This window comes from Allosediminivita pacifica (genome assembly GCF_003054175.1).
In the GTDB taxonomy this organism is placed as follows: domain Bacteria; phylum Pseudomonadota; class Alphaproteobacteria; order Rhodobacterales; family Rhodobacteraceae; genus Allosediminivita; species Allosediminivita pacifica.
On sequence record NZ_QBKN01000004.1, the window covers coordinates 53,447 to 109,666 of the forward strand.

At 68.0% G+C, this 56,220-nt stretch carries 48 protein-coding genes and 1 tRNA gene (1 of these 49 running past the window's edge); 18 read left to right on the forward strand and 31 right to left on the reverse strand.

The window, feature by feature from the left end; all coding sequences use genetic code 11:
• A protein-coding gene (locus C8N44_RS04165; protein ID WP_107974918.1) for an NAD(P)/FAD-dependent oxidoreductase crosses the window boundary here: on the forward strand, nt 1–221 show its end. Its footprint begins 1,093 nt before the window's first position; the window shows 221 of its 1,314 coding nt (coding positions 1,094–1,314); its start codon lies off the left edge, out of view; the stop codon is at nt 219–221.
• Here C8N44_RS04165 and C8N44_RS04170 read toward each other — a convergent pair.
• The 6 genes from C8N44_RS04170 to gpmI form a co-directional block, all read right to left on the reverse strand.
• Nucleotides 218–694: a hypothetical protein gene (locus tag C8N44_RS04170; RefSeq protein WP_107974919.1), complete on the reverse strand. Its 477-nt coding sequence runs from the start codon at nt 692–694 to the stop codon at nt 218–220. The two genes, C8N44_RS04165 and C8N44_RS04170, sit on opposite strands and share 4 nt — an antisense overlap.
• On the reverse strand, nt 694–1,176 hold the full coding sequence (locus tag C8N44_RS04175) for an RNA pyrophosphohydrolase (RefSeq protein WP_107974920.1): 483 nt from the start codon (nt 1,174–1,176) through the stop codon (nt 694–696). Before C8N44_RS04175 ends, C8N44_RS04170 begins: the two co-directional genes overlap by 1 nt.
• Complete coding sequence (locus C8N44_RS04180) at nt 1,173–1,625, reverse strand: SRPBCC family protein (RefSeq protein WP_107974921.1); 453 nt, start codon at nt 1,623–1,625, stop codon at nt 1,173–1,175. The genes C8N44_RS04175 and C8N44_RS04180 overlap by 4 nt, the downstream gene beginning before the upstream one ends.
• A 139-nt stretch (nt 1,626–1,764) precedes the next feature.
• Nucleotides 1,765–3,159, reverse strand: a complete 1,395-nt coding sequence (locus C8N44_RS04185; protein ID WP_107974922.1) for a S41 family peptidase — start codon at nt 3,157–3,159, stop codon at nt 1,765–1,767.
• A gap of 8 nt (nt 3,160–3,167) precedes the next feature.
• Nucleotides 3,168–4,283, reverse strand: coding sequence for a murein hydrolase activator EnvC family protein (locus C8N44_RS04190; protein ID WP_107975061.1), 1,116 nt, complete (start codon nt 4,281–4,283; stop codon nt 3,168–3,170).
• Nucleotides 4,283–5,797, reverse strand: coding sequence for a 2,3-bisphosphoglycerate-independent phosphoglycerate mutase (gpmI, locus tag C8N44_RS04195; protein ID WP_107974923.1), 1,515 nt, complete (start codon nt 5,795–5,797; stop codon nt 4,283–4,285). Before gpmI ends, C8N44_RS04190 begins: the two co-directional genes overlap by 1 nt.
• A gap of 506 nt (nt 5,798–6,303) precedes the next feature.
• Between gpmI and C8N44_RS04200 the strand changes: the two genes are divergently transcribed.
• Nucleotides 6,304–7,122 (forward strand): MipA/OmpV family protein, encoded by an 819-nt coding sequence (locus C8N44_RS04200; RefSeq protein WP_158273998.1) that lies wholly within the window; start codon nt 6,304–6,306, stop codon nt 7,120–7,122.
• 658 nt (nt 7,123–7,780) lie between these two features.
• Here the strand turns inward: C8N44_RS04200 and carB are convergent.
• Nucleotides 7,781–11,155, reverse strand: a complete 3,375-nt coding sequence (carB, locus tag C8N44_RS04205) for a carbamoyl-phosphate synthase large subunit (RefSeq protein WP_107974925.1) — start codon at nt 11,153–11,155, stop codon at nt 7,781–7,783.
• A 281-nt stretch (nt 11,156–11,436) separates the two neighbouring features.
• Between carB and serB the strand changes: the two genes are divergently transcribed.
• The 6 genes from serB to cueR all read left to right on the forward strand — a co-directional run bounded on the left by serB (nt 11,437) and on the right by cueR (nt 18,045).
• On the forward strand, nt 11,437–12,306 hold the full coding sequence (serB, locus tag C8N44_RS04210) for a phosphoserine phosphatase SerB (RefSeq protein ID WP_107974926.1): 870 nt from the start codon (nt 11,437–11,439) through the stop codon (nt 12,304–12,306).
• 259 nt (nt 12,307–12,565) lie between these two features.
• Nucleotides 12,566–13,096, forward strand: a complete 531-nt coding sequence (locus tag C8N44_RS04215) for an invasion associated locus B family protein (RefSeq protein WP_107974927.1) — start codon at nt 12,566–12,568, stop codon at nt 13,094–13,096.
• A 155-nt stretch (nt 13,097–13,251) separates the two neighbouring features.
• Nucleotides 13,252–14,433 carry a dual-specificity RNA methyltransferase RlmN gene (rlmN, locus tag C8N44_RS04220; RefSeq protein WP_107974928.1) on the forward strand — a complete coding sequence of 394 codons (1,182 nt, stop codon included), beginning with the start codon at nt 13,252–13,254 and terminating at the stop codon, nt 14,431–14,433.
• Between the two features lie 199 nt (nt 14,434–14,632).
• The gene (locus tag C8N44_RS04225) at nt 14,633–15,082 is read left to right on the forward strand and encodes a hypothetical protein (RefSeq protein WP_244640982.1); all 450 of its coding nucleotides are present in this window, start codon (nt 14,633–14,635) and stop codon (nt 15,080–15,082) included.
• Between the two features lie 87 nt (nt 15,083–15,169).
• Nucleotides 15,170–17,644, forward strand: a complete 2,475-nt coding sequence (locus C8N44_RS04230; protein ID WP_107975063.1) for a heavy metal translocating P-type ATPase — start codon at nt 15,170–15,172, stop codon at nt 17,642–17,644.
• On the forward strand, nt 17,641–18,045 hold the full coding sequence (cueR, locus tag C8N44_RS04235) for a Cu(I)-responsive transcriptional regulator (protein ID WP_107974929.1): 405 nt from the start codon (nt 17,641–17,643) through the stop codon (nt 18,043–18,045). Before C8N44_RS04230 ends, cueR begins: the two co-directional genes overlap by 4 nt.
• Here cueR and C8N44_RS04240 read toward each other — a convergent pair.
• On the reverse strand, nt 18,030–18,728 hold the full coding sequence (locus tag C8N44_RS04240; RefSeq protein WP_107974930.1) for a GntR family transcriptional regulator: 699 nt from the start codon (nt 18,726–18,728) through the stop codon (nt 18,030–18,032). The two genes, cueR and C8N44_RS04240, sit on opposite strands and share 16 nt — an antisense overlap.
• A gap of 129 nt (nt 18,729–18,857) precedes the next feature.
• On the opposite strand from C8N44_RS04240, the gene C8N44_RS04245 reads away from it, so the two are divergent.
• Nucleotides 18,858–19,460, forward strand: a complete 603-nt coding sequence (locus C8N44_RS04245; RefSeq protein WP_107974931.1) for a response regulator transcription factor — start codon at nt 18,858–18,860, stop codon at nt 19,458–19,460.
• Between the two features lie 4 nt (nt 19,461–19,464).
• On the opposite strand, the gene ade is transcribed toward C8N44_RS04245, so the two are convergent.
• The gene (ade, locus tag C8N44_RS04250; RefSeq protein WP_107974932.1) at nt 19,465–21,159 is read right to left on the reverse strand and encodes an adenine deaminase; all 1,695 of its coding nucleotides are present in this window, start codon (nt 21,157–21,159) and stop codon (nt 19,465–19,467) included.
• Between the two features lie 181 nt (nt 21,160–21,340).
• On the opposite strand from ade, the gene arfA reads away from it, so the two are divergent.
• The 5 genes from arfA (at nt 21,341) to C8N44_RS04275 (ending at nt 27,074) form a co-directional block, all read left to right on the forward strand.
• Nucleotides 21,341–22,846, forward strand: a complete 1,506-nt coding sequence (gene arfA / locus C8N44_RS04255; RefSeq protein ID WP_107974933.1) for an arabinosylfuranosidase ArfA — start codon at nt 21,341–21,343, stop codon at nt 22,844–22,846.
• Between the two features lie 3 nt (nt 22,847–22,849).
• On the forward strand, nt 22,850–23,926 hold the full coding sequence (locus tag C8N44_RS04260; RefSeq protein WP_107974934.1) for an ABC transporter ATP-binding protein: 1,077 nt from the start codon (nt 22,850–22,852) through the stop codon (nt 23,924–23,926).
• An 82-nt stretch (nt 23,927–24,008) separates the two neighbouring features.
• On the forward strand, nt 24,009–25,286 hold the full coding sequence (locus C8N44_RS04265; protein WP_107974935.1) for an extracellular solute-binding protein: 1,278 nt from the start codon (nt 24,009–24,011) through the stop codon (nt 25,284–25,286).
• 73 nt (nt 25,287–25,359) lie between these two features.
• The gene (locus C8N44_RS04270) at nt 25,360–26,247 is read left to right on the forward strand and encodes a carbohydrate ABC transporter permease (protein ID WP_107974936.1); all 888 of its coding nucleotides are present in this window, start codon (nt 25,360–25,362) and stop codon (nt 26,245–26,247) included.
• On the forward strand, nt 26,244–27,074 hold the full coding sequence (locus C8N44_RS04275; protein WP_107974937.1) for a carbohydrate ABC transporter permease: 831 nt from the start codon (nt 26,244–26,246) through the stop codon (nt 27,072–27,074). Before C8N44_RS04270 ends, C8N44_RS04275 begins: the two co-directional genes overlap by 4 nt.
• Nucleotides 27,075–27,367: 293 nt before the next feature.
• Here C8N44_RS04275 and C8N44_RS04280 read toward each other — a convergent pair whose 3' ends face one another.
• From C8N44_RS04280 to C8N44_RS04330, 11 genes are all read right to left on the reverse strand, one after another.
• Nucleotides 27,368–28,132 (reverse strand): FadR/GntR family transcriptional regulator, encoded by a 765-nt coding sequence (locus C8N44_RS04280; RefSeq protein ID WP_158273999.1) that lies wholly within the window; start codon nt 28,130–28,132, stop codon nt 27,368–27,370.
• 84 nt (nt 28,133–28,216) lie between these two features.
• Nucleotides 28,217–29,680, reverse strand: a complete 1,464-nt coding sequence (locus C8N44_RS04285; RefSeq protein ID WP_107974939.1) for a hypothetical protein — start codon at nt 29,678–29,680, stop codon at nt 28,217–28,219.
• Nucleotides 29,681–29,684: 4 nt separating this feature from the next.
• Nucleotides 29,685–30,545: a peptidoglycan-binding domain-containing protein gene (locus C8N44_RS23635; protein WP_107974940.1), complete on the reverse strand. Its 861-nt coding sequence runs from the start codon at nt 30,543–30,545 to the stop codon at nt 29,685–29,687.
• Nucleotides 30,542–31,942 carry a DUF3131 domain-containing protein gene (locus tag C8N44_RS04295; RefSeq protein ID WP_107974941.1) on the reverse strand — a complete coding sequence of 467 codons (1,401 nt, stop codon included), beginning with the start codon at nt 31,940–31,942 and terminating at the stop codon, nt 30,542–30,544. The genes C8N44_RS23635 and C8N44_RS04295 overlap by 4 nt, the downstream gene beginning before the upstream one ends.
• Nucleotides 31,942–33,768 carry a glycosyltransferase family 2 protein gene (locus C8N44_RS04300; protein WP_107974942.1) on the reverse strand — a complete coding sequence of 609 codons (1,827 nt, stop codon included), beginning with the start codon at nt 33,766–33,768 and terminating at the stop codon, nt 31,942–31,944. The genes C8N44_RS04295 and C8N44_RS04300 overlap by 1 nt, the downstream gene beginning before the upstream one ends.
• A gap of 7 nt (nt 33,769–33,775) precedes the next feature.
• Complete coding sequence (locus tag C8N44_RS04305; RefSeq protein WP_107974943.1) at nt 33,776–34,927, reverse strand: acyltransferase; 1,152 nt, start codon at nt 34,925–34,927, stop codon at nt 33,776–33,778.
• A complete protein-coding gene (locus C8N44_RS04310) occupies nt 34,924–36,540 on the reverse strand; it encodes a DUF3131 domain-containing protein (protein WP_244640983.1) in 1,617 nt (538 codons plus the stop codon). Before C8N44_RS04310 ends, C8N44_RS04305 begins: the two co-directional genes overlap by 4 nt.
• Nucleotides 36,537–39,041: a hybrid sensor histidine kinase/response regulator gene (locus C8N44_RS04315; protein WP_107974944.1), complete on the reverse strand. Its 2,505-nt coding sequence runs from the start codon at nt 39,039–39,041 to the stop codon at nt 36,537–36,539. The genes C8N44_RS04310 and C8N44_RS04315 overlap by 4 nt, the downstream gene beginning before the upstream one ends.
• A complete protein-coding gene (locus tag C8N44_RS04320) occupies nt 39,038–39,454 on the reverse strand; it encodes an ATP-binding protein (protein WP_107974945.1) in 417 nt (138 codons plus the stop codon). The genes C8N44_RS04315 and C8N44_RS04320 overlap by 4 nt, the downstream gene beginning before the upstream one ends.
• Complete coding sequence (locus tag C8N44_RS04325) at nt 39,451–39,801, reverse strand: STAS domain-containing protein (RefSeq protein ID WP_107974946.1); 351 nt, start codon at nt 39,799–39,801, stop codon at nt 39,451–39,453. The genes C8N44_RS04320 and C8N44_RS04325 overlap by 4 nt, the downstream gene beginning before the upstream one ends.
• Entirely contained in the window at nt 39,798–40,994 is a 1,197-nt protein-coding gene (locus tag C8N44_RS04330; RefSeq protein ID WP_158274000.1) for a PP2C family protein-serine/threonine phosphatase, read from the reverse strand. Before C8N44_RS04330 ends, C8N44_RS04325 begins: the two co-directional genes overlap by 4 nt.
• A 342-nt stretch (nt 40,995–41,336) precedes the next feature.
• Between C8N44_RS04330 and C8N44_RS04335 the strand changes: the two genes are divergently transcribed.
• Nucleotides 41,337–43,640, forward strand: a complete 2,304-nt coding sequence (locus C8N44_RS04335) for an FdhF/YdeP family oxidoreductase (protein WP_107974948.1) — start codon at nt 41,337–41,339, stop codon at nt 43,638–43,640.
• 154 nt (nt 43,641–43,794) lie between these two features.
• Here the strand turns inward: C8N44_RS04335 and C8N44_RS04340 are convergent.
• The 3 genes from C8N44_RS04340 to leuB form a co-directional block, all read right to left on the reverse strand.
• Nucleotides 43,795–43,871: transfer RNA gene (locus tag C8N44_RS04340), tRNA-Pro, on the reverse strand.
• A gap of 45 nt (nt 43,872–43,916) precedes the next feature.
• A complete protein-coding gene (locus C8N44_RS04345) occupies nt 43,917–44,882 on the reverse strand; it encodes a DMT family transporter (RefSeq protein WP_107974949.1) in 966 nt (321 codons plus the stop codon).
• A gap of 127 nt (nt 44,883–45,009) precedes the next feature.
• Complete coding sequence (gene leuB / locus C8N44_RS04350) at nt 45,010–46,113, reverse strand: 3-isopropylmalate dehydrogenase (protein WP_107975064.1); 1,104 nt, start codon at nt 46,111–46,113, stop codon at nt 45,010–45,012.
• A 184-nt stretch (nt 46,114–46,297) separates the two neighbouring features.
• Between leuB and C8N44_RS04355 the strand changes: the two genes are divergently transcribed.
• On the forward strand, nt 46,298–46,888 hold the full coding sequence (locus C8N44_RS04355) for a redoxin domain-containing protein (protein ID WP_107974950.1): 591 nt from the start codon (nt 46,298–46,300) through the stop codon (nt 46,886–46,888).
• Here the strand turns inward: C8N44_RS04355 and C8N44_RS04360 are convergent.
• Nucleotides 46,876–47,772 (reverse strand): LysR family transcriptional regulator, encoded by an 897-nt coding sequence (locus C8N44_RS04360; RefSeq protein WP_107974951.1) that lies wholly within the window; start codon nt 47,770–47,772, stop codon nt 46,876–46,878. The two genes, C8N44_RS04355 and C8N44_RS04360, sit on opposite strands and share 13 nt — an antisense overlap.
• 89 nt (nt 47,773–47,861) lie before the next feature.
• Between C8N44_RS04360 and C8N44_RS04365 the strand changes: the two genes are divergently transcribed.
• Nucleotides 47,862–48,788, forward strand: coding sequence for a Rossmann-fold NAD(P)-binding domain-containing protein (locus C8N44_RS04365; RefSeq protein ID WP_146178802.1), 927 nt, complete (start codon nt 47,862–47,864; stop codon nt 48,786–48,788).
• Here C8N44_RS04365 and C8N44_RS04370 read toward each other — a convergent pair.
• The 6 genes from C8N44_RS04370 to leuC form a co-directional block, all read right to left on the reverse strand.
• On the reverse strand, nt 48,673–49,629 hold the full coding sequence (locus tag C8N44_RS04370) for an endonuclease/exonuclease/phosphatase family protein (RefSeq protein WP_244640984.1): 957 nt from the start codon (nt 49,627–49,629) through the stop codon (nt 48,673–48,675). The genes C8N44_RS04365 and C8N44_RS04370 overlap by 116 nt on opposite strands.
• A 59-nt stretch (nt 49,630–49,688) precedes the next feature.
• On the reverse strand, nt 49,689–50,483 hold the full coding sequence (locus tag C8N44_RS04375) for a hypothetical protein (protein ID WP_244640985.1): 795 nt from the start codon (nt 50,481–50,483) through the stop codon (nt 49,689–49,691).
• Between the two features lie 428 nt (nt 50,484–50,911).
• Nucleotides 50,912–51,517 carry a 3-isopropylmalate dehydratase small subunit gene (gene leuD, locus C8N44_RS04380; protein ID WP_107974953.1) on the reverse strand — a complete coding sequence of 202 codons (606 nt, stop codon included), beginning with the start codon at nt 51,515–51,517 and terminating at the stop codon, nt 50,912–50,914.
• Nucleotide 51,518: 1 nt separating this feature from the next.
• Nucleotides 51,519–51,902: a hypothetical protein gene (locus C8N44_RS04385; protein WP_107974954.1), complete on the reverse strand. Its 384-nt coding sequence runs from the start codon at nt 51,900–51,902 to the stop codon at nt 51,519–51,521.
• 38 nt (nt 51,903–51,940) lie between these two features.
• Entirely contained in the window at nt 51,941–52,261 is a 321-nt protein-coding gene (locus tag C8N44_RS04390) for a hypothetical protein (protein WP_107974955.1), read from the reverse strand.
• Nucleotides 52,258–53,679, reverse strand: a complete 1,422-nt coding sequence (gene leuC / locus C8N44_RS04395) for a 3-isopropylmalate dehydratase large subunit (protein ID WP_107974956.1) — start codon at nt 53,677–53,679, stop codon at nt 52,258–52,260. The genes C8N44_RS04390 and leuC overlap by 4 nt, the downstream gene beginning before the upstream one ends.
• 532 nt (nt 53,680–54,211) lie before the next feature.
• Here leuC and C8N44_RS04405 point away from each other — a divergent pair.
• On the forward strand, nt 54,212–55,390 hold the full coding sequence (locus C8N44_RS04405) for an acetyl-CoA C-acyltransferase family protein (RefSeq protein WP_107974958.1): 1,179 nt from the start codon (nt 54,212–54,214) through the stop codon (nt 55,388–55,390).
• A gap of 3 nt (nt 55,391–55,393) precedes the next feature.
• On the opposite strand, the gene C8N44_RS04410 is transcribed toward C8N44_RS04405, so the two are convergent.
• Complete coding sequence (locus C8N44_RS04410; protein ID WP_107974959.1) at nt 55,394–56,182, reverse strand: pyrroline-5-carboxylate reductase family protein; 789 nt, start codon at nt 56,180–56,182, stop codon at nt 55,394–55,396.
• Nucleotides 56,183–56,220 lie beyond the last annotated feature (38 nt).

A 56,220-nucleotide genomic window follows, 5' to 3' on the forward strand; every position in this document is an offset into this window, starting at 1 on the left:
GCGCGGTGCCGGGGCATCCGGGGCTATTCGCAGCCATGGGGTACCACGGAAACGGCGTGGCCATGGCGACGCATGCGGGGCGGCTGCTGGCCGATCACATGACGCGCGGCGGCGAGATCCCCGCCGCCATGCGCACGCCCCCGGCGCGCTTTCCGCTGGGGCGGCACCGGCGGGTGCTGCTGCGCCCCGCCTATGTCGGGGCCGAGCTTTTCGACCTCTAGCGTTCCGCGCAGGGACCGCCCTGCATGCAGGTCTGCACCGCGTCGAGCGCCTCGGGCGCAGGATTAGGGTGCAGATTGCCGGGACAGGGGCTGGCGAGCGCGACGTACCCGTCCCCCTCCTTCAGCAGGAAGGCGAGGTAGCGGGTGTCGCTGGCAGGGCTGGCGCACCAGGGGCCCGCGCAGGTGGCGCGCAGGGTGATGTCGCGGTCGAAGGGAATGGTAAAGCCCTCCTTCGAGAGGCCCTGCCCCTCGATCCGTGCGGGGATCTCGACCGCGTCTCGGGGCGCCTGGGCGCCAAGGTCGGTCTTGGGCAGCAGGTCCTCGTCGAAGCGCATCTCGCCGTCGACGACGATCCAGCTCCGGTCGTCCGCGGCGGCGCGCCGGAAATCGGCCTGCGGGTCGGCCTGCATGCAGCTGAGCGCGACGGCAGGTCCGGCGGCGGTGAGGGCCAGGATGAAGGCAAGCGCGCGCATCACAAGTGCCCCCGGAAGGCCGCGATGACCTGCTCGTAGACGGGGCGCTTGAAGGGCACGATCTGGCCCAGCACCTCGTCCGCGGGCAGCCAGCACCATTTCGAGAACTCGGGGTGGTCGGTGTCGATGCGCACCTGGTCGTCGCGGCCGTGGAAGCGCAGCAGGAACCACTTCTGCTCCTGCCCCTTGAACTTGCCCTTCCAGATCTTTGGCACGATGTCGTGCGGCAGGTCGTAGGAGAGCCAACCCTCGGTTTCTGCCTCGACGGTGACGAGGTCGGGGGTGACGCCGATTTCCTCTTCCAGCTCGCGCAGCGCGGCGTCCCTGGGGGTTTCGCCTTCGTCGATGCCGCCCTGGGGCATCTGCCAGGCGGGGACCTCGCTGTCGATGCGCTGGCCGACGAAGGCCTCGCCTGCCTCATTGACAAGCATGACGCCGACGTTGCGGCGATAGGGAAGCTTGGCGATGTCTTCGGGGGTCATGTCGGGCCTTCTTGCCGGGAGTCACGCAGTAGCCGCTGTCGGGCGGGGTGTCTCGACTTGTAGAGGTGCCGCGCCCAGAGCGCAAAGAGCGGTGTGAGCGCGCCCGCGTCGATGGCGATTGTCTCGTGCACCCGGCAGCCGCCTGTGGTGGGCCAGACCTGCAGCCAGTGTTCCCAGTGGCGCACGCCGGCGCCACTTTCAAGCGAGTGGAAGCGGCGGGCGCGGTCGTCGCACTCGAGCACCTCCATGGCGTAGGGCTGCGGCGGGAGGCGCCCGAAGAGAGAGACCGTTACCTCGATCCTCTGGCCCGCGCGGATGCGGCCCGAGGGCAGGCCCTGCATCACGATGCGCGGCCGGTTGACCTCGGCCATAGCATCGAGATCGGTGACCAGCGCCCAGAGCCGGGCGGCATCGGCGTTGTAGTCGTGACTGAGGCGGATCTTCCGCATGCGGCTTTGCCCTGGGGGATACGTCTCGATCAACCGTTTCGCGGCGACGGCATTCCCCGACGTCGCCGAAGGGAAAACCGTGCCCTGCGCGGGGACCCGGACGGAAAACGGGCGGGGTCCCTGCCCCGCCCGTCCGCAATCATTCCTCGGCTTCGGAGGTCTCTTCGTCGTCCGAGCCGGTATCGGCGCCGGCCGAGGGAGCCTCGGGCCCGAGCGCCGAGAGGCCCTTGAGGATGTCGAGCGCGTAGGCCAGCTGGTAGTCCTCCTCGCGGAGGCGGGCGGCTTCCTCGGCCTGGGCGCGGTCTTCCTCGATCTGGCGGATCTCGTCCTCGGTCAGGCTGTCGTTGTCGAGCCGGCCGCGCAGGTCGGCCTCGGAGCGGGAGAAGCCCTCGGGCGCTTCCTCGTCCTCGGCGGGTTCCTCGGTGCGGGGCGGCTGGTGCACGACGATATCGGGCGAGATGCCCAGCGCCTGGATCGAGCGGCCCGAGGGCGTGTAGTAGCGCGCGGTGGTCAGGCGCATCGCGCCGTCGCCCCGCAGCGGCATCACGGTCTGGACCGAGCCCTTCCCGAAACTCTTGGTGCCCACGACGATGGCGCGGCGGTGATCCTGCAGGGCACCCGCGACGATTTCCGAGGCCGAGGCGGAGCCGCCGTTGATCAGCACGACGAGGGGCTTGCCGCCCGCGAGGTCGCCTTCGGAGGCGTTGTAGCGGTCGCCCTCGGCGGGATCGCGGCCGCGGGTCGAGACGATCTCGCCCTGTTCAAGGAAGGCATCCGAGACACGGATCGCCTGGCTGAGCAGGCCGCCGGGGTTGTTGCGCAGGTCGAGCACGATGCCGTTGACGCTGTCCATGCCGCCCGCTTCCTCGATCTGCTCCTCGAGCCCGTCGCGGAGGTTGGGGAAGGTCTGGTCGTTGAAGGTGGTGACGCGCAGCACGACGGTGTCGCCCTCGGTGCGGGCACGCACGGCGGTGAGCGTGATGGTGTCGCGGGTAATGGTGACGTCGAACGGCTCTTCCTCGCCCTCGCGCACCACGGTCACGACGATGTCGGACCCCACCGGGCCGCGCATCAGGTCGACCGCGTCGTTGAGCGTCAGGCCCAGCACGGATTCACCGTCGACATGGGTGATGAAATCGCCCGCCTCGATGCCCGCTTCCTGCGCCGGGGTGCCGTCCATGGGCGACACGACCTTCACGAAACCGTCTTCCTGCGTGACCTCGATCCCGAGGCCGCCGAACTCACCGCGCGTCTGGACGCGCATGTCCTCGGCATCTTCGGGGGGCAGGTAGCTGGAGTGCGGGTCGAGCGAGGTCAGCATGCCGTTGATGGCAGCCTCGATCAGCTCTTCCTCGTCGACCTCCTCGACGTACTGGGCGCGGATCCGCTCGAAGATGTCGCCGAAGAGATCGAGCTGCTCGTAAACGCTGGAGCTTCGGTTTCCCTCCTGCGCCAGCAGCGGCCCGACCAGCTGCGTCGTCGCCACGACGCCGGCGAGCGTGCCGGCCGCGGCGGCCATCACGAATTTCTGCATTGTGCTCGTCATCCCTTGTCGGTTGCGAACCACGTGCGTGGATCGACAGGCGTATCGCCTTCCCTGACTTCTATATAGAGCGTCTCGGTTCGCCCAGCGCCAGTGGTTTCACTTGTCGGTGACCCCGTCCCTCCGGAGCCCATGAGCCCGACGGGACTGCCCTCGGGCAGCACCTGCCCCATCTGACCGAAGACCCGATCGAGCCCCGCCAGAACGAACAGCAGATCGGGCTGGGGTTCAAGGATGGTCACCAGCCCGTAGTCGAGAAGCGGGCCGTTGTAGCGGATTGTTGCTGCCACCGGCGTCGTCACGAGCGCCTGCGGCCGCGTTGCGATCACCAGGCCGGGGCGCGCGACACCCGCGGCGTCCTCTTCCCCCGGCGCGCGCAACACGACACCGCTGACCGGCAGGGGCAGGTCGCCCTTGCGGTCGTCGATGCTCGCCCCCTCGGGCGCTGTGGCCACCTCCTCGCCCCCGGCGAGGTCGGCGAGGCCCGAGGCAAAGCCTTCGAGCGTCTCGGTCGAGGAGATGAGGATCGCGGTGCGGATCTGGTCCTCGGTGTAGCGTTGCGGCAGGTCGGTGCGGTCGGCGATGGCCTGGCTGAGCGCACTGCGCGCGGCCTGAACTTCCGAAAGCCCTTCCTGCAGGGTCTCGGCGGCGTTTTCCTGAAGCTGGCGCAGGGCGGCGACCTCTTCGAGGTCGGCACGCAGGTCCTCGGCGCGGGCGTTCAGGCCCGGGGCGACGGCGGCGACCAGCATCCCGGCGCGGGCGCTGCCGAGCGGGCCTTCGGGGTGCAGCATGACCTGGGGGCCGGGCCGGCCCGAGTTGGACATGAGCGCGCCCAGAAGCTGGCTGACCTCGCCTTCCTGCGCGCGAAGCTTGCGGGTGATCTCGGTCTCGCGGACGGCGGCGGCGCGCAGGCCGGTGCGCATCGCCGCAAGCCCGTCCTCGTAAGCCCGTACCGCATCGGTCAGCGCCGCGACCCTGTCGCTGGCGCCCTCGGCCTGGTCCATGCGGAGCGAAGCGGCCTCGAGATCGCGGGCCGCTTGCCGTGCGCCTTCGGCGGCGTCCTGCGCGAAGGCAGGCGCGGCGGCGAGGGCCAGGACAAGGACGAGCCGGCGGATCACTTGATGAGGCTTTCCCCGGTCATTTCCTCGGGCTGGTCGAGCCCCATGAGCTGCAGCAGCGTGGGTGCCAGATCGGCCAGCCGCCCACCGTCGCGCAGCGTCGCGCCCTCGGGGCCGCCGAAGAGGATCACCGGCACCGGGTTCAGCGTGTGCGAGGTGTGCGGGCCGCCGGTGTCGGGATCGACCATGGTCTCGCAATTGCCGTGGTCGGCGGTGACGATCATGGCGCCGTCGGTGCCCTCCAGCGCCTCCAGCACGCGGCCGAGCCCGGCATCGACGGCCTCGCAGGCCTTGATGGCAGCGTCGAGATCGCCGGTGTGGCCCACCATGTCGGGGTTGGCGAAGTTGGTGACGATCAGGTCGTAGCCCTGCTCGATGGCCTCGACGAACTTGTCCGTCACCTCGCCGGCGCTCATCTCGGGCTGCATGTCGTAGGTGGCGACCGAGGGCGACTTGGGCATGAAGCGGTCCTCGCCCTCCTCGGGGTCTTCCTTGCCGCCGTTGAGGAAGAAGGTCACGTGCGGGTATTTCTCGGTCTCGGCTAAACGGAACTGACGTTTGCGATGCTTGGCCACCCATTCGCCCAGCGTGTTGACGATGACCCGCTTGGGGTAGGCAGCGCCCATGTAGGCGTTGTGCTTGTCGGAGTACTCGACCATGCCCAGAAGCGCCGAAAGGTCGGGCTTGTCGCGTTCGAACCCGTCGAAGTCGGGCGCGCCGATGGCGGCGAGGATCTCTCGCGCGCGGTCGGCGCGGAAGTTGAGGCAGAAGTAGCCGTCGCCGGGTCTCAGACCCTCGTAGCCTTCGATCACCGTGGCGGGGATGAATTCGTCCGTCTTGCCGTTGTCGTAGCTCTGGTTGACGGCGGTCACGGCGTCGGGGGCGGTGGCCTGCCCCTTGGCGTCGATCATCGCGTCATAGGCCTGCTGCACGCGGTCCCAGCGGTTGTCGCGGTCCAAGGCGAAGTAGCGGCCGATGACGGTGGCGATGGTGACGCCCTCGGGGCACCAGTCCTGCAGATCCTTGAGGAAGCCGTCGGCGGACTTGGGCGCCACGTCGCGGCCGTCGGTGATGGCGTGGATCACCACCGGCACGCCCTTGTCGGAGATGAGCTTGGCGGTGGCCTTGATGTGTTCGATGTGGCCGTGCACGCCGCCGTCCGAGACCACGCCCATGAGATGCGCGCGGCCGCCGGCGTCCTTCACGGTTTTGGCGAAGTCGAGGATGGCCTCGTTCTCGAAGAAGCTGCCGTCCTCGATGGCGAGGTCGATCTGGCCGAGGTCCATGGCGACGACGCGGCCCGCGCCGATGTTGGTGTGGCCGACCTCGGAGTTGCCCATCTGGCCGGTGGGCAGGCCCACGTCGGGGCCGTGGGTGGTCAGCGTGCTGTGCGGGCAGCTTGCCATGAGGCGGTCGAAGTTGGGGGTGTTTGCCAGCGCCGGGGCGTTGGCCTCGGTCTCCTCGCGCAGGCCCCAGCCGTCGAGGATGGTGAGGATGACGGGTTTGCTCATGGGGTGCCTCCGACCGGTTTTGACAGGGGTCTAGCAGAGGTTGCGCGGGATGTGGAGAGGGGGGCTTCAGCGAGCGTGCTGGGGTGTCCCGGGGCGGGACATCCCGGCAGATCAATGAAATCAATGGCTTGATCGGGCGCATTTACCGGGACTTAAGAATGCCCCCTGCGTGGACGCTGTCTCTCCTTCTGCTGGTCGAGGCTGGTGGGGCGAGGCCATGCCATTGACCCGGTCATGGCGGGGTGACCCGGGCTCCGCGCGCTCGTCGCTGAAAACATGCCCCCGGCATGTTTTCCGGGCACTCCGAGCCCCTCACCCTATCCCTCCCCCGGTGGGGAGAGGGGACCTGTCGTGCGGGTTTCGTGTGGGCGCTTATCCCTGCCGCCCCCTCCCCAACCCTCCGCCTGGCGGAGGAAGGGGGTGCGTTGCGCGTCGTGGCGACCAGAGCGCATCTGCGCGCGCCGCGATGCTGCTCAGCTTGTCATTCGGAAGTCGGCGTGGTCGTGATGACTGGACAAGGCCAGGTTGCGCTCCAGTTCCTGCGCAAGACCGACACCGCACGCCCCCCGGAGGACGAGACCATGCAGACCAAGACCCTGACCCTTCCGCTGATCGCCTCCGGCGCCGTGCTCTGCGCCCTGCCCGCCGCCGCGCAGCAGCGCCAGCTGCAGTTCGAGCTGGGCGCCGGCGCGAAGATGGCCCCCGCCTACGAGGGTTCCGAGGATTACGAGGCCTCGCCCAGCTTCTTCGGCTCGGTGAGTACGCTGAATTTCTGGTTCCTCGACCTGAGCACCAAGGATGGCAACGGATTTGCCATCGGGCCGTCCTTCGGCGTGGTCTCGGACCGCGACGACGGGGATCACGACCGGCTCGAGGGGATCGACGACGTGGATTTCGCGCTCGAGCTGGGTCTGAAGGCCAAGTACCGCTACGAATCCTGGGAGGTCTTCGGCGCCATCCGCCAGGGTGTGACCGGGCACGAGGGGCTCGTGGGCGACCTGGGGGTCGACTACATCGCCTTCCCCTCGCTGGATTCGGAATTCCGCATCGGCCCGCGCGTCACCTATGCCGACGACGAATACATGGAGACCTATTTCTCGGTGCCGAACGGCGCGCGCCTAGCCTCCTACGATGCCGACGGCGGGCTCAAGAGCTACGGGCTGGAGATGTCCTACAAGCAGGACCTGACCGAGAAGTGGGCGGTGAAGGGCACCGTGACCTGGGACCGGCTGGCCGGTGACGTGGAAGATTCGCCTATCGTGCAGGACCGCGACCAGGGGTCGGTGGGCGTGACGCTGATCCGGGAGTTCGACTGGCGGTGGTGAGGGCCTAGGCCACGGCTTGAGAGTGTGAGCGCCGTTCGCGATTGCGGGCGGCGTTTTTCGTGGGAGCTGGCTGCGGGCCGCTTGAGCGCGAAGCCCCCAGCGCGGAATCAAGGGGCGTCAGCCCCGCCGCGCATCGCAGCCGCGCCCCCACGCGGCGGCGATTTGGTGAGGCTGGGTGCCTCGTGTCAGGGTCTTCCGGACTTGCGGGCATAAATCGAGAGGATCAGCCGTCGGCATCGCCACCGCGCGCGGCTGCCATGCGCGGCTCTGCACACTACCCCTAATAACGCTCCCAGAGCCAACCGAGACGCCCGGGCATCACGTCCAACTCCTGATGGACCTCACGTTGTAGGCCATGCTCCATTCCGCCCGGAACCAGGGACGAAGCCCCGCCGGGCGAGCGCCGGACCGTCCCCGCGGTCTGGCGCTTTGGCAGCCGGGCAGCGTTCGCAGGTCAGGCGGATTTGGCCGGCATAAAGCGCCTACCCCGGAGGTCGCAACGCCACACCACGGTCCGGCGCACGCCCGGCTTGCGGTTCAGCGGGTGCCAGAGCCTTGCTGCCGCATCTCGGCAACCGCGCCCACCGGGGCTCCGCCCGTGATCTGCACAAAGGCTCCCCCGGAGCCTTTGCCGGCCCCGAAGGGGCCGGTCAGCAGATCACCCCTGCAGCGACTTCACCACAAGCTCGCCCTCTTCGCGGGCCTTGATGGCCTGGGCGGCGGCGTGGGCGCCGGCGGCGGTCGTGAAGTAGGGGATCTTGTCGTAGAGGGCGACGGAGCGGATCTCGCGCGAGTCCGACACCGCGGCGGCGCCTTCGGTGGTGTTCATCACCAGCTGGATGCCGCCGTCCTTCATCAGGTCGACGATGTTGGGACGGCCCTCGTAGACCTTCTTGACCGTCTCGCAGGCCATGCCGTGGCCCTTGAGGAACCCGGCCGTGCCGGAGGTGGCGACCAGCTTGAAGCCGAGGTCGACCAGCGTGCGGGCGGTCTCGACCAGCTGGTCGGTCTTGTCCTCGTCCTTGATCGACAGGAAGACCGCGCCCTCGGTGGGCAGGATGTTGCCCGCGCCCATCTGCGCCTTGAGGAAGGCGCGCGGGAAGCTGCGGTCCCAGCCCATGACCTCGCCCGTGGAGCGCATCTCGGGGCCGAGCAGCGTGTCGACGCCCGGGAAGCGGGCGAAGGGCAGCACGGCTTCCTTGACGGAGAACCAGGGCATCATGGGATCGGCCAGCGTCGTGGGATCGGCGAGCGGCAGGGTGGTGTCGTAGTCGGCGTCCTTGGGATAGGCGTCGCGCAGCGGGAAGTTCGACAGCGGCTCACCGGCCATGACGCGGGCGGCGATGGCGGCGATGGCGCTGTCGGTGGCCTTGGCGACGAAGGGCACCGTGCGCGAGGCGCGCGGGTTGACCTCGATGAGGTAGATCGTGCCGTCCTTGACCGCGTACTGCACGTTCATGAGGCCGACGACGCCCAGCGCGCGGGCAAGCGCCTCGGTCTGGCGGCGGACCTCATCGAGGGTCGCGTCGTCCAGCGAATAGGGCGGCAGGGAGCAGGCGCTGTCGCCGGAGTGGACGCCGGCTTCCTCGATGTGCTGCATGATGCCTGCCACGTGCACCTGCGTGCCGTCGCAGAGCGCGTCGACGTCAAGCTCCACAGCGCCGGCGAGGTAGCTGTCGAGCAGGACGGGGTTCTTGCCGGAGACCACCACGGCGTCGTTGATGTAGCGCTCGAGGCTGGGCATGTCGCGGACGATCTCCATCGCGCGGCCGCCCAGCACGTAGGAGGGGCGGATCACCAGCGGGAAGCCGATGTCCTTGGCGATGGCGAAGGCCTGTTCCTCGGTCGAGGCGATGCCGTTGCGCGGCTGGCGCAGGTCGAGCTTGTTCACGAGCGCCTGGAAGCGTTCGCGGTCCTCGGCGAGGTCGATGGCGTCGGGCGTGGTGCCGAGGATCGGGATGCCCTCGGCCTCGAGATCGTTGGCGAGCTTGAGCGGCGTCTGGCCGCCGAACTGCACGATGACGCCGTGCAGGGTGCCGTTCTCCTGCTCGACGCGGAGGATCTCCATGACGTGCTCGAAGGTGAGCGGCTCGAAGTAGAGCCGGTCCGAGGTGTCGTAGTCGGTGCTGACGGTTTCGGGGTTACAGTTGACCATGATGGTCTCGTAGCCCTGCTTGGTCAGCGCGAAACAGGCGTGGCAGCAGCAGTAGTCGAACTCGATGCCCTGGCCGATCCGGTTGGGACCGCCGCCGAGGATGACCACCTTCTTGCGGTCGGTGGGGCGCGCCTCGTCCTCGACCTCGCCCATCATGGGGGCCTCGTAGGTCGAGTACATGTAGGGGGTCTGGGCCTCGAACTCGGCCGCGCAGGTGTCGATGCGCTTGAAGACGGCGGTGACGCCGAGATCGGTGCGCTTCTTGCGGACCTGCATTTCGGTCAGCCCGGCAAGCGCGGCGAGCCGCATGTCGGTGAAGCCCAGCATCTTGAGCGCGCGCATCTCCTGCTCGCCGGCGGGGAGGCCCTTGGCGCGGACCTCGGCCTCGGCCTCGACGATCTCGCGGATGCGGGCGAGGAACCAGGGATCGAAGCTGGTGACGCCGTGGATATCGTCGTCCGAGAGGCCGTGGCGCATGGCCTGGGCGATGGTGCGCAGGCGGTCGGGCGTCTGCTGCGAGAGCGCCTTGATGACGGCGGCTCGGTCGGCCTCGGACGTGGCCTGCCCGCCCGGGGCAGCGGCTTCGGGCGAGAGCCCCGGAATGGCGATCTCGTCAAAGCCCGAGAGGCCGGTTTCCATGCTGGCGAGCGCCTTTTGCAGGCTTTCGTGGATGGTGCGGCCGATGGCCATGCCCTCGCCCACCGACTTCATGGCGGTGGTCAGCGTCGGCTCGGAGCCGGGGAACTTCTCGAAGGCGAAGCGCGGGATCTTGGTGACGACATAGTCGATGGTCGGCTCGAAGGAGGCCGGCGTCACCTTGGTGATGTCGTTGTCGAGCTCGTCGAGCGTGTAGCCGACGGCAAGCTTGGCCGCGATCTTGGCGATCGGGAAGCCGGTGGCCTTGGAGGCCAGCGCCGAGGAGCGCGACACGCGCGGGTTCATCTCGATCACGACCATGCGGCCGTTGTCGGGGTTCACGGCCCACTGCACGTTCGATCCGCCGGTCTCGACCCCGATCTCGCGCAGGACGGCGATGCTGCCCGAGCGCATGAGCTGGTATTCCTTGTCGGTGAGGGTCAGCGCCGGGGCCACGGTGATCGAATCGCCGGTGTGCACGCCCATGGGGTCCACGTTCTCGATCGAACAGACGATGATCGCGTTGTCCGCCTTGTCGCGGACGACCTCCATCTCGAATTCCTTCCAGCCCAGCAGCGACTCGTCCACGAGGATCTGCCCCACGGGCGAGGCATCCATGCCGGAGCGGCAGTAGTGGATGTAGTCCTCGCGGTTGTAGGCGACGCCGCCACCGGTGCCGCCGAGCGTGTAGGCGGGCCGGATGATCGCCGGAAGACCCACGGTTTCCAGCGCCTCAAGCGCGCGGGCGACGCCGGCGTCGAGGTCGCGCTTGCCTTTTTCGCCCATGGGGGCGGTGACGATGGTGGCGGCGGGGTTCTCGAGGCCGATGCGTTCCATCGCCTCGCGGAAGAGCGCGCGGTCCTCGGCCATCTCGATGGCCTCGCGGTTGGCGCCGATCATCTCGACGCCGAATTTCTCGAGCACGCCCATTTCCTCGAGCTTGAGCGAGGTGTTGAGGCCGGTCTGCCCGCCCATGGTGGGCAGCAGCGCGTCGGGGCGTTCCTTCTCGATGATCTTGGCGACCACCTCGGGGGTGATGGGCTCGATGTAGGTGGCATCGGCCAGCTCGGGGTCGGTCATGATCGTGGCGGGGTTGGAGTTCACCAGGATGACCCGGTAGCCTTCCTCGCGCAGGGCCTTGCAGGCCTGGGCGCCGGAATAGTCGAACTCGCAGGCCTGCCCGATGATGATCGGCCCCGCTCCGATGATCATGATCGAGGAAATGTCGGTTCTCTTGGGCATCGGGGGACCTCTTGGCACGGCATGCGTCGGGCGCCGCGGTGGCGGCGTGCAAATTGCGGCGGTTATAGTCACGCAGGGGGCGCGTGCAACCCCGTCCCTTACCCCTGCGGAACAAAGCCCGCGGCGGGGAGAAGGTGGCTCCCCCGCAGGTTGTCGAAGGGTGTCGGCGTGGCGCGTCGGCGCCTTCCGCGCGCGTCCCGCGACCGGGAGGGCCGCGGCACTGGCACCGCGGCACAAGGCGTGGTTAAACCCCGCCCGGAGAAACCTCAGGAGCCTGCCCAATGCCCATCGTCTCGCTCATCGCGGCGCCCGGCGCGCTGGACCCCGCGCTGGCCCATTCGCTGCGCAACGCCTGGGGCGGCGGCGACGTGTCGTGGCTGGCCCCAGACGAGGCCGCCGAGTTCCCCGTCGCGGAGGTGCCGGGGAATTTCGAGGCGATCCGCGCGGAGCTGGGCGCGCAGGCGGACGTGAACCTTGTCCCCGACAATGGACGGCGCAAGAAGATGCTGCTGGCCGACATGGACAGCACCATGATCGGGCAGGAGTGCATCGACGAGCTGGCCGATGTGGCGGGCGTTGGCGCGCAGGTGAAGGAGATCACCGCGCGGGCCATGAACGGCGAGCTCGATTTCGAGGGCGCGTTGCTCGAGCGCGTGGCGCTGCTCAAGGGCCTGCCCGAGGCGGTGATCGACCGGGTGATCGCCGAGCGCATCACCCTGGCGCCCGGCGGGGCGGTGCTTGTGGCCACGATGCGCGCGGCCGGTGGCCACGCGGCGCTGGTTTCTGGCGGGTTCACGGCGTTTACCGCGCGGGTGGCCGCCCTGCTGGGCTTCGACGAGGAACAGGCCAACACGCTGATCGTGGAGGGCGGCCACCTGACCGGCGATGTCGGTCGCCCGATCCTGGGGCGCGAGGCGAAGATCGCGGCGCTGGAGAGCATCACGGCCCGGCTGGGGATCACCGAGGACGATGTCATCGCGGTGGGCGACGGGGCCAACGACCTCGGCATGCTGGGGCGTGCGGGCATGGGCGTGGCCGCGCATGCCAAGCCGAGCGTGCAGGCGCAATGCGCGCTGCGGGTGAACCGGGGCGACCTGACGGCGCTTCTGTACCTGCAGGGCTATGCGAGGTCCGAGTTCGCCGCGGCCTAAGCCCGGCTCCCTGCGGCGCAGGGGGCTCTGCCCCCGTCGCGGCGGGGCCGCGACTCCCCCGGAGTATTTGGGCCAAGAAGAAGCGGCGGGGCGGACGCTCACGAACAGGCGATAATCTGCCTAAAGCCCTTTCGCTTTCCGGCGATTTCAGGCTAGTCTGCCGCCGTCGAGATGGACGTGCGGCGCGCCTGCGGTAAAGGGCGAGACAGCTCCCCGGGCGCTGCCGGGATTGAGGCAAAGACGGCTGGAGGCTTCTGGAATGACTATCGGCATCGGGCGCGTGCTTTCCGTTTGCGCGCTTGCGCTTTGGGCCGGGATGGCGCCGGCGCAGGAAGAGAGCAATAACCGCGTGGACGCGATGACCGACTGGTCGGTCTTCGTGGGCGACGACCCGCGCGAGTGCTGGGCCGTGACCACCTTCAAGGAAAGTGTGAACACCAAGGACGGCCGCGTCGTCTCGGTGAACCGCGGCGAGATCCTTCTGATGGTCTTCTACCGCCCGGGCGCCGAGGTTCAGGGACAGGTGGCCTTTACCGGTGGCTATCCCTTTGCCAACGGGTCGACCGTGAACGCGACCGTCGGCGACACCGAGTTCGAGCTCTATACCGAGGGCGAATGGGCCTGGCCCGCGACCCCGCAGGATGACGCGCGCATGATCACCGCCATGAAGCGCGGCGCCGACGCGGTGCTGACGGCGGTGTCGAGCCGCGGCACGACGACCAAGGACACCTTCTCGCTCTTCGGCTTTACCGCCGCCGTGGAAGACGCCGAGCAGCGCTGTTCGAGCTGACCCTTGGGTGGGCCGCGGGGTTGAAAGCCCGGGCCCGCGCGACGACATCGGGATCACCACACCGGCCGGGCCATGGCGCCCGGCCATGTTTTCTTTGGCAAAGCGGCGCGAATCCTGTATCTGGCGGGCTTCGTTTCGCAAGGGAGCTGTTTGACATGACGGCCGACACCCCCATCACGCAGGACATGCTGACCCTGCCCCGCAAGCTGCCCGACAGCGAGAAGGTGAACCTGATCGGTCTCACCCGGGACGAGCTGCGCGCGGCGCTTCTCGAGGCGGGCACGCCCGAGAAGCAGGTGAAGATGCGGGTGAACCAGCTGTGGCAGTGGCTCTATTACTGGGGCGTGCGCGATTTCGGCGCGATGACCAACCTCGCCAAGCCCTACCGCGCGCTGCTGGACGAGAGCTTCGAGATCCGCCTGCCCGAGATCGTGTCCAAGAACGTCTCGGCCGACGGGACGCGCAAGTACCTGATCCGGATCGCCGGCGGGCATGAGGTGGAGATGGTCTACATCCCCGAGGAGGATCGCGGGACGCTCTGCATCTCCTCGCAGGTGGGCTGCACGCTGACCTGTTCCTTCTGCCACACGGGCACGCAGCGGCTTGTCCGCAACCTGACCGCGGGCGAGATCGTGGGCCAGGTCATGCTGGCGCGCGACGACCTGGACGAATGGCCCGACAAGGGCGCGCCGAAGAACGAGACGCGGCTTCTGTCGAACATCGTGCTGATGGGCATGGGCGAGCCGCTTTACAACTTCGACAACGTGCGCGACGCCATGAAGATCGTGATGGACGGCGAGGGCATCGCCCTGTCGCGGCGGCGGATCACCCTGTCGACGAGCGGCGTGGTGCCCGAGATCGCGCGCTGTGCCGAGGAGATCGGCTGTCTCATGGCGGTGAGCTTCCACGCCACCACCGACGAGGTGCGCAACAAGCTGGTGCCGATCAACAAGCGCTGGAACATCGAGGCGCTGCTGGGCGCGCTGCGGGAATACCCGCGGCTGTCGAACTCGGAACGCATCACCTTCGAATACGTGATGCTGAAGGACGTGAACGACAGCGATGCCGACGCGCGGCGGCTGGTGAACCTGATCAAGGGCATTCCGGCCAAGATCAACTTGATCCCCTTCAACGAGTGGCCCGGCGCGCCCTACGAGCGCAGCGACTGGGAGCGGATCGAGCGCTTTGCCGACATCGTGCACAAGGCGGGCTATGCCAGCCCCATCCGCACGCCGCGGGGCGAGGACATCATGGCGGCCTGCGGGCAGCTCAAGTCCGCGACCGAGCGCGAGCGCAAGTCGCGCAAGCAGGTCCAGGCGGAGGCCGGGCTGGGCTGAGCGTCCCCCTCCTTGCGACCCGATTTCTGGCGGCCCCGGCGCGGAAGATGCGCCGGGGCCGTTTTGCTTGTGCGGGGCGGGATTGACTATCTTGAGTATTTTAGTCAGAAATTGTGCCGTGTCTTCCGGTGGAGCCCGACATGCCCCCTGCCCTGTCCCGACCCGATCCCGTCCCTGCCTCCGCGCGGGAGCGCACGTCATGAGGTTCGAGACGCTTCAGGCGGCAAGCGGCGGGTTGCGCGGGCCGGAACGGCGGGTGATCGCGGTGCTGCGCGCGGGCGTGGCCGGGGGCACGGCGCTGGAGGCCCTGAAGCAGGATCTGGGCGAGGCGCTTGGCGCGGGACGTGCGGCGGCCTGCCTTGCCGGGTTCGCCGGGATGCGCGACATCATCCGGCGCCACGGCTGGCACGTGCCGGTGGTCCTGCCCGAGGATGCGCAGGGCTGGTCCGAGGACGAGCTGAGCCTTGCGCGCTTCGTGCTGGCGGCCAGCGAGCAGCAGCGCGACGTGGCACTGGCCGAGGCGAGCTTTCTCGTCTCGCCCATGGGGCTTCTGCCGCTGCTCGAGGCCGGGATGCAGGCGGGCCTGCCGCTGCTGTGCGAGGAATGCCGCGCGCGACTGGCCTTGCAGGGGCCGATGGGCCGGGCCTGACAAGGTTCCTCGCACGGGGCTTGACCTTCCAGCTACGGGAACCCCTAAGTAAGGGGCAGCCCGAGGAAAGGACACGCCATGAAGGACATGAGCGACAGCCACACGCTGCGATTCGAAGTGACCGGCCTGAACTGCGCCGGCTGCGCGGGGCGCGCCGAGCGCGCGCTTGGCGCGGTGCCGGGCGTCGAGGAGGCCGGGGTGAACTTTGCCACGCGGCAGGCGACCGTTACCGGCGGGGCCACCCCCGATGCGCTGCGCGACGCGCTGAAGCAGGCGGGCTATCCGGCTGGCGAAAAGCGCGTGCGCCTGATGATCGAGGGGATGAGCTGTGCCTCTTGCGCGGGGCGCGTGGAACGGGCGCTGACCGGCGTGCCGGGGGTCGTTGCGGCCAGCGTGAACCTTGCCAGCGAAACGGCCGAGGTCACGGTGCTGGACGGTGCCGCCGATCCGCAGGAGCTGGCGCAGGTGGTGACCGAGACCGGCTACCCGGCGCATCCCGAGACTGAGGACGAGAGCGACACCGACGACCGCAAGGACGCCGAGCGCCGCGCGCTGCGGCGTGACACGCTGGTGGCGGGCGCGCTGACCCTGCCGGTCTTCGTGATCGAGATGGGCGGCCACGTGATCCCGGGCTTCCGCGAGGCGGTGCAGGGGCTGATCGGGCAGACCGGGTCGTGGCTACTGCAATTCGTGCTGGTGACGTTGGTGCTGGCGATCCCGGGGCGGCGGTTCTACCGCATCGGGCTGCCGTTGCTGGCCAAGGGGTCGCCGGACATGAATTCGCTCGTGGCGCTGGGGACGCTGGCGGCCTGGGGCTATTCGACGGTGGCGCTGTTCCTGCCCGGGCTGCTGCCCGAGGGCACGCGGGCCGTCTATTTCGAGGCGGCGGGCGTGATCGTGACGCTCATCCTGCTGGGCCGTTGGCTCGAGGCGCGGGCCAAGGGCCGCACCGGGGCCGCGATCGAGCGGCTGGTGAGCCTGCGGCCAGACACGGCGCGGGTGGCGCGTGACGGCCAGGTGGTCGAGGTGCCGCTGGCCGAGTTGTCGGTGGGCGACGTGGTGCAGGTGCGCCCGGGTGAGCGGATCGCCGTGGACGGCGAGGTGACCGAGGGCCGGTCCTACGTGGACGAGAGCATGGTCACGGGCGAGCCGGTGCCGGTCGAGAAGCTGCCGGGCGCGACCGTCGTGGGCGGCACGGTGAACGGTCAGGGCGCGCTGAGCTTCCGCGCGACCGCCGTGGGCCGCGACACGGTGCTGTCGCGCATCGTCCGCATGGTCGAGGACGCGCAGGGCGCCAAGCTGCCGATCCAGGCGCTGGCGGACAAGGTGGTGCGGGTCTTCGTGCCCGTGGTGATGGCGGTGGCGGCGGCCACGGTGCTGACATGGCTGATCTTCGGGCCGAACCTGACCTATGCGCTGGTCGCCGGTGTCTCGGTTCTCATCATCGCCTGCCCCTGCGCCATGGGGCTGGCCACGCCGACCTCGATCATGGTGGGCACGGGCCGCGCGGCCGAGCTGGGGGTGCTGTTCCGCAAGGGCGACGCGCTGCAGCGGCTGGACGGCGTGAAGGTCGTGGCCTTCGACAAGACCGGCACGTTGACCGAGGGCCGGCCCGAGCTGGTGCGCCGCGTTGCCGCCGAGGGGTTCGAGGCGGATGCCGTCTTGCGGCTCGCGGCATCGGCCGAGGGCGGGTCCGAACACCCCATCGCGCGGGCGCTTGAACGCGCCGCCGGGGCCGATCTGCCGCGTGCCGAGGGGGTCGAGGCGATCCCCGGCCACGGGCTGCGCGCCACGGTCGAGGGGCGCGCGGTGCTGGTGGGCGCCGAGCGGCTGATGAAACGCGAGGGCATTGCGCTGGGGGACATGGGGCAGGAGCTGCGATCCATGTCCGCCAAGGGGCAGACGCCGGTGCTGGTGGCCGTGGACGGCGTGATCGCCGGAGGTTTTGCCGTGGCCGACAGGGTGAAGCCGGGCGCGAAGGCGGCCGTGGCGGCGCTGCATGAACGCGGCCTCAAGGTGGCCATGGTCACCGGCGACACGCAGGCGACGGCGGATGCCATCGCCGCCGAGGTGGGCATCGACGTGGTGCGCGCGGGCGTTCTGCCCGAGGGCAAGGTGGATGCCGTGCGCGACCTGCAGCGACAGTACGGGGCAGTGGCCTTCGTGGGCGACGGCATCAACGACGCGCCCGCGCTGGCCGAGGCCGAGGTGGGTCTTGCCATCGGCACCGGCACCGACGTGGCGGTCGAGGCGGCGGACGTGGTCATGGTCTCGGGTGACGTGGCGGGCGCGGTCAACGCGCTGCACGTGAGCCGGTCGGTCATGCGCAACATCCGCCAGAACCTGATCTGGGCCTTCGGCTACAATGTGGCGCTGATCCCGGTGGCGGCGGGGGTGCTTTATCCCGCATTCGGGGTACTGCTGTCGCCGATGCTGGCGGCGGGGGCGATGGCGCTGTCGTCGGTCTTCGTGCTGAGCAACGCGCTGCGCCTGCGGGGGCTGCGCGCGGCGCAGGCCGAGGGGGCGGAGAGCGCACCGGAACTCAAGGAGGCACGCGCATGAACATCGGGGATGTCGCCAAGCGGGCCGGGCTGCCGGCCAAGACGATCCGCTACTACGAAGACATCGGGCTGGTGAAGCCGAAGCGGGACGCCAACGGCTACCGCGCCTTTGCCGAGAAGGACCTGCACCGGCTGGCCTTTCTTGCCCGGGCGCGGGCGCTGGGGTTCTCGATCGAGGAATGCCGCAAGCTGATCTCGCTTTACGATGACGAGAACCGGGCGAGCGCCGACGTGAAGGAGGTGGCCGAGGGCCACCTCACCCAGATCGACGCGAAGATCGCGCAGCTGCAGGAGATGCGGGCGACGTTGGCGGAGCTGGTTCGCTGCTGTCACGGCGACGACCGGCCCGACTGTCCGATCCTCGCCGATCTGGACGGCAGCGGCGTTCAGGCCGCGTCGTAAGGGTAGCGGCCCGGCTGCGTGTCGGGCAGCGGCTCGGGCTGCAGGCTGTAGAGGATGTCGTCGCGAAGCAATTCCCAGCGGCCGAGCGCGGCGCGGGCGGCGGGCTCGGGCTTGCCGGCGATGATGGCGGCAACCTGCTCGGCGTGCTTTTCCTGCGCCCGGAGCAGACGGTCGCGCAGCTTGAGGTCGGGACTGTCGTAGAGCGGGCCGATCAGGCGCGTGAGGTCGACCATCATGCGCTCCATCGCCGGGCTCAGGTAGGCATTGTCCGCCTGGTCGGTGATGCGACGCTGCAGGGCGTGCTCGGCGAGCGCCACCTCCTGCCAGTCGCTGTCGCCGGCCGAAACGACGCGGTCGAGCGCCGGTTCGAGACCCTCGTCCCCTTTTCCGGCGGCAAGCCGCGCCGCGGTGGCAAGCAGGACCGGCGCCAGCTGGAAGATCTGCGAGAGCGATTCCACGCCGAGCGGCGAGACGCGAGCCCCCCGGTTGCGGGCCAGTTGCAGGTAACCCGCCCCTGCGAGCGTCTGGAACACCTCGCGGGCGGGGGTGCGGGAGAGGCCGTAGCGCGTCGCGACCACCTGTTCCTCAACCTCGACGCCGGGGCACAGATCGAGCACGAGCACCCGCTTTCGCAGGTCCACCAGGCATAGGCCCTTGGGCGAGGTATCGGTCGTTTCAATCATGGGTTGAATTTTCTTTAAGTGCGAGAACTCTTCAAGTTCGATGATTTTCGACGGCGGTTTTCCGCACAGGGTAACCCCGCATTTACGAGCCTCTGAAAAAGTGATCCCGCCACGGCGGCAGGGCGAAAAATGCAATTCCTAATTGTAGACGATCACGATCTGGTACGCGAAACAATCGCCGCCTTCCTGGATCACGAGGGCATCGCCAATGTGGAAACTGCCCCGGGGCTCGAGGACGCACTGGAAAAACTCGCCGCCACCGGCGGTTACGATCTGGTCCTTTTAGACTATGACATGCCCGGAATGAACGGGCTGGCGGGGCTGATGCAGGTGCAGTCGGCGAACAATGGCCGACCGGTCGCCCTGATTTCGGGCACTGCCTCGCCCGAGGTGGCGCGCATGGCGCTCGAGGCGGGCGCCGCGGGCTTCATCCCCAAGACAATGCCCTCGCAGGGAATGGCCAGCGCGGTGCGCATGATGGCCGCAGGAGAGGTCTTTGCCCCCTATTCGTTTCTGCGGCAGGCCGATACGTCGGGCGGCCCCGACCTGACCAACCGCGAGCGCGAGGTGCTGCGCGGGCTCTGCGCGGGGCTGTCCAACAAGGAAATCGCGCGCGAACTGGGCCTTCAGGAGGTGACGGCCAAGCTGCACGTGCGCACGCTCAGCCGCAAGCTGGGTGCGCGCAACCGCACCCATGCCGCCACCATCGCCAAGGATCTGAAGCTCGGCTGAGGATTCAGGGCAGGAGTTCGAACTTCGTCACGTCCACCATGCCGCGATCGGTGATCTTGAGCGCGGGAATGACCGGCAGGGCAAGGAAGGCGAGTTGCAGGAAGGGCTCCTCCAGCGTGACGCCCAGCCCCTTGGCGGCGGCGCGCAGGGCGACCAGCCGGTCGCGGACCTCCTCGAAGGGATCGAGGCTCATCAGCCCGGCGACGGGCAGCGCCAGTTCGGCGAGGATCTTGCCCCCGTCGGCCACGACGAACCCGCCTTCGAGCTCGGCCAGCCGGTTGGCGGCCAGCGCCATGTCGGCGTAGTCGATCCCGACGCAGGCGATGTTGTGGTGATCGTGGCAGACGGTCGAGGCGATGGCGCCCGATTGCAGGCCGAAGCCCCGGACAAAGCCGGTGGCGATGTTGCCGTTCCTGCCGTGGCGCTCGATCACCGCAATGCGCACCAGGTCGCGGGCGGGATCTGGGCGCTTGTCGCCGTCCTCGGCCTCGATCTCCTCGGTCAGGTGGTCGGTGAGGATCTGGCCCTCGCGGATGCCGATCACAGGCGTTTCGGCGCGATTGCCCGCGTTGCGGAAACTGTCGGGCGTGACGGTGGGCGCCTTGACCGAATCGCGGCCGACGGGCGCGACAGTGCCGCGCGTGGCGAAGGCCGCGTCATCCACCACGCGGCCACCGGCGAGGACAAGCTGCGCATTGCAGGCCTCGAGGCTGTCGACGGCGACGATGTCGGCGCGGCGGCCCGGGGCGATCATGCCGCGGTCCTTGAGCCCGAAGGCCTCGGCCGCGGACAGGGTCGCGGCGCGGTAGACGGCCAGCGGCGAACAGCCCAGCGCGATCAGGGTGCGGATCATGTAGTCGAGGTGGCCGTGTTCGCCGATGTCGAGTGGATTCCGGTCGTCGGTGCAGAGGCACATGTAGGGCGCGGTGAGATCCGTCAGCAGCGGCTGCAGGGCGTGCATGTCCTTGCTGACCGAGCCTTCGCGGATCAGCACGCGCATCCCCTTCTGCAGCTTTTCGCGCGCTTCCTCGGGGCTCGTGGCCTCGTGTTCCGTGCGGATGCCGGCGGCGATGTAGGCGTTGAGGTCGCGGCCCGAGAGCAGCGGGCAGTGGCCGTCGATGTGGCCGCCCTCGAAGAGCCGCAGCTTCTTCATGGCCTCGGGGTCGCGGAAGATCACGCCGGGGTAGTTCATGAACTCGGCCAGGCCGATGCCCGAGGGGTGGGTCATGAGCGGCGCGAGGTCGTCGGCCCGCAGCTCGGCCCCGGCGGTTTCCATGTGGGTCGAGGGCACGCAGGAGGACAGCTGGACGCGGATGTCCATGAGCGTGTGGGCGCTGGACTCCTGGAAGTAGCGGATGCCGTCGGCGCCGATGACGTTGGCGATCTCGTGCGGGTCGCAGATGGCGGTGGTGACGCCGCGCGGGGTCACGCAGCGGTCGAACTCAAAGGGCGTGACGAGGCTGCTTTCGATATGCAGATGCGTGTCGATGAAGCCCGGCACGAGGATCAGGCCGGTGACGTCGATGACCTCTGCCCCCTCGTAGGTCTCGCAGGTGCCGACGATGACGCCGTCGCAGATGGCCACGTCGCCCTCGAGCAGGGCGCCGGTCATGAGATCGAGCAGCCGCCCGCCGCGCAGGACGAGATCGGCGGGCGTGTCGCCCCTGCCCTGCGAGATGCGTGTTTCCAGGTCGCTCATTCCTGCCCCCTTTGCCGCGGTTTCGGGCGACAGTGCCACAGGCCGCGCGGGGTGGGAACGGGGCCGAAGCGCACGCCGCCCGATCGGGGCGGGCGCAGATTCCTGACGGGGGATTTGTATTACTTATTGACAAGAGATGAATCTGGCGCTGTATTTGTCCTACAAATAAGGGAGGGACACCATGCGCGTCAGAGCGGCCGTGCATCGCGACATCGATGTGGCGCGGATCGACAACCGGCTTTACTCGGCTTTCATCGAGCACATGGGCCGGGCGATCTACTCGGGCATCTACGAACCGGGCCACCCCGAGGCCGACGCCCACGGCTTTCGCCGGGACGTGGCAGCCATGGTTCGCGATCTTCAGATCCCCGCGATCCGCTATCCGGGCGGCAACTTCGTGTCGGCCTACCGCTGGGAGGACGGCATCGGCCCGAAAGAGGACCGGCCCGTGCGGCTGGACCTTGCCTGGCGGTCGAAGGAGACCAACCAGGTCGGCATCAACGAATTCGCAGTCTGGGCGCAGGACGTCGACATCGAGATGATGCTGGCGGTGAACCTCGGGTCGCGCGGACTGGAGGAGGCCCGCGATTTCGTCGAGTACGTGAACCACCCCTCGGGCACCTACTGGTCGGACCTGCGCCGCAGCCACGGGGTGGAAAACCCCTACGACGTGAAGATGTGGTGCCTCGGCAACGAGATGGACGGCCCCTGGCAGATCGGCCACAAGGAGGCCAAGGAATACGGCCGCCTCGCCGACGAGACCGCCAAGGCGCTGAAGGCGCTGACACCGGATGCCGAGCTGATCGTCTGCGGGTCCTCCAACGACGAGATGCCCACCTACCCCGACTGGGAACGCGAGGTGCTGGAAGAGTGCTACGAGAACGTGCACTACATCTCGCTGCACAAGTATTTCGGCAATTCCTCGAACGACACGCTGAACTTCTTCGGCAAGGTCGAGGAGACGGGCCGCTACATCCAGTCCATCGCGGGGGTGATCGACTTCGTGAAGGCCAAGAAGCGGGCCAAGAACGACGTCCACATCTGCTTCGACGAATGGAACGTCTGGTACCACATCCGCGAGGAAGACAGCCGCCGCTGGCATTCCTGGGACTGGCCCGAGGCGCCGGACCTGCTGGAAGAGAACTACAACTTCGAGGACGCGCTGTTCGTCGCGAGCCTGCTCAACGAGTTCATCCGCCGGTCGGACCGGGTGAAGATCGCCTGCATCGCGCAGCTGGTGAACGTGATCGCGCCGATCCGCGCCGAACGCGGCGGCCCGGCCTGGCGGCAGACGATCTACTGGCCTTACCAGATGGCGTCGCTTTACGGGCGCGGGAAGGCGCTGCGCGTGGCGGTGGACGGGCCGACCTACGACTGCCACGTGGCCGATGACGTGAACTACCTCGATGCCTCGGCGGTGCACGACGACGCGGGCGGAGCGCTGACGCTGTTCCTCGTGAACCGGCACCTGAGCGAACCCGCGGACCTGCGGTTCGAGCTGACGGGTTTTGCGGGCGCCACGATCGAGTTCCACAAGACCATGGCGGGCCACGATCTGCGTGCCACCAACGGGCCGGGGCGCGAGGACATCGCCATGGCGCAGGGCAGCGGGCTTGGCGTGGAGGACGGGGTGCTGGGCGGCAGCCTGCCGCCGCTCTCCTACCACGTCGTCCGGCTGAGGGTGTGAGCCATGTCCGGCGTGACCCTGAAGAACGTGCGCAAGGCCTTCGGCGCGGTGGACGTCATCAAGGACGTGTCGCTGGAGGTGCCGAAGGGTGAATTCGGCGTCTTCGTCGGCCCCTCGGGCTGCGGCAAGTCCACGCTTCTGCGGATGATCGCGGGGCTGGAGGACACCTCCGGCGGCGTGATCGAGATCGGCGGGCGGGACGTGACCAACGAGGAACCCGCCAAGCGCGGGGTGGCCATGGTGTTCCAGAGCTACGCGCTCTACCCGCACCTGAGCGTGTTCGAGAACATGGCCTTTTCGCTACGGCTGGCGCGTGCCTCCAAAAGCGAGGCCAAGCGCAAGGTGCACGAGGCGGCCGAGATCCTGCAGCTGACCGATCACCTCGACAAGAAGCCCTCGGCCCTGTCGGGCGGGCAGCGCCAGCGGGTCGCCATCGGCCGGGCCATCGTGCGCGAGCCGGAGGTGTTCCTGTTCGACGAGCCGCTGTCGAACCTCGACGCGGAGCTTCGGGTGCAGATGCGGCTGGAGCTTACCCGTCTGCACAAGCAGATCGGCGCGACGATGATCTACGTCACCCACGACCAGGTCGAGGCGATGACGCTGGCCGACGACATCTTCGTTCTGCGCGGCGGCGTGGTGCAGCAGGCGGGCACGCCGCTGACGCTTTACGACGATCCCGACAACCGCTTCGTGGCGGGCTTCATCGGGTCGCCGGCGATGAATTTCCTGCAGGGCCGGGTCACGCGCCGGACCGAGGGCGGCATGGCCGTCGCGGTCGAGGACGGCGAGCTGGAGGTGCGCGTCGAGGGCGCCGCTCCCGGCGAGGGCACCGACCTTGTGGTGGGCGTGCGCCCCGAGCATCTTGGCCCCGTCGAAAGCGGCGGTTTCACCGCGCAGGTGGAGATGAGCGAAGAGCTTGGCGGCAATTCCTACGTGCATTCGACCCCGCCCTCGGGCGGCGGCGACATCGTCTTCGAACGGCGCGGCGTGCGCGAGCGGCTGACGGGACAGACCGTCCGCCTCGGCGCGGTGCCGGAGAACGTGTTTGCCTTCACGCCGGACGGCGTGCGGGTGAGATAGCCCCGCGAGGGGCGCAAACCGGGGACGGGATCACGCGGTAAGGAGGCCGCGCCGGACCCCGCAAACAGCGGAGGAGAGAAACATGAAGACGAGACATTTCCTTGCGGCATCGGTGGCAGCCCTGGTGGCCGGCCCCGCCATGGCGCAGCAGACGGTCACATGGTGGGACTTCCTCGCCGGTGGCGACGGCGTGCGGATGAAGGCGCTGATCGAGGAGTTCAACGAGGAACACCCCGACATCCAGATCGAGGGCACGACGCTGGAATGGGGCGTGCCCTTCTACACCAAGGTGCGCACCGCCGCCGCCGTGGGACAGGGCCCCGACGTGATGACCTATCACCTGTCGCGCCTGCCGCTGGGCCTCGAGGAAGGCGTGCTGACGCCGATCACCGCCGAGGACATGGAGGCCGCGGGCCTGAGCGAGGGCGATTTCTTCGAAAGCTCGCTGAACGCCGCGAAGGGGCCGGACGGCACGCTCTACGCGGTACCCTTCGATATCCACTCCATCGTGCTCTACTACAACAAGTCGCTGCTCGAGGGGACCGACTTCCTCGATGACAATGGCGAACTGACCGGCATCGAGAGCCTCGAGGATTTCGAGGCGGCGCTGGCGGCCGTGCAGGAAAACGGGTCGAGCGCGCCGGTCTCTTACGCGACGGGCGATGACGGCGGCGTCTACCGGGTCTTCTACACGCTCCTGCAGCAGCAGGGCGGCGAGCTGATCTCGGAAGATGGCGAGGTCCTGCCGGGCGACAGCGTGGAAAAGGCCGAAACCGCCATCGCCACCATGACAAAGTGGTTCGAGGAAGGCTGGCAGCCCGAGCAGGCGCTCTACGAGGCGTCGGTTGCGCTCTTCACCTCGGGCAAGTCGGGCTTCCACATGAACGGCGTCTGGGAAGTGCCCACGATGATCGACCTCGCCGAAAGCGGCGAGCTCGGCTTCGAATGGGGCGCGGTCGAAGTGCCGCAGCTCATGGACGAGCAGACCACCTGGGCCGACAGCCACGCCTTTGCCATTCCGGTGCAGGGCGACGGCGAGATGGACGCCGAGAAGCGCGAGGCGGTGATGACCGTGATCGGCTGGATGAACGAGCATTCGCTGGACTGGGCCGGTGCGGGCCACATCCCCGCCTACAAGCCCGTCGCCGAGAGCGCCGAGTTCCAGGAGATGGAGCCGAACGCGACCTATTCGTCGCTGGCCGACAACGCGAGCTACGATCCCCGGTCCGAGATCGCCGGCGTCGCCTCGCCCGCCTATGACGCCGCGGTGAACATCATCGCCCCGGCGATCCACGGCTACATGTCGCCCGAAGAGGCGGTGGAGCAGATCAAGGGCGAGCTGTCCCGCGCGATGAACTGAGCCGCGCAGCACGCATCCTCCCGTCCCCGGCCTTCGTGCCGGGGGCACCCATTCCGAACGACCGAGGCCGCCCATGGCGATGATACGCGACAGACGCAGGCACAAGCTTGTCGCCTATTCCCTCATCCTGCCCTTCGTGGCGATCTTCTCGCTGGTCTTTGCCTATCCGACCTTCGAGGTGATCCGGATGAGCTTTACCAATGCCCCGCTGATCGGCGAGGGCGAGTGGGTGGGCTGGGCCAACTACCGCGAACTCCTGACCGACCGGCTGTTCTACACCTCGCTCAAGAACAACGGCTATTTCGTACTGCTGACGGTGATCCCGACCACGGCGCTGGCGCTGCTGATAGCGACGCTCGTGAACCGGCTTTCGGGCCGCATGCAGGCGCTGGCACTGGTGCTGTTCTTCATGCCCTACGTGCTGCCGGTCTCGGTGGTGACGCAGATCTGGGCCTGGATGCTCGACTTCCAGTTCGGCATCCTGCAGCCCGCCATCGCCTTTTTCACCGGCAAGCCGGTGCCCGTCTTCAAGAACCCCAACTGGGTCATGCCCACGATCGCCGTGGTGACGATCTGGTGGACCAACGGCTTCAACGTGCTGCTTTTCCTCGCCGGGCTGCGCAACATCCCCTCCGAGCTCTACGAGGCCTCGGCGCTGGACGGCGCGACCAAGTGGCAGCAGTTCAAGCGCGTGACATGGCCGCTGCTGTGGCCCGTGACGGCGCTGGTGCTGACGCTCCAGCTCATCCTGCAGCTCAAGCTTTTCGACCAGGTCTACCTGCTGTCCGAGGGCGGGCCCTTCAACTCCAGCTACGTGCTGCTGCTGATGGTCTACCGCGAGGCCTTCCAGCTCAACAACGGCGGCTATGCCTCGGCCGTGGCGCTGGTGCTGTTCCTCGTCATCATGGTGGTGTCCGTCCTGCAGTTCCAGCTTCTGCGCATCGGGGGTAAGAACAAATGACCACGACCCGCAAGATCGAGAACACGGTCCTGACGGCCATCACGCTGGTGGCCGGCGCGATCTGGATCTTTCCCATCTACTGGGCCTTCGTCACGTCGATCCGCACGGAATCCCGCGTGGTCTCCGAAAGCGCGGGGCTCTGGCCGGACGAGCTGAACCTGTCGTCCTACGTGGACGCGCTGTTCAACACGCAGCTCATCAACTGGTACATCAACTCGATCGCCACCGCGGTCATCACCACCGCGGTGGTGCTGGTGACGGGCATGATGTGCGCCTACGCCATCTCGCAGATGCGGTTCCCGGGGCGGCGGCTGCTTTACGGCGTGGTGCTGGCAAGCTTCATGGTGCCCACGCAGGCGCTGGTGGTATCGCAGTTCATCCTCATGAACGACATGGGCTTCATCAACAGCTGGGCGGGCATCATCCTGCCTCAGCTCATCGTTCCGGTGGTCATCATCGTCTACAAGCAGTTCTTCGACGCGGTCCCCAAGGAGATGAAGGAGGCCGTGGTGCTGGACGGCGGCGGGGATTACACGCTGCTCTTCAAGGTCTACCTGCCGCTCAACTGGGGCATCACCACGGCGCTGGGGATCATCACCTTCATCATGACCTGGAACCAGTTCTTCTGGCCCTTCCTGGTGGTCACGACCGAGGACATGATGACGATCCCGGTGGGCATCACGCAGGTCAACGACGCCTTCGGCGTGGCCTACGCGCGGATCATGTCGGTCGCCCTGCTGGCCGCGGCGCCGGTGGTGATCGCCTACCTGATCTTCCAGAAAAAGGTGACCGAGGCGGTGATGATCTCGTCGGGTGTGAAGGGGTAAGGCGGGGCGTTTGAAGCCCCGCCGCGCATCTCAGCCGCGCACCGTGTGTCGTGTCAGGCCCTCGAAAACCGGGTGTTCAGCCGGGCGGCCGCCGGACCGTGGTTTGGCGCTGCAACCTCTGGGGCAGGCACTTTATGCCAGCCATGTCCGGATAACCTTCGATCGCTGCCCGGCACCGGCAAAGCGCCAGACCGCGGGGACGGTCCGGCGCTCGCCCGGCGGGGCTGACGCCCCTTGTTCCGGGCGAATACGGCCCCGAAACACAAAAGCGCTCTCCGGAGGTCTTGCACCCCCTACCGCGCCACCGGCAGGCCGAGGTCGAAGACCGTGGTGCCCGAGGAATCCAGCAGCGCCGTGTCGATCAGTTCGGCCATCAACCGGCGCGCGCCACCCGCATCCCCCGCCTCGATCCGCTCGAAGACGGCGGCGTGTTCGTCCACGGGGTTGCGCGTGTGCGGGTTGGGCATGTCGCGGTAGCGGAAGGCCGTGGTGAAGGCCACCGCCGCGCAGATCCCCGATTCCAGCGTCATCAGCACCGGGTTGTGCGACGCCCGCAGGATCGCGCGGTGAAAGCCCGCGTCGGCCTGGTGCCAGCTGTCCTCGGTCATCTCGCAGCTGCGCATGTCGTGCAGCGCGCCGCGGAAGGCGGCGAGGTCCTCGTCGGTGCGGCGGGTGGCGGCAAAGGCGGCCGAGGGCGGCTCGACCATGGCGCGCACCTCGTAGAGCGAGCGGATGAACCAGTCGGGTGGCGCGCCGTCGGCGAAGAACCACCGCACCACGTCGGGGTCGAGAAGCGTCCAGTTCTCGCGCGGGGCGACGCGGGTGCCGGTGCGCGTGCGGCTGATGAGCATGCCCTTGCCCGCGATCGAGCGCAGCGCCTCGCGGTAGGCGCCGCGCGACACGCCCGCCAGCTCGCAGAACTCCAGCTCCTTCGGCACGGGCTCGCCTTCGGCCAGATCACCCGAGACGATGCGATGGCCGATCCAGTCGGCGATCTCGCCGTTGATGCGGCGGGCCGAATGGGTGGAAAAGGTGATCTGGCGCGGGTCCGAAGGCATGTCGATCCGATGCGGGTCGCGGGGTCGCGCAAGCCTATCAGCAACGCGCCACGAGGGCCAATCCATTGCCGCCTGCGCGGGTGCTCAGAAGGACAGGCGGTAGGAGAGCGAGAGACTGCCGCCGAGAGGCCCCTGCCCGCCGTCCTCGGAAGGGTTCCACGGCCAGCGGTTGCCGCCGTAGTTGGCGTAGCTGACCTGCACGCGGTCGTTGATCTGGTAGCTGGCGGTATAGGTGAAATCCGGGTTCCACGATTCCTGCTCGCCCGCGGCATAGGCGTAGGCGGTCAGCCCCACGCGGAGCTTGTCGGTTACCGGCGCCGCGCAGCCCAGCGTGGCGGAGCCCTCGCGCGGGTCGGGCAGCGCAATGCCGAGCGTGCAGGACATCTCGCGCCCCTCGCCCAGCGGCAGGCTCACCGGGGGCAGGCGCAGCGCGGCGCGCAAGCTGCCGTCGATGAGCGAAGAGACGACATCGGCATCTTCGCCCGAGAAGCGCGCGGTGTAGCTGGAATAGGAGAGGCTGAGGCTGTCGGTGACGCGGTAGCTCAGGGCGTAGGTGAAATCGGGGTCCCAGGGCGCCTGCTGCCCGGGCACCGGGTAGTGGACGAGCGAGACGCGCAGCGAGATGCGCTCGCCCAGCCGAGCGCCGCAGCCAAGGCTCACGCGCAGCTTGCCGTAGCGCGTCCGCTGGTCGTCGTGGTCGCTGTAGCGCAGGGTCGCGCCGCTGCTGACGGAACAGGAGAGGTCGTAGCGCTCGGCCAGCGTCGGGCGGTCGTCCTCCGTGGCCTCGGCCACGGCGGCGGGCCCTGGCGCCGGGGCGCGGGCGGTTTGTGCAGGTCTCGGTGATCGAGAGGCACAGGCATCGGGATAGGTCGGATCGGGCGCGACACAGTCGGCCGCGGTCCGGGTCTCGGTGACGTCTTCGGCCACGGGGGCCTCGGGCGCGGGTGGCTCTGCCTCGGCCGTCTCGGCCGGGGCCGCCTCGGGCGGTGCGGGCGGCGGTGGCGGGACCTCGGCCACGGGCGGCGTGCCCGTCCCGGCAAGAATCCACTCGGCGAGGTAGCGGGCGAGGCTGCGACCGTCGATCGGATCGGGAAGATCGGGCCGCGGCGCGCCGGTAGCAGGCACGGTCTCGACCACGCTCTCGCCATCGGAGATCTGGCAGGCCTCGCCGGAGGTACACTTCAGGATGAACGCGGCGGCAGCACGCGGATCGTCCGGCAGGACGAGCGCGGAGCCGTCAGGAAAGAGCCGGTAGCTCCAGCCGCCGACAGTGCCACTCTGGTAGCGAGACCAGGCGAAGACGTTGGGCGTGTCCTCGAGCAGTTCCTCGGCCCCGGGCACCGCCGGGTCGGCCGTATCGACGAAGCCGGCGCCGGGAGCTTGCTGGCGCCAGTCGGGCACAGGGGCGGGCTCGACGGCCTGCGCGAGCAGGAGCCCCGGCGGCAGACCCGGCACCTCGAGCCAGGGGTCGCTGCGCGCCGCCGAGGCGCCCGTGGCGCCCAGACAGGCCGTCATCCCCAGACAGATCGTGCGGCGAAGCCCTTGCATCACCTCAGTCCTCGCAGAACGCGGAATCGAGCGCCGTTACGGCCGCCTGCGGCGAAAGCTGCGCCGCCTCGGGGCCCAGCGCGGCGACAAGCGCCTCGCGCGTGCGTGCCCCCATGAGACCGTCAATTGGACCCGGGTCGAAACCCTCGGCCTCCAGAAGACGCTGCAGCGTGCGCACGGGCGGAACGCCGGGACCGATCCCGTCGAGACCGCAGGCCTCGGCCGGGCGCAGCTGGGACTCGAACTCTTCGTCCGCGGTGGCGGCGCTCTGGCCACCCTGCCCTGTTTCGATGGCCGCGGGGCGATCCGCACCGTCGCCTGCGTCAGCGGCGTCAGGTACACCGGGGACGTTCGCGCGACGCGCACCAAGGGCCCCGGCAGCCGTGGCAAGGCCGGCCCCGGAATCGAAAAGCCGCGCCTCGCCGGTCACACCCGCCTCGGGCGGCAGACCCTGCAGGGTGGCGGCGGGATCGGGTCCGAAGTCCGCAGCACTGACAGCTTCGCCCAGCAGGCAACGGCCCAGCGCCTCGGCCACGGGAAGGGCCGCTGACGGCACCTCGCCGCTGCGCTGCTGCTCGCAGGTCCCGGCGCCGGGATCGCAGAGCACGGCAACCTGCCACTCAGGCGCCTCGCGGGTGGGCGCAAGCAGGCCGGTGATGTCGCTCGAGAGCTGGTAGACGTGGCCCGCCACGCGCCCCTCCTGCCAGATGCCGGGATAGCGCGCCGTGGGCACGTCGGCGAAGCGGCGCTCGACCGCGCTCGCCCCCGGCAGCGGGCGGTCGAAGTTCGCCCCGACGCAGGGTTCGGCCTGCGCCAGCGCCGCGCCGGGCAAGGTCAACAGGAAGACCAGCGCCGCCGCTCTCATTGGTCCGCCTGCCGCATGAGCGGGCCGTGCGCCTTGAAGGCCAGCGCCGCCAGCACCACCGCGTTGGTGTTCGCCGTGGTCGAGGTGTTGGGCTCCCCGCTCGCCTCGTAGATCCCCTCGGCAAAGCCCTTCTCGGGGTCCGCCACCGCGGCCACGGCCTCGACCAGCCGCGCGGTGTAGTCGGTCCCGAACAGCGCGTCCCAGCCGAAGGCGGCCTTGGTTGCGACGGTGCGGCGGTCGTCGATGCGCTCGCCCCGGAAGGTCAGCACGGCCCATGACTCCCCCCCGCCCCAGACCGAGGCATAGGCAAAGTAGGGCGCGCCGTTCAGATGGCTTTCGGTGACGGCGGTCAGTTCCCCGGTCTCCTCGAAGCGGGCCTCCTGCGCGCGGTAGATGGCGGTGGCAAAGCGGTGCGAGCGAGCATCGAAGCCGAATTCCATCCCGTCGAAAAGGTAAGGCTCGCTCACGACGAAGGCGGGGGTAGTGCCGCGGTGCAGGCGCGTGTCTACCGGAATCGGCTGGCCCGCGACCTCCTGCACCATGAGATTGTCCTCGACCTCGTAGGCCCGGTAGACGTCGTAGCCGAAGAGCATCATGGCCTTCGCGGCATATTGCTCGTAGCCGACGCGACCTTCCTGGTTCTCGCGCGTTTCGCCGTCGATCACGTTGGTGCCGATGAGTTCGCCGTCCTGCACCATGCGGTCGAGATCCCAGCCGCCCAGAAGTGCCTCGACCTGCGGGGCGAGCTCCGGGTGGTTGCGTTCGACCAGGCCCAGCGCCGCGACGACGCGCGCGATGTCGAGCGCCGACCAACCCAGCCCCCGCTCGGACGGGGTGTTGGAATAGTCCACGAGCGCCAGCGTACGGGCGTGGTAGGCCTTGTTGGGCAGCGTATCCTCGAAGAGCCGCAGCCGCGACAGGCTGTCGAGCACCCGGGTCAGGCGGTCCTCGGCCTCGGCCTCGTTGATCAGGTCCAGCCGTTCGGCCGAGAGCACCGCGACGATGTAGGAGCCCGTCTCCCACATGGTGGTCGAGGGGTAGTCGTGAACGGAGTTGGCGAGCCCCGTGTCGGCGTTCACGTTGTTCTCGAAATAGGTCCAGGCGATGCGGGCGTGGCGCATGTCGCGTGTCGTGCTCTGGCCGCGCACGGCGAGCGGAAGCGGATCGACTGCCTCGAACGGGGCCATGATATCAGGTCCTGCAGTCTCGGTCTCGGGCACGGTCTCGGCCTGCGCGGGCGGGGTTTCGGTCGCGGTCTCGGCGGGGGCGACCTGCTCGGCCGCCTGGGGCGGGTCGCCCAGCGTTTCCAGCCAGAGCACGAGCGCGAGGCCCGAGACAAGGGCCACGAGAAAGACGATGTGCCCGCGGGCGCGGACGAGGTTTCTGCGGAAGCTCATTAGGATGCCTCCTCCTGCGGTGTCTGTGGTGGCTGCCAGAGCGCGGCCCGGACCATCCCTGCCATGGCGGCGCAGTTGTTGAGCCCCCAGAGCGCGTTGGTCACGACGCCGGTCAGCGTATGCGGCGTGTCGGCCAGCAGCAGCGCGCCGACGCCCCAGGCGATGCCCGCAGCCGTGAGGATCAGCACGCCGAGCTGCGGGCGCACGAGCTTGAGGAAATTGCCGGACTGGCGGTCCTTGGGCGTGACCGGGAACGAGATCTTCTTGCCGCTGAGCACGGTCCAGATGGCGCGCAGCCCGAGCGGGAAGAACGACAGGTAGCTGGCCTTCGAGGCATAGCCCGAGATGCCCCATGTCCCCACCATCATCGCCAGTTCCAGCGTCACCAGGAAGGGCACCACGTGCACGAAGAAGTCGTTGGTGTAGGCCGAGACCGGCGCGATGCCGAAGAACAGGTAGACGACCGGCGCGAAGAGGAAGACCACGTTCCAGATCGGGCCGAGGTAGGAATAGAAGGTCGTGCCGTACATCAGCCGCTGCGGCAGGGTCAGGCCGGGGCGGAACATGGCGTTGTCGTTGACCATGATGTCGAGGCTGCCGCCGGCGTACTTGAACCGCTGGATCGACCAGGTCAGCAGGTCCTGCGGCGAGAGCATCTTGGATTCGACGTAAGGATGCTGCCAGGACTTCCAGCCGCGCTCGCGGTCCGAGTGCAGCACGATGGAAGTGTAGATGTCCTCGGACACGTGGAAGCGGTAGGGCGTCAGCACCTCGGTCGCGACCGCCTCGCTGCGGATCGCCTCCATGAGGGCGGGATCGACCCGGCGCTCGCGGCTTTCGAGCGTGATCTCCTCCTCGGCGGCCAGAACCCGGCGTTCGACGCTGTCGCCGAAGCTGCGCAGGGCCGCCTCCATCACCGCCTCGCGGCGGTGGATCGACCCGGCGCCGCAACAGAACGAGGCATTGGCCCGGTTCCGGCGCCGCTGGATCACGTCGTAGAACATCTGCGGGTCGTTCACGAAGGGGTCCGCGCCGAAGCGGATCTCGCCCACGAGATGCTCGACCACCCAGCCGAGCCCACCGCCGACCATGCCTGCACGGCGACGCAAGCGACGGGTCAGCGTCTCGCCCTCGGGCAGGTCGTAGAACCACTGGGGCGTCTGCACCCAGGCCATCTTTGGATCGCGGAAATACCCCAGGGTGCGGGCCAGCAGCGTCGGGAAGGGGCGGGTGTCGGCATCGCAGATGACGATGAAGTCGCCCGAGGTCCGCTCCATCGCGTTGCGCAGGTTGCCGGCCTTGAAACCCTCGTTGCTGTCGCGCGTAATGTAGCCGGCGCCCTCCTCCTCGGCCACGGCGCGCATGGCGGGCCGCTTGCCGTCGTCCAGCACGTGGATGCGGATGTCGATGGGATGCGGGTAGTCGAGTTTCTTCGAATCCCGGATACCGAGGCGCACCAGCTCGGGTTCCTCGTTGTAGGTGGCGAAGAGGATGTCCACGACGATGGGGCGCCCGGCCTCTGGCGTGTCGGGCACCACCTCCTCGATCAGCGCGGGCGCCTCGGGCACCTCGACCGGCTGATCCTTCCAGAGGTTGTAGACGAAGAGGATCAGGCCGATGTAGGCGGCGCTTTCGGCCAGCACCAGCGGAAGCGCGAACCACATGGCGTCGGGGTTCAGCGAATGCAGCCAGCGCCAGCCGATGTACCAGCCGCCCACCACCAGCGCGACGACGGCAAGGAACTGCCAAAGCGCCTCTCGCGTGGCCGAGTAGGGCAGCGGCGCGGGCGGGCGGCGGTGCTCGAAGGCGCGGAAGTAGTCGTCCATTGCGGGCCTATTCCTGCTTGGCCGAGCGCACCCGGGCCGCGTCCCAGGGCGTCGGTCCGAGTCCGATGGTCCAGGCCAGCGGGCGGATCTTCTCGATCCCGAGCGCCAGCACGAAAGACGCGGGCAGGACGACGGCAAACCGGCTGATGACAAGCGCCGCGGGGTTCATGAAATCGGCCACGCCGGAGGTGAACACGGCGATGTCGAAGAGGTCGATCAGCATCGGGTGAACGAGGTAGACGCCGAAGGTGTAGCGCGCCCACTTCGACCAGGACGGCGCCCAGTCGCGGTACTGACCGCCCATGAAGATGCAGAAGATGAACAGCGGCATCAGGAAGTGGCCGAAATAGTCCCAGCCGCCGCGGATGCCCCACTGCCCCTCGAACAGGGCGTGGCCGAAGAAGGGGAGCGTGGCGATGTAGGCCATGGAGGCGAAGTAGAACGCGCCGCGCCGGATCAGCCGCGATTCCCCGCGCGGTATCCCGTCGCGCCAGAGCGAGTAGAGCGCGAAGGCGGCGAAGCCGTAGCCCACGTAGGCCCAGACCTTGGTGATCCGGACAAGGTAGGCCCGCGTCAGCGGCTCCATCTCGAGCGACCAGAGGTAGCCGTGTACGTGGTCCATCGCCCCCAGCGTGGCAAAGACCATGATCCCGAGGATCGGGTAACGCATGGCGATGCGCATCACCGGGAAGAACAGGAAGATCGCGAAAAGCGTGGGCAGGAAGTGCATGTGGTACTGCGACCGGCCCAGCAGGAAGTAGGCGACCCAGGTGTCGGGGTCCGATAGCCGCGCGAGGTACTGCGGCGCGTAGCCAAAGGCTTCGGCCTTGGCGAGCCGGAAGAATGCGTAGAACAGCGTCCAGAAGGCGAAGGGCACCAGCAGCCGCTGGGCCTGCGTCGTGATCGCCTCGCGGTAGGTCGGCCGGTTCCGGTCCACCCGCATCGCCATGAGGAAGAGCGAGAAGAAGAAGAACATCTCCGAGCCCGAGAACTCGCCCACGGAGCGCAGGAAGACGGGCACGATGCGGTCGGCAGTGTCTGCGCCGGGAAAGGGGCGCCCGGCGAAGTTGGTGGTCGAATGGATCAGCACGACGCCCAGCGCAGCACAGACGCGGTTGGCGTCGAACCAGACGAGGCGGGGCTTCTCCGGCGCGCTCATGGCAGCCAGTCCTGCGGCGGCCGGCACTGGCGGGGCAGCACGACACGCGGCTGCGGCTTCTCGAACTCCTGCGCCTCGGGGCGGCAGTCGGTGGCGGCGATGCCCGCCTCGCGCTGCAGCGGGCGGCAGTAGGTGAACTCCTCCCACGGGACCGAGGGCTGCACCGTGGGCAGGTCCTCGCAGGCGCAGCAGGTGACCTCGACCTCCATGGGTTCGGGCAGGCACTTGTTGGTGCGGATCGGGGTGCCGTCCCAGGCCATGTCCCAGAAGCTGGTGTTGTCGTTGGCGAACTTCAGGATCGGCCCCTGCTCCTTGTAGAGCAGCGCGGCGAGGATGATGCCGTTGTTGTTGGCCGTCTGCAGCGGGATGTAGCCGTTGCCGTTCTCGTAGAGCCCCTCGAAGAAGCCGCCCTCGGCCTCCGACAGGTCGGCCACCGTCTCGAACAGCAGGTCGGTGTAGGGATGATCCCAAAGCGCCCACATGCCGATGGCCGCCTTGGAGGCCACCGCTGCGCGGTCGGGCTGGTAGACGTCGCTGGGGTCGAGCGTGTTCCAGGCATAGCCGTCGGCGAAGATTGAATCGTAGACGAAGTAGGGCTTGCCATCGACCTGGTGCTCGGACCGGGCTGTGATGATGCCGGTGGATTCGAAGCGCCGCTGCTGGACGAGGAAGATGCGGTGCGCGAACTCGGCCCGCCAGCCCTGCGATGCCACGCCCCGCCCGTCGGGATCGTCCACCGGCAGGTCCCAGCCAAGCTCGAGCCCGTCGAGCAGGTAGCTTTCGGTCAGCACGTAGTTCTGGTTGTGGAAGACGCGCGGGTCGCGGCCGTCGTAGGGCACCTCCACGTCGTAGATCGTGGTGTATTCCAGCGGCGCGGGGTCAAGCGCTCCCCAGACGTCGAACCCCCAGAGCGCAAAGCCCTTGGCGGCGTATTCCTCGTAGCCGAGCCTTCCCTCCTGAACGTAGCGGGTGGAGCCGTCCCCACGCACGAGCGAGCCGAAAAGCCGCCCGTCCTCGTTCACGATGTTGCAGAAGTTCCAGCGCAGCGGGACATTGTCGACCCCGTTGGCGAGGTAGGGGTAGCGTTCCTTCAGGATGCGCAGCCAGACCAGCATCCGCCCCATGTCGAGCACCGAGTAGCCGACTTCGCCCGGCTGGTTGGCGTAGTTCACCTTCTCGCCGGTCTGGGTGTTGTAGACCTTGTTGGGCGCCTCTCCGTTGAAGAGCGACAGGTTGCGCAGTGTCCCGATGAGCTGCGTCGCGCGGCTGTCGAAAGTGCGCTTGTCGATGATGCCCAGCTCGTAGGCCGCGACCAGCCCGCTGATGTAGGAGGCCGTGTCCCAGAGCGTGGTCGAGGGATAGGCACCCACGGCGTTCACCAGCCCGGTCTCGGGTTGGTAGCGCTCGACGAAATAGCTCCAGGCGGTGCGGGCCATCTCCATCTCGCGCTCGGTCAGCGGGCCGTGGCGGCCGAAGGGCGCGTCGGCATCTTCGGCCTGCGCCTCGGACCCGGTGGTCGCGTCGTCCTGTGCCAGCGCGGTCTGACCCGGCCAGGCCATTGCAAGGCAGAGCAGCCAGGCCGGGGCGGACCGGGTGGAACGCCGTTCAGTCATGCATGTTCTCCGGAAAGTTTCTCGGGCGCCATATCGGAAAGCAGGCGGGACAGTTCCGCGTGGAAGGACCGGATCACGTCGGTCAACGCGCGGAAATCGCTCGGCGCCTCTGCGCGCGCATCGTCAAGCGACTCGAGCGCGCGGCACCGCGCCGCGAAGCCCGGGCAACCCAGCGTTGCAGAGATCCCGCTTACCGAATGCAGCGCGCGCCGGCGCTGATCCCGGGGCGGCTCGTCGGTGACCGTGGGGGTTTCCGCTTCGAGGGTGACGAGATGCCGGTCCAGGTCCGAAAGCGCCGCGCGCAGCATGTCCCCCGCGACCTCCGGCCCGAACTCGGAGAAAAGCCCTGCGACCCGCGCCCGCAGGTCATCCGTCTCCTCGAACTGCTCGGGCGCGGACGCCGGAGCGGCGGTGTCCTGCAGCGCGACCGCGGTGGCGGCGGTCTCCACGGGCTCGCCGCGGCGTGCGGCCGGGTCTTTCCAGCGATCGAGCGCCATGGCGAGTTGTTCGCGGATCAGCGGCTTGGTCAGCACCTCGTCGAACCCGGCCTCGCGGAAATGTGCCTGCTGGTCCGGGCGGATATGGGCCGTGAGGCCTATGATCGGGATCTGCGCCGCCTTCGAGGGCAGCTCGCGGATCCGCCGGGTGGCGGCGGTGCCGTCCATCACCGGCATCGAGACATCCATGAGGACGAGATCGTAGTCGAACTGCTCCAGCGCCTCGACCGCCTCGGCGCCATTGCGCACGATATCGGTGTTCTGGCCCAGCCGGTCGAGCATGGCGCGGGCGACGATCTGGTTGGTGCTGTTGTCCTCGGCCACGAGGATGCGCATACGCGGCAGCTCGGGCAGCGGGCGCGCCGGCGATGCCTCGCCATGCGCCTCGGCCGGCCGGACGGGCACGTCGATCCAGAACACCGTCCCTTCGCCTTCGGTACTTTCGAAATCTATCTCGCCGTGCATCATTTCGACCAGGCTGCGGCTGATAGACAGGCCCAGCCCCGTGCCGACAAGCCGGTTGGAATAGGACGCCCCGAGCTGGTCGAACTTGGCGAAGACCCTCGACTGGTGCTCGGCGGGGATGCCAGGCCCGGTGTCGGTCACGCAGAAGCGCAGACGCAGGGGCTCGTCACCGCGCGGCTCGAGCCGCTTCACCTCGAGGATCACGCTGCCTTTCTCGGTGAATTTCACCGAGTTGCTGACGAGGTTGGCCAGCACCTGACGGATGCGCCCCGAGTCGGCGGTGATCCATGGCGGGATGTCCTCGGCGATGCGGCTGTCGAGCAGCACGCCCTTGTCGCGCGCCTTCTGCGCATAGAGGTGGATCACGCTGCGCACGAGACCGTAGAGCTCGAAGGGTCCCTCTTCCAGTTCCAGTCGGCCCGCCTCGATCTTGGAGGCGTCGAGGATGTCGTTGAGGATGACCAGCAGGGCATTGGCGCTGCTGCGCGCGATGGAAAGCTGCTCGCGCTGCTCGGGCGAGAGCGGCGTGTCCTCGAGCACCCCGAGCATCCCCAGCACGCCGTTCATGGGCGTGCGCAGCTCGTGGCTCATGACGGCGAGGAACTCGGTCTTTGCCTCGTTGGCACGCTCGGCCTCGGCCACCGCATCCTTGAGCTTGTTCTCGCGCTCGATCTCGTCGGTCACGTCACGCAGGACGCCGGACATGACGTGCGGCTTGCCCTCGCCGTCGAAGGTCAGTTCCACGGCGACCCTCACGTTGATCTCTGCCCCGTCGATCCGTGTCAGCACCGCGTCCACGGTGTTGCGATGAACGTGGTAGGGCGTCGCCTCGCGCGTGAGTTCGTCGAGACGCTGCTGCAGGCGTTCCTGGCCGTTCTCGCCCATCACGCGCGAGAAGGTCACGGGCCCTGCCTCGACCGGCCGGCCCACGTGCCTGTGGAATTCGTCCGACCAGTAGATATCGCCCGACTTGAAGTCCTCGCGGAAGATGCCGAGTTCGGCCACCCGCACGGCGGCGGCCAGCTTGTCCTCGCTCTCGCGCAGCTCGCGGCGCTGGCGCGCCTCTTCGGTGACATCCCGCACGGTCGAAAGCAGGTGGATCGGCGTGCCCTTGTCGTCGGCGAGCAGTTCCGACAGGGCCTCGACCTCGAGCACGCGTCCGTCGCGGGCGCGCACCTGGTAGGTTACCTCGCGCCGCTCAGGCCGCCCGCTCTTGCGCGAGGCCTCGAGCGCGACGCGTTCGCTCTCGACCACGGCCTCCTCGTACTCGGGCAGGAGCATGCCCTGGAATTCCGCGCCGGTCATCACGCCACCCGGTTCGAGCGCGAGCATCCGGGCGTATTCGTCAGACCATGTCACGACGTCGCGAACGAAATCCCAGCGCACGGTGCCGATGCGGGCGATGCGCTCGGCGTCGCTGAGCTGCCGCGTGAGCGCGGTCAACCTGCGGCTGCTGGCCCGGTAGCGGGTGGCCTGGAAGATCAGGATCCCCAGCAGCCCGAGGTAGATGAGGATGTGTTCGGGATCGATGCCCATCATGCGCCCGCCTCCCGCAGGAACGTCAGCTCCAGCCGGTTGCGTCCCTCGGCCGGTTCAAATCTCAGCCCGTCCACGAAATGGCAGATGAGGCTCAGGCCGCGGCCGTTCTCGGCCAGCGGATCCACTTCGGCGATGTCGCCGACATCCTTGAAGAGATCGACCGCCCCCTGCCGGCCTGCGTCGATGATCTCGACCCGCACCTCGGCCTCGCCAATCGAGGCGACGACCCGGATCGGCTGGCCTGCGCTTCCGGTGTCGCCGTGCTTCACGGCATTGGCCAGGGCCTCGGTCACCGCGATCTCGAGCGCCGAGAGCTTGTCCTCCGACAGCGCCGCCTCGAGCTGCGCCTTGAGCGAGATGACGACCGGATCGACCTCGCCAAGACTTGGCGGCATCTCGAGAACAATCGTCATCCGACGCGCTCCGCCAGTGCCGCCACGGCGGCATCCCGGCCGGGGTAGCTGCTGAAGACCCGGTCCATGCGGGTGATCTTGAACATCTGCTGCACGTTGCCGGACAGGCCGCAAAGCACCACCTCGCCACGGGCGCCGACACGCTTGAGCAGCCCGACAAGCGCCCCGATCCCCGAGGAGTCGATGAAGCTCACTCCGGTCAGGTCGATGACCAGCCGGTCGTGCTTGCTGTCGATGAGCCCGAAGACCTCTTCCTTGAAGCCGGTGGCATTGGCTGCGGTCAGCCGCTCGACCACGGGGTCGATCACGCAGATGCCGTGTTCCGCGTGTTCCTGTGTCTTGATCATGGCGCCGCTATCCTTTCGCAGACCAGAACGGTGAGATCATCGTCGAGCGGGCGCGTCTCGCGCCAGCAGTTGAGGGCATCGACCAGCTTGCCGGGAATCGCGGCGGGGTCCGTCGTCGATGCATTGAGGACCTGCGCCAGCCCCTCGTCGCCGAATGCCCTGCCCGCGGGGTCTTCAGCCTCGGTGGCGCCGTCCGAATAGAGGGCAAGGAACTCGCCCTCGCTCAGGCTGATCTCGCCGCTCTCGAAAGTGGCGGAGGAGAGCAGCGCCACGGGGAAGCCCCCGTCCCCGACCCTGCGGCTCGCGCCTGCAGGTGTCATGATGCAGGGCGAGGGATAGCCGGCCTGGCAGAAGTGCAGGGTATCGCTCGTTTCGTCGAGGATCCCGGCGAACATGGTGAAATACTCAGTCCCGTCGTCGGTGTAGAAACGCGCGTTAAGCGCGCGGACCAGCTCTGCCGGATCGGGATTGCCCACGGCATCGAAGACGTGGGCGCGAAAATAATCCGCCGTCAGCAGGTGCCCAAGCGCCACCGACATGAGCGAGGCGTGGACCCCGTGCCCGGCCACGTCGACGGCATAGAACCCGGTCAGCCCGTCCCCGAGCGGGAAGTACCCGAACATGTCGCCGGACAGGATGTGCGAGGGCATGAAGGCCGAGTGAAAGGCGCAGCCGCCGACACGGGAATGAGCCGCGGGCAGAAGGCGCCTCTGGGCGTCCGCCGCTGCGCGCAGGTCCGCCTCGATCTGCTCCTTGGCCTCGGCCAGGATCCGGTTGCGGGTGGCAAGCTGACGTTCACGCTGAAGCAGCCGACCCGCGGACCTCATCCGCGCGGTCAGGCTGGCCGTGTCCAGCGGCTTGGCCATGAAATCGTCGACGCCGGCCTCGAGCGCGAGCTCGCGCTCGTGCCCCTGGTTCTGGGCCGTCAGCATCAGGATGTGGATGTAGTTGTCACCCGAGTCGCGCCGCACCTCGCGGGCAAGCTCGTGACCGTCGATACCGGGCATGTCGAGATCGCAGACAAGGATCTGCGCGGCCCCGCCGCGGATCAGCTCCAGCGCCTCGGTGCCGTTCGCGGCATCGATCGGCGTGTAGCCGAGCTTGCGCAGCACCGCCGAGGTATAGGCGCGCTGAAGGGCGTCGTCATCGGCGACAACGACCCCGAGGGGCTCTTCCTGGCGAAGGCCCTCCACAGAGACCAGCTCATCGTACAAACGCGCCTCGATTGAAAAGTTCACCCCAGCATCAACCTAGAGAAGTCTCAAAAGATATCAAAGGCTAACGCCTGCGGACCGGTGCGCTGCGCGCCTCATCATGTCCGATACGCCACAGTTTCCGGCGCAGCCATTCCGGCCTCTTTCGGACAACCCAGCGGCAAAAGAAACCAAAATGAAAGAGGTAAACGCGGACCCCTCCAAATCTCCATATCAGCGCCATTTTCTGACCGCTGTTTCGCCTCGGACGAGCGCCGCGCAGCGGGGAACTTGCACGGCGACGGGGGTGTTGAGCCAAGTCCACGTTTTCCGAGGTTCCCCATGCCCGACGACCGCCCCGACGGTGCCTATGCCCCCGACCAACAGAACCCCGACACGCCCGTCTACGACCGCCCGACCGGCGGCTGGGGATCTCTCGAGGGCATCACGCGTACCATCCCGGCGGCGCGCCCCTCGGCGGTGGCGGCCAAGATCCTCAAGGACCTGAACAAGCCCGGCGGGGTGATGTGTTCTTCCTGCGCCTGGGCCAAGCCCGCCAAGCCCAACACATTCGAGTTCTGCGAGAACGGTGCCAAGGCGACCTTGTGGGAGCTTGACCGCCGCCGCGCCGACGCGGCCTTTTTTGCCGACCACCCGGTCTCGGAGCTGCGGTCTTGGCATGACCACGATCTCGAAACCACGGGCCGCCTGACCGAGCCGCTGCGCTACGACCCCGAAACCGACCGCTACGTGGCCGTCGAATGGGACGAGGTCTTTGCCACCATCGGCCAGGAGCTGCGCGCCATGGACCCGCAGGAGGCCGTCTTCTACGCCTCCGGGCACGCGGGACTCGAGGCGTCCTACCTCTACGCGCTTTTCGCGCGCGCCATGGGCCACCAGAACCTGCCGCAATCCTCGAACATGTGCCACGAGACGACCAGCGTGAACCTGCTGAACTACATCGGCACGCCGGTCGGCACCTGCACGCTCGAGGATTTCGACCACTGCGACGCGATCTTCTTCTTCGGGCAGAACACCGGCAGCAACAGCCCGCGGTTCCTTCACAACCTGCAAGACGCGGCAGAGCGCGGTTGCCGGATCGTGACCTTCAACCCGCTGCGCGAACGCGGCCTGATCGAGTTCGCGAACCCCGCCAGCGTCAAGGACATGGCGCTGGGCAACTCGACCGAGATTTCCGAGAAATACTACCAGGTCCGCCCCGGCGGTGACGTGGCCGTGCTGGCGGGCATGATGAAATGCGTGCTGGAGGCCGAGGACGCCGCCCCCGGCACCGTGCTCGACCGCGACTTCATCGACACCCAGACCGACGGTTTCGACGACACCGTCGCCGCCGTCCGTGCCGCCGACTGGGCCGAGATCGAGCACCATTCCGGCCTGCCCCGCGCCATGATCGAGGAAGCCGCCGGGATCTACATGAGCTCCGAGCGCGCCATCGGCATCTACGGCATGGGCCTGACCCAGCACGTGAACGGTTGGCTGAACCTCGGGATGCTGTGCAACCTCTTCCTGATGCGCGGCAACGTGGGCCGCAAGGGCACCGGCATCTCGCCCGTGCGCGGGCACTCCAACGTGCAGGGCCAGCGCACCGTGGGCGTGGGCGAGAAATCCGCCCACATGCCCGGCGACAAGCTGGCAGAGCTGTTCGGCATCACCCCGCCCGATCAGGAAGGACTGAACGCCGTGCACGCCTGTGAGGCGATGCTCGAGGGCCGGGTGAAGGCGATGATTTCGCTCGGCGGCAACCTCGTGCGCGCCCTGCCCGACCGCGAACGCATGGAACGCGCCTGGAGCGACCTGCCCCTGACCGTGAACATCGCGACCAAGCTCAACCGCTCGCACCTCGCCCCCGGCAAGACGGCCTTCCTTCTGCCCTGCCTCGGGCGCACCGACGAGGACGTGCAGGAGGGCGGGCCGCAGGCCGTGTCGATGGAGGACACCATGTCCCACATCGTCGCCTCCATCGGCCACGCGCAGCCGCCGGGGCCGCAGGTCATGTCCGAGACCGCCATCGTGGCCCGCATGGCCGAGGTGACGCTTGATCCCAACCCGCGCCTGAAGTGGCGCGAGTGGACGGCCAACTACGACCTCATCCGCGAGCTGATCGCGCAGACCTTCCCCGACGATTTCTCGGGCTTCAACGAACGCCTGTTCGAGCCGGGCGGATTCTACCGCGGCAACCCCGCCCGCGAGTGGAACTGGAAGACCGACACGGGCCGCGCGCATTTCACCGCGCCCACAACCCTGTCGGCGCTGGGCCTGCCGCCCGAGGGTGAGGATGTCATGACGCTGGTCACTCTGCGGTCGAACGACCAGTTCAACACCACGATCTACGGCTTCAGCGACCGCCTGCGCGGGCTTTCGGACCGCGAGGTGGTGCTGATCTCGCCGCAGGAGATGGAGCGGCTGGAGCTTGCCGAAGGGCAGGAGGTCTCGCTTGTCTGCGCGGTCGAGGACGGCATCGAGCATACCGCTGCGGGCCTGAAGGTCACCGCTTACGACCTGCCGCCGGGAACGCTCGCGGGATACTATCCCGAGCTCAACGGGCTGGTGCCGCTGTCCTATCACGAGAAGAATTCCCAGACGCCGGCCTACAAGGGTGTACCCGTGCGAATCCTCGCCGCCTAAGTCACGCCAGCGCCAGACACGTCAAAGCCGCCGGGCCCCGGGCCACGGCGGCTTCTTACGTGCGGCGATCATCGCCCCGTGAGTGGTGGCACGCAAAAAGCAGAATGGCCGGCAAATCCGGCCAAACTACGGAAATTTCGCGGGAATTCTTAATTGGTCGGAGTGGCGAGATTCGAACTCACGACCCCTGCCTCCCGAAGACAGTGCTCTACCAGGCTGAGCTACACTCCGACCGTGGCGCGTGCATTAGACCAAGCCGCCCCCTTTGACAAGGGCTCATTCGGCCGGCTGACGCGACCTCCGCATGGTGGGCATCAGGTTGCGAACGCGGGGCGCCGTGCCGGTCTCGAACCGGGTCCGGGACCGCAGCACCGGACGCTTGGACTTCGAGTCCGGGTTGCCCTCGCGGACCACGATGTAGACACCCGATCCGATGATGATCAGCGCGCCTACAGCGGTCCAGAGGTCCGGGAATTCGTCGAAGAAGAGCGCGCCGTAGACGCTCGCCCAGAGGATCTGCGAATACTGCATCGGCGCCACGATCACCGCCTCGCCCGCCTTGTAGGCCGCGATGATCAGCGTCTGGCCCGCGTAGACCATGACTGCCATCACGACGAAGCCGCCCATGTGCTCGATCGGCATGGGCTCGTAGACGAAAGGCAGGATCGCCCCCATGACGATGAAATTGGCCAGCATCGGGTAGAGCATCAGCACCACGCTGCGTTCGTCCTGGCCGATCTTTCGCACGATGATCGCCGCAAGCGCCCCGAAAAAGGCCGCGATCAGTGCCGTTAGGTGTCCCAGTCCCAGTTCGACCGATCCGGGCCGCAGCACCACCAGCACGCCGATCAGGCCCACCACGACGGCCGCGCCCCGGCGTATCCGGATCGTCTCGCCCAGGATCGGGACCGAGAGAATCGTGATGATCAGCGGCGAGGCGAAGACGATCGCGTAGACCTGCGCCAACGGCAGATGCGAAAAGGCATAGAAGGCCGACGCGCCTGTGATGACCGCGGAAATCGTACGCAGCGCCGTCCACCACGGGTGGATGGGGCGCAGGTGTCCGGGCTGGCGTTCGCGGATCAGCAGCAGCGTCACCAGCGGAAAGCCGAAGAGCACGCTGAAGAAGACCAGCTGGAAGGCGGAATAGCTGCTGCCCAGCGTTTTGACGATCACGTCGTGCGTGGCCAGGATACCAAAAGCGATGAGCGCGAGAAGCGCGCCTCGTACGTTTGCGGACATGTGGGAACGCCTGTTCTGTGTTCAGATCACGCTAGATCATGCCCCGGCGGGATCAAGTGTTCCGCCGGGGGGAATGATTCAAATCGGACCCGGATCAGGCGAGAGGCCGCTCAAACAGGCGCCGGCCTCAGAGGCTGGCCTCGAGCGCCGCGACGATGGCATCGCCCATTTCCGCGGTGGTGACGGGCTGCACGCCCTCTTCGCCCAGCAGGTCCGCGGTGCGCAGGCCGTCGGCCAGAACCTTTTCCACCGCCTGCTCGAGGCGGGTCGCCTCGTCGCCCTTGTCGAAGCTGTAGCGCAGCGCCATGGCGAAGCTCAGGATGCAGGCGATGGGGTTGGCCTTGCCCTGCCCCGCGATGTCCGGCGCGGAACCGTGTACCGGCTCGTAAAGCGCCTTGGGCCGACCGTTGGCCATGGGCGCGCCAAGCGAGGCGGAGGGCAGCATGCCGAGCGAGCCGGTCAGCATCGCAGCGGCGTCGGACAGAAGGTCGCCGAACAGGTTGTCGGTCACGATCACGTCGAACTGCTTGGGCCAGCGGCAGAGCTGCATGGCGCCGGCGTCGGCGTACATGTGCGACAGCTCGACCTCGGGATAGTCCTTGGCCACCTCGGTCACGACCTCGCGCCACAGCACGCCGGATTCCATGACGTTGGCCTTTTCCATGGAACACAGCTTCTTGCCGCGCTTCATGGCCAGTTCGAAGGCGTTGCGCGCGACGCGGTCGATCTCGGATTCGGTGTAGCGCTGGGTGTTGATGCCCACGCGCTCGTTGCCTTCCTCGATGATGCCGCGCGGCTCGCCGAAGTAGATGCCGCTGGTCAGTTCGCGCACGATCATGATGTCGAGGCCCGCGACCACGTCCTTTTTCAGCGACGAGAAATCCGCCAGCGCGTCGAAGCACTGCGCCGGGCGCAGGTTGGCGAAAAGATCCATCTCTTTGCGCAGGCGCAGCAGGCCGCGCTCGGGCTTCACGCTGAAGTCGAGCGCGTCGTATTTCGGGCCGCCCACGGCGCCCAGCAGGACGGCGTCGACCTCCTGCGCCTTGGCCATGGTCTCGTCCGTCAGGGGCGTGCCGTGCGCGTCGTAGGCCGAGCCGCCCACAAGGTCCTCGCTCACGTCGAAGGGCAGGTCGCGGCTGGTGCCGAACCAGTCGATCACCTTGCGCACCTCGGCCATGACTTCGGGTCCGATGCCGTCGCCGGGCAGGATGAGAAGCGAGGGGTTGGTCATGTCGGTCACGTCCCTTTTCTTGCGGTTGAACTCGCCTAGCCCGGGGGCCACGCGGGGTCAAGAAAGCCGGGGGTGCCGCCACGGGCGCGGTAATGCCCCGACCTCAGGAAAACGTGTGGGAACGGGCCGCTGCGGGGCCGGGTTTTGGCCTGCGAACCCCAGATACAGGCAAAAGGAGCACGCCATGCTCACCCCCCGCCAACCCGTCCCCGCGCTCAACGTCTCGACCCTCGACGGCAACGGCTTCGACCTGCGCCGCGACATGGGCGAGAACGGCGCGTTGATCGTCTTCTACCGCGGCCTGCACTGCCCGCTCTGCCAGAAGCAACTGCAGGAGATCGAGGACCACGCCGACCGCGCGACCGAGCTTGGCCTGTCGGTCGTGCTCGTCAGCGGCGACGGCATGACCCGCGCCAAGGAAATGGCCGGCGCCACCGGCGTGCATAAGACGCCCATGGGCTATGACCTCACCATGACCGAGGCCCGCGAATGGGGGCTGTGGATCTCGACCGCGCGCGAGGGCTCGGACGAGCCGCAGCTTTTTAACGAGCCGGGCATCTTCCACGTCCTGCCCGACGGCACGCTCTATTCGGCATGGGTGCAGTCGCATCCCTTCGCGCGCCCGGCCTTCGGCGACATCCTCGGGATGGTGAAGTTCCGCATCGACAACGCCTACCCGGCCCGCGGCGACTACACCGGCCCGCTGGCCGAACACGACGGCGGCCTGATGATCGAGGCGCAGGACGGCCCCGCCGCCGAAGCCTACGGCACCTGAGCCAGGAGGCCCTCGGCGAGGGCGTCCCAAACATGCCTGAGGCGCGGCGTGTGCCTCAGGCGTTCGTGCGCGGCGAGCCAGACCGGCAGCGTCGGCAGCGGAAAATCGGGCATCAGCCGTTCCAGCCCCGGATCACGGTCGGCCACCGCGCACATGGCGAAGCCGACGCCGCAGCCCGCGCGCAGAAGCTGGTGATAGATGTTCTGGTCGTCGCAGCGCGTGGCGAACCAGTCCCGCTCAGCCGGGACCCCGAAATCGCGCATCCCCTTCAACATGAGATCGGACCGGTCGTAACCCACCAAATGGTGCGACCAGATCTCCTCTGTCGTCCGCGGTCGCCCCCGGCGGTCGAGGTAGTCCGTCGCGGCATAGATCCCGATGGGCAGGTCCCCAAGGTGGCGTGTCACCACGTCGAGTTGCGTCGGGCGGTACATCCGCACGGCAATGTCCGCCTCGCGGTAAAGCAGGTTCTCGCTCCGGTCGCTGGGCACGAGGTCAATGGTGATCGCGGGCTCGTCCTGCCTGATCCGCGCGATGATCTGCGGCAACAGGTTGTGCGAGGCAAAGACGCTCGCCGTGATCCGCACCGGCCCCGCCAGCCGCTCGGTCCGCCCCGCCGCAGCGAGCGACAGGGCGCCGGCGGCCTCGGCCATGGCCCGGGCATGGGGGTGCAGCGCGGCGCCCGCATCGGTCAGCTCGAGCCCGCGCGGCCGACGCCGGAACAGCGTCACGTCCAGCGCCTCTTCCATCCGGGCCACGTGGCGCCCGGCGGTGGGCTGCGACAGCCCCATCCGCCGTGCAGCGCCGGATAGCGATCCGGTCTCGGCCACGGCGAGAAAGGTCTGGATCAGCGTCCAGTCAAGCTTGGCAAGCGAGCTATCCATTCATTCATGAATACACGCCCTGCAATTTGAGTCAATTTCCAAACAATCGCGCAGGCCCGATCCTGTCGTCGCCACATATGGAGACGACAATGAAGAAAGATGTCCTTATCCTCGGTGGGTCTGGCCGCTTCGGCCGCCAGGCGGCCGAGGCCTTCTGGAACGCGGGCTGGCACGTGCGGCTCTTCGACCGCAAATCCGACGACCTGACCGAGGCCGCCCGTGGCGCCCATACGATCGTGAATGCCTGGAACCCCGCCTATCCCGAGTGGCCGGCGCAGCTGCCCGGGCTCACCCGCGCCGTGATCGCCGCGGCCCGTACTAGCGGCGCCCGCGTGGTGCTGCCCGGCAACGTCTATGTCTTCGGGCCGGACTGCCCCGCGCCATGGGGCGCTGACAGCCCACGCCGCGCCAACAACCCGCTGGGCCGCCTGCGGATCGAGATGGAACAGGCCTATCGCGATGCTGGCGTGCCCACGCTGATCCTGCGGGCGGGCGATTTCCTCGATACCGAGGCCAGCGGCAACTGGTTCGACAGGATGATCGCCCCCTCGCTGAAACGCGGCGTGCTCAGCTGGCCGGGGCGCACCGACATCCCCCATGCCTGGGCGTGGCTGCCCGACATGGCGCGCGCGGCGGAGCTGTTGGCCCGGCGGTACGACCTGCCCCGCCACGCCGATGTGCCCTTCCCCGGCTACACCCTCTCGGGCGATCAGATGGCGGGGCTTGCTGCCAAGGCGCTCGGCCGGCCCGTGCGGACCCGGCGGACGAGCTGGCTGCCCCTGCGCCTTGCCCGGCCGGTCTGGCCCATGGCCAAGGGAATGCTGGAGATGCGCTACCTGTGGGAGACGCCGCACCGGCTCGACGAGAGTACCTTCCGGACGCTTCTGCCGGATTTCGCGGTCACTGGCCCGGAAGAGGCGCTGCGGAGGGCGATCGCCCCGGTTCTGGCCCGCCGCTCGTGGCAAGATCGGCCCAGACCAGCGCGTGCGGCCCCACCGTCGGAACAGCATCAATGAGCCCCGCCGCAACGACCGACAGCGTCGCATCTGGCAGCACGTAGCTCACCCGCATGGGGCCGGTACTGTCCCAGGTGACGGTCGGGCTGCCCGGTAGGGGATCCCGAAGGCGCGGATGCGACAGGATCGCCTGCACCCCCTCGCGGCGGCCATCGCCGCGGTCGGGATCGGCGTTGAGATTGCCCAGCAGGATCACCGGCACTTCGGGCGCGGGTGCAGGGGCCGCCAGCAGCCGCCCGTCGAGCCAATGCGCCCAGAGCAGGACCTCGTCGTGATTGCGGCGGCCATTGCGATCCTCGGGCCCGTCGAAGACCGGGGGCGTCGCGGCCAGCGTCATCAGGATCACCGGCCCGTCCGGAGCCTCGGCCCGCAGCGCCCAGTGGCCGCTCGTGGAAAGCCGCTGGATGTCGAAGCCGGGGTCTTCTTGGATCATCAGGCTGTCCGGTACGTTGCACCAGAGCTGGTCGGTCAGGTCGAGTTCGAGCGCCAGCGGAAGGCGCGACAGCACCGCCATCCCGCCCTGCCCCGAGAACCGCCCGTAGCCCTGCGCATCGCGCGGCCCGCCAAGCCGACCGTCGCCGTCGAGGTCGAGCCCCGTAGGCATCCCCGTGTTCGGCCGTTGTGCAAAGATGTAGGAATAGTCGAGCCCGCCTGCCCCGAGCAGGTCGCGCAGCTCGCCAAGCGCCAGAAGGTCGTAGTCGTAGTCGAAATCCGTCAGCAGCAGAACGTCCGGCGCGGCGTCGAGGATGGGCCCAAGCGCGTCGGCGAAGTCCCCGCGCTCCATGTCGCGCAGCAGCAGGCCCGGCCCCCTGCGGCTGAACTCGCCGGCCCAGGTCGCCACGCGCAGGGTGTCGGCGAGCGCCGGCGGAGCGAGAAGCAGCAGGAGCAGCGCAAGCAGACCTAGACGATCTGCATGTCGACGTCCTCGGCCTCCGCATAGGCGCGGCGCCGCTTGTCGGCGATGAGATCGGCAATGCGGGCCAGCGCCACGCCGCGCATGATGAGACCGGTTGGAACGAATGCCCATATGCAGACTGTCCAGATGAGCGGCTGCGGCTCGGCGAGATCGGGACCTAAGCCCATCGCCACCGCCGCCTCGAGGATTGGCGGGATCAGGAATGGCAGCGCCACACCTAATGCGAGGTTAAAATGGCTGTCCCGCTTCAGCCGCCGGATCACATCCCCTCCGGTCGTCGGATCAAAGAGCGGCAGATTCACCCAAAAGTTGAAAGCCCCCTGCCGGACGGGCCAGTTCAGAACCCGCACCATCAGCACGAAGACGGCAAGGAAGACCAGCGAGACCAGAATCGCCAGGCCGGCGTGAGTCATCAGTCGCAGATGGTCGACGAGATCCGCCCCCTGGGGCTGCGCGAAGGCCAAGAGGCGCACCGGCGAGAAGGGAAAATCCAGCGTCAGCCCGAGGTTCAGGCCGACCAGGCGGCATACGTCGGAAAAGCCCGACGGGGCCTGTTCGCCGTGGGTTGTCACCACCAGCAGGAACATGGTCAGGAACGGTCCCGCAAAGCGTATCCTGTTGAAGGGAGGCGCATTTCTGAAGTCGAGCAGGGAGGGGTAGTCGCTGTTGTACTCGAAGAAGACGAGCAGGCCCGCAAAGACGGAAAAGAGCACCGCGATCTCGACCGTGTCCGCGTCGCTGGGCAGGAAAAGGGCGGGCACGGCCACAAGCGTGGACACGAGTAAGCCCCTTACGGCTGCCGCGAACACGCGCCTGATCAACTTTTTGCCCCTTCGGTCGCAAGCGGGCCGTTTGCCAGCTGGGCCCCCATTGGTCTGGCTGCCATCCGTCGAGCATGACGGAACGCCTCAATCCTGCCCAATCTCTGCCCCCAAAAGACGCACTTGACAACCACGCCGTGTAAACGTGGTTCGAATCTAAGGCAAATTGAAGGTGTATATGGTGCGGGAATGCATCAATTCACCGACCCCAATGTGTCAGTCTCGAGACGCCTACGATATGTAGGCGCCCAACAAATAACCCGCGCCACATATAGGGCGCGGGCCTTCATGTCGGGTTAGCCTTTGTGGCAGAATCGTCGTAACGTCACCTGCCCGGATCCACGGGAAGCGCGCCCTTCTAGCCGGTTTTCCGCCTCTCCCTGGGCTCAGACCCAGGGCCTGGATTGCGCCAGACCGGACTCGAAGGAATCGATTTCGGCGGCTTTCTGCAGGGTCAGCCCGATGTCGTCGAGGCCGTTGAGCAGGCAGTGCTTCTTGAAGCTGTCGATCTCGAAGGTGATCACCTGCCCGTCAGAGGTGGTGATCTCCTGCTTTTCGAGGTCGATCGTCATGCGGGCGTTCTGCCCCTTCTCGGCGTCCTTCATCAGCAGGTCGACCTGCTCCTGCGGCAGCGGGATCGGCAGGATGCCGTTCTTGAAGCAGTTGTTGTAGAAGATGTCGGCAAAGCTGGGCGCGATCACGCAGCGGATGCCGAAATCCTTGATCGCCCAGGGCGCATGCTCGCGCGAGGAGCCGCAGCCGAAGTTGTCGCCTGCCACCAGGATCTCTGCCTCGCGGTAGGCGGGCTTGTTCAGCACGAAATCCGGGTTCTCGTTGCCGTCGTCGTCAAAGCGCATCTCGTCAAAGAGGTTCTTGCCGAGCCCCTCGCGCTTGATCGTCTTGAGGAACTGCTTGGGGATGATCATGTCGGTGTCGACGTTGATGATCGGCAGCGGCGCCGCGATCCCGGTGAGCTTGTCGAACTTGTCCATCTCAGAAATTCTCCATGGTGTAGATCACCTGGCCGTTCTCGGTCACCGTCCCCTGGACGAGCACGGTGTCGTCGATGCGCTCGACCTCGTAGGTCCCGCCCGCGAAGTTGCCGCTTGTCGTGCAGGTGCCGCCGAAGGCGACCATGCCGTTCCCGGTCGCGCTCTCGGCATAGTCCGACACGCCGCGTGTCGAGCAGCCCGCCGAGAGGTAAAGCCGCACCTGCTCAGCGGTAAAGCCTGCCGGGTTGTAGCTGCCGCTCAGGACACCGTTGGTCTGCCGGAAGGTGAAGAAATCAGGGTCCTGCGTGCCGGTGCCGCCTTCGCAGGCAGCCAGCAGCAGGGCAATCGTCGCCGCGACGGCGGCACGCGGAAGGGTCGGTTTCATTGCTGTCATTCCTCGTGTTTGGAGGGTACCGGCGCGCATCAGCCGCACTCCCCGCCGAAGCGGACGAGCCCGTCGCCGGTGGGCGCCTCGCCGTAGGAGACCAACCGCCCCGAGGGGCAGTTGACGCCAGCGTAGCGCTGGATGTCCTGCGCGGTCCAGCTTGCGGGGTTGTAGACGCCCCGCAGCTCGCGACCGTCGGATTCGACGACGAAGAGGTCCTCGGCCGGTCCGACCGTGGACGCCCCCGCAGCGGCGGGCCTCGGCGCGGGGCCCGGACCGGGCTCCATCGTCTCGCAACCGGCCAGCAGCAGACCCGCCGCGGCCAGAAGCCCCGGCAGGATCACGCCCCGGGCTGTCATGCCGGCTCTCCTTCGCCCATGAGCTCGCGCACGTCGGTCAGACGGCCGGTCACGGCCGCTGCCGCCGCCATAGCGGGCGACATCAGGTGCGTGCGTCCGCCACGGCCCTGCCGACCCTCGAAGTTGCGGTTCGAGGTAGCGGCGCAGCGTTCGCCCGGCGCCAACTGGTCGGGGTTCATGGCAAGGCACATGGAACAGCCCGCCATCCGCCATTCGAAGCCCGCGTCGGTGAAGATATCGGCAAGACCTTCTTCCTCGGCCTGGGCGCGCACGAGCCCAGAGCCCGGAACCACCATGGCCCGCAGGCCGTCGGCAATCTTCTTGCCCTTCACGATCTCGGCCGCGGCACGCAGGTCCTCGATCCGGCCGTTGGTGCAGGAGCCGATGAAGACCGTATCGATCTTGATGTCCGACAGCTTCTGGCCGGCCTCGAGCCCCATGTACTTGAGCGCGCGGCGTGCGGCGTCGACCTTGCCGCCCGAGAAGCTCTCGGGATCCGGCACCACGTCGGTGATCGGCAGCACATCCTCGGGCGACGTGCCCCAGGTGACGACCGGCGCGATATCCTCGCCGCGGATGGTCACGACCTTGTCCCAGTGCGCGTCCTCGTCCGAGAAGAGCGTCTTCCACCAGGCAAGCGCCGCTTCCCACTGGGCGCCCTTCGGCGCGTGGGCGCGACCCTTCACGTATTCGAAGGTCTTTTCGTCCGGCGCGATCAGGCCGGCACGGGCGCCGCCCTCGATCGCCATGTTGCAGACGGTCATGCGGCCTTCCATTGACAGCGAACGGATCGCCTCGCCGCAGTATTCGATCACGTGGCCGGTTCCGCCGGCGGTGCCGGTGGCGCCGATGACCGACAGCGTGATGTCCTTGGCGGTCACGCCCGGCGCCAGCTGGCCGGTGATCTCGACCTTCATGTTCTTGGACTTGGTCTGGATCAGCGTCTGCGTGGCCAGCACGTGCTCGACCTCGGAGGTGCCGATGCCGTGCGCCAGCGCGCCGAAGGCGCCGTGGGTCGCGGTGTGGCTGTCACCGCAGACGATGGTCATGCCCGGCAGGGTCCACCCGTTCTCGGGGCCGATGATGTGCACGATGCCCTGGCGGATGTCCGAGACGGGATAGTAGTTGATCCCGAAGTCCTTGGCATTGGTGTCCAGCGCCTCGACCTGGATGCGGCTTTCGGGATTCTCGATCCCGTTCACGCGGTCGGGCGTGGTCGGCACGTTGTGGTCCGGCACGGCGATGGTCATCTCCGGCTTGCGGACCTTGCGACCGGCCATGCGCAGACCTTCAAAGGCCTGCGGGCTGGTCACCTCGTGGACGAGGTGCCGGTCGATGTAGAGCAGCGAGGTGCCGTCCTCGTCTTCATGGACGAGGTGGGCGTCCCAGATCTTGTCGTAAAGCGTCTTGGGGGACATAGCGGGAAGCTCCCGGTTTCTGTGGCGATGGCTTGGAAACGAGCGGTATCGGCGCACGTGAGCGTATCACGCGCGGTCCACGGCATCATAGCCGGGCGAGCACCGTGTGCGTCGCACCGTGGAAGCGTTCGCGCAGCCGGGCGCGGTCGCCGATATTCATGAGCAGAGTCATGCCTGCGACATACAGAGTGCAGCGCCTCCGATCAAGGGCGGGCCTGAGACGCAAGGTCACAGCGTCCCGGGGCGGGCTTGTTTGAACCAATCGCCTCCCCATCTGGTTATCCTGTCGCAATCACCCGAGGAAGGCCCCATGCCCACCGCGCTCAACATGCTGAACCTGGCCCTGATGGCCGTGCTGTGTGCAGCGGCGCTGTCGGTACACATGGGCGGCCCTTCCCTGACCGCCGTGCAGGGCTTCCCGCTTCCCTGACAGGACGCGCCGACCCGTGACGGCACGTCGCCGTGCCCCGCGGGATGACATCGCTCCCCACGGGCCGCATAGTTCCGGCACTTCGAGGGGGAGGAGATCCACATGCAGGACGACATCGTGATTCTGGGCGGCGCCCGCACCGCCATCGGAACATTTGGCGGCAGCCTCGCGGGCACACCGCCGATCGAACTGGCCACCGCCGCCACCAGGGCGGCGCTCGAACGCTCGGGTGTCGAGGGCGGCCAGGTGGGCCACGTGGTTTTCGGCCACGTCATCAACACCGAACCGCGCGACATGTACCTCAGCCGCGTCGCCGCCATGCAGGCGGGCGTGCCCGAAACCACCCCCGCCATGAACGTGAACCGCCTTTGCGGCTCGGGCGCGCAGGCCATTGTCTCGGGGGTGCAGTCGCTGATGCTGGACGACGCCGACTTTGCCCTTGTCGGCGGGGCCGAGACCATGTCGCGTTCGCCCTTCATCATCCCCGACCAGCGCTGGGGCGCCAAGATGGGCGACGTGAAGACGCTCGACATGATGCTGGGCGCGCTGAACTGCCCGTTCGGCACCGGCCACATGGGCGTCACCGCCGAGAACGTGGCCTCGGAACACGATATCAGCCGCGAGGACCAGGACGCCTTCGCGCTGGAAAGCCAGCGCCGAGCCACCAGTGCCATCGAGCAGGGCCTCTTTGCCGACCAGATCACGCCGGTCGAGGTGAAGCGCAAGCGCGAAGTTGTGGAGTTCAAAACGGACGAGCATCCCAAGGCGACCTCGGCCGAGGCGCTTGCCGGGCTGCGCCCCGCCTTCCAGAAGGAGGGCACCGTGACCGCGGGCAACGCCAGCGGCATCAACGACGGCGCCGCGGCGCTGGTCATGGCCCGCGCCGGGGCTGCCGAAAAGGCGGGGCTCAAGCCGCGCGCCCGCGTGCTGGGCTACGCCCATGCCGGCGTCCGCCCCGAGGTTATGGGCGTCGGCCCGATCCCGGCGGTGCAGTCGCTGCTGGAACGCACCGGTCTCGCCATCTCGGACTTCGACCTGATCGAATCGAACGAGGCCTTTGCCGCGCAAGCCATCGCCGTGAACCGGGCGCTGGGGCTCGACACCGACAAGGTGAATCCCAACGGCGGGGCCATCGCGCTGGGCCACCCGGTGGGTGCCACCGGTGCCATCCTGACCGTGAAGGCGCTTTACGAGCTGGAACGCACCGGCGGCCGCCGCGCCATCGTCACCATGTGCATCGGCGGTGGCCAAGGCATCGCGCTCGCCATCGAGCGGCTCTGACCCCTACAGGCTGCGGCTCTTCTCGACCGCCGCATCCAGCGCCTCGGCCATCTGGTCGGGGATGGGCGAGGCGCGCAGCACCCGCAAGCCCGCTGCCGTGGTCCCGTCATAGTCGATCATCTGCTGCACGTGGTCCGTGGGGGTCTTGTCGCCCTCGGCCATCATCTCGCCTGCCGCGCGGAAGAGCTGTCGCACGGCGCGGTCGGCCATGCGCGGGTCGATCCCCCGCGCCTCGGCATAGCCTGCCATTACCTCGGCGAAATAGGCGGCGAAGCCCGGCACCGGACCTGTGAGCGCGGTGAAAAGGTCGAGCTGCGCCTCGTCCTTCAGCTCGTCGGTCTTGCCCAGCGCCTCGAAGATCCGCGTCACCGTGGTCTTGTCGCGCAGCGCCACGCCCGACCCTGCGACCCAGGGGGCATAGGCCAGCCGCTTGACCGCCGCCGGGCTGCACATGGCCCGCACTACGCGCGGGCCGCCGGCAATCGCCTCGAGCCGGTCCATGGTCACGCCCGCCATGACAGAAATCACCAGTCGGTCGGGCGCATCCAGCCGCAGCGCATCTGCCGAGGCCGGCGGCACCGACAGCAGGATCACGTCGCAGGCGCCCGCCAGCACCGACGGGTCGCGCGTCGCGTTCACGTCCAGCGGCAGTCCGCCCCGGCTGCCCCGCCGGCTGCAGATCCAGAGATCGTCGGGCGCCACGATCCCGCTATCCAGTAGACCCCGCGCCATCGCGCCCCCGAGCATGCCGTTGCCGCCGAGGATACCGATCGTGAAGCTCTCGCGTGCCATGGGCTCTCCTTTCGCAGTCCGATGCCCAGCCTGCGCCC

What these genes read in the sequence shown, in the direction of transcription:
- C8N44_RS04170 (WP_107974919.1), bottom strand. Translation starts at nt 694, where the DNA reads ATGCGCGCGCTTGCCTTCATCCTGGCCCTCACCGCCGCCGGACCTGCC.
- C8N44_RS04175 (WP_107974920.1), bottom strand. Translation starts at nt 1,176, where the DNA reads ATGACCCCCGAAGACATCGCCAAGCTTCCCTATCGCCGCAACGTCGGC.
- C8N44_RS04180 (WP_107974921.1), bottom strand. Translation starts at nt 1,625, where the DNA reads ATGCGGAAGATCCGCCTCAGTCACGACTACAACGCCGATGCCGCCCGG.
- C8N44_RS04185 (WP_107974922.1), bottom strand. Translation starts at nt 3,159, where the DNA reads ATGCAGAAATTCGTGATGGCCGCCGCGGCCGGCACGCTCGCCGGCGTC.
- gpmI (WP_107974923.1), bottom strand. Translation starts at nt 5,797, where the DNA reads ATGAGCAAACCCGTCATCCTCACCATCCTCGACGGCTGGGGCCTGCGC.
- C8N44_RS04200 (WP_158273998.1), top strand. Translation starts at nt 6,304, where the DNA reads ATGACTGGACAAGGCCAGGTTGCGCTCCAGTTCCTGCGCAAGACCGAC.
- carB (WP_107974925.1), bottom strand. Translation starts at nt 11,155, where the DNA reads ATGCCCAAGAGAACCGACATTTCCTCGATCATGATCATCGGAGCGGGG.
- serB (WP_107974926.1), top strand. Translation starts at nt 11,437, where the DNA reads ATGCCCATCGTCTCGCTCATCGCGGCGCCCGGCGCGCTGGACCCCGCG.
- C8N44_RS04215 (WP_107974927.1), top strand. Translation starts at nt 12,566, where the DNA reads ATGACTATCGGCATCGGGCGCGTGCTTTCCGTTTGCGCGCTTGCGCTT.
- rlmN (WP_107974928.1), top strand. Translation starts at nt 13,252, where the DNA reads ATGACGGCCGACACCCCCATCACGCAGGACATGCTGACCCTGCCCCGC.
- C8N44_RS04225 (WP_244640982.1), top strand. Translation starts at nt 14,633, where the DNA reads ATGAGGTTCGAGACGCTTCAGGCGGCAAGCGGCGGGTTGCGCGGGCCG.
- C8N44_RS04230 (WP_107975063.1), top strand. Translation starts at nt 15,170, where the DNA reads ATGAGCGACAGCCACACGCTGCGATTCGAAGTGACCGGCCTGAACTGC.
- cueR (WP_107974929.1), top strand. Translation starts at nt 17,641, where the DNA reads ATGAACATCGGGGATGTCGCCAAGCGGGCCGGGCTGCCGGCCAAGACG.
- C8N44_RS04240 (WP_107974930.1), bottom strand. Translation starts at nt 18,728, where the DNA reads ATGATTGAAACGACCGATACCTCGCCCAAGGGCCTATGCCTGGTGGAC.
- C8N44_RS04245 (WP_107974931.1), top strand. Translation starts at nt 18,858, where the DNA reads ATGCAATTCCTAATTGTAGACGATCACGATCTGGTACGCGAAACAATC.
- ade (WP_107974932.1), bottom strand. Translation starts at nt 21,159, where the DNA reads ATGAGCGACCTGGAAACACGCATCTCGCAGGGCAGGGGCGACACGCCC.
- arfA (WP_107974933.1), top strand. Translation starts at nt 21,341, where the DNA reads ATGCGCGTCAGAGCGGCCGTGCATCGCGACATCGATGTGGCGCGGATC.
- C8N44_RS04260 (WP_107974934.1), top strand. Translation starts at nt 22,850, where the DNA reads ATGTCCGGCGTGACCCTGAAGAACGTGCGCAAGGCCTTCGGCGCGGTG.
- C8N44_RS04265 (WP_107974935.1), top strand. Translation starts at nt 24,009, where the DNA reads ATGAAGACGAGACATTTCCTTGCGGCATCGGTGGCAGCCCTGGTGGCC.
- C8N44_RS04270 (WP_107974936.1), top strand. Translation starts at nt 25,360, where the DNA reads ATGGCGATGATACGCGACAGACGCAGGCACAAGCTTGTCGCCTATTCC.
- C8N44_RS04275 (WP_107974937.1), top strand. Translation starts at nt 26,244, where the DNA reads ATGACCACGACCCGCAAGATCGAGAACACGGTCCTGACGGCCATCACG.
- C8N44_RS04280 (WP_158273999.1), bottom strand. Translation starts at nt 28,132, where the DNA reads ATGCCTTCGGACCCGCGCCAGATCACCTTTTCCACCCATTCGGCCCGC.
- C8N44_RS04285 (WP_107974939.1), bottom strand. Translation starts at nt 29,680, where the DNA reads ATGCAAGGGCTTCGCCGCACGATCTGTCTGGGGATGACGGCCTGTCTG.
- C8N44_RS23635 (WP_107974940.1), bottom strand. Translation starts at nt 30,545, where the DNA reads ATGAGAGCGGCGGCGCTGGTCTTCCTGTTGACCTTGCCCGGCGCGGCG.
- C8N44_RS04295 (WP_107974941.1), bottom strand. Translation starts at nt 31,942, where the DNA reads ATGAGCTTCCGCAGAAACCTCGTCCGCGCCCGCGGGCACATCGTCTTT.
- C8N44_RS04300 (WP_107974942.1), bottom strand. Translation starts at nt 33,768, where the DNA reads ATGGACGACTACTTCCGCGCCTTCGAGCACCGCCGCCCGCCCGCGCCG.
- C8N44_RS04305 (WP_107974943.1), bottom strand. Translation starts at nt 34,927, where the DNA reads ATGAGCGCGCCGGAGAAGCCCCGCCTCGTCTGGTTCGACGCCAACCGC.
- C8N44_RS04310 (WP_244640983.1), bottom strand. Translation starts at nt 36,540, where the DNA reads ATGACTGAACGGCGTTCCACCCGGTCCGCCCCGGCCTGGCTGCTCTGC.
- C8N44_RS04315 (WP_107974944.1), bottom strand. Translation starts at nt 39,041, where the DNA reads ATGATGGGCATCGATCCCGAACACATCCTCATCTACCTCGGGCTGCTG.
- C8N44_RS04320 (WP_107974945.1), bottom strand. Translation starts at nt 39,454, where the DNA reads ATGACGATTGTTCTCGAGATGCCGCCAAGTCTTGGCGAGGTCGATCCG.
- C8N44_RS04325 (WP_107974946.1), bottom strand. Translation starts at nt 39,801, where the DNA reads ATGATCAAGACACAGGAACACGCGGAACACGGCATCTGCGTGATCGAC.
- C8N44_RS04335 (WP_107974948.1), top strand. Translation starts at nt 41,337, where the DNA reads ATGCCCGACGACCGCCCCGACGGTGCCTATGCCCCCGACCAACAGAAC.
- C8N44_RS04345 (WP_107974949.1), bottom strand. Translation starts at nt 44,882, where the DNA reads ATGTCCGCAAACGTACGAGGCGCGCTTCTCGCGCTCATCGCTTTTGGT.
- leuB (WP_107975064.1), bottom strand. Translation starts at nt 46,113, where the DNA reads ATGACCAACCCCTCGCTTCTCATCCTGCCCGGCGACGGCATCGGACCC.
- C8N44_RS04355 (WP_107974950.1), top strand. Translation starts at nt 46,298, where the DNA reads ATGCTCACCCCCCGCCAACCCGTCCCCGCGCTCAACGTCTCGACCCTC.
- C8N44_RS04360 (WP_107974951.1), bottom strand. Translation starts at nt 47,772, where the DNA reads ATGGATAGCTCGCTTGCCAAGCTTGACTGGACGCTGATCCAGACCTTT.
- C8N44_RS04365 (WP_146178802.1), top strand. Translation starts at nt 47,862, where the DNA reads ATGAAGAAAGATGTCCTTATCCTCGGTGGGTCTGGCCGCTTCGGCCGC.
- leuD (WP_107974953.1), bottom strand. Translation starts at nt 51,517, where the DNA reads ATGGACAAGTTCGACAAGCTCACCGGGATCGCGGCGCCGCTGCCGATC.
- C8N44_RS04385 (WP_107974954.1), bottom strand. Translation starts at nt 51,902, where the DNA reads ATGAAACCGACCCTTCCGCGTGCCGCCGTCGCGGCGACGATTGCCCTG.
- C8N44_RS04390 (WP_107974955.1), bottom strand. Translation starts at nt 52,261, where the DNA reads ATGACAGCCCGGGGCGTGATCCTGCCGGGGCTTCTGGCCGCGGCGGGT.
- leuC (WP_107974956.1), bottom strand. Translation starts at nt 53,679, where the DNA reads ATGTCCCCCAAGACGCTTTACGACAAGATCTGGGACGCCCACCTCGTC.
- C8N44_RS04405 (WP_107974958.1), top strand. Translation starts at nt 54,212, where the DNA reads ATGCAGGACGACATCGTGATTCTGGGCGGCGCCCGCACCGCCATCGGA.
- C8N44_RS04410 (WP_107974959.1), bottom strand. Translation starts at nt 56,182, where the DNA reads ATGGCACGCGAGAGCTTCACGATCGGTATCCTCGGCGGCAACGGCATG.